Annotated in this window: 58 protein-coding genes (1 of these 58 only partly in view); 31 read left to right on the top strand and 27 right to left on the bottom strand. The window is 65.0% G+C overall.

The annotated features are described in order from the left end of the window. Nucleotides 1–338: 338 nt before the first annotated feature. The 3 genes from CH296_RS04830 to CH296_RS04840 all read right to left on the bottom strand — a co-directional run bounded on the left by CH296_RS04830 (nt 339) and on the right by CH296_RS04840 (nt 3,633). Nucleotides 339–1,922, bottom strand: coding sequence for a carboxylesterase/lipase family protein (locus CH296_RS04830; protein ID WP_094684156.1), 1,584 nt, complete (start codon nt 1,920–1,922; stop codon nt 339–341). Then, nucleotides 1,919–2,521 (bottom strand): TetR/AcrR family transcriptional regulator, encoded by a 603-nt coding sequence (locus tag CH296_RS04835; RefSeq protein WP_094684157.1) that lies wholly within the window; start codon nt 2,519–2,521, stop codon nt 1,919–1,921. Before CH296_RS04835 ends, CH296_RS04830 begins: the two co-directional genes overlap by 4 nt. A gap of 128 nt (nt 2,522–2,649) precedes the next feature. After that, complete coding sequence (locus tag CH296_RS04840) at nt 2,650–3,633, bottom strand: YihY/virulence factor BrkB family protein (protein WP_094684219.1); 984 nt, start codon at nt 3,631–3,633, stop codon at nt 2,650–2,652. 150 nt (nt 3,634–3,783) lie between these two features. On the opposite strand from CH296_RS04840, the gene CH296_RS04845 reads away from it, so the two are divergent. Further along, a complete protein-coding gene (locus tag CH296_RS04845) occupies nt 3,784–3,954 on the top strand; it encodes a CsbD family protein (RefSeq protein WP_094684158.1) in 171 nt (56 codons plus the stop codon). A 222-nt stretch (nt 3,955–4,176) separates the two neighbouring features. After that, a complete protein-coding gene (locus CH296_RS04850) occupies nt 4,177–4,896 on the top strand; it encodes a GAF and ANTAR domain-containing protein (protein WP_032396011.1) in 720 nt (239 codons plus the stop codon). Between the two features lie 120 nt (nt 4,897–5,016). Here CH296_RS04850 and CH296_RS04855 read toward each other — a convergent pair whose 3' ends face one another. The 6 genes from CH296_RS04855 to CH296_RS04880 all read right to left on the bottom strand — a co-directional run bounded on the left by CH296_RS04855 (nt 5,017) and on the right by CH296_RS04880 (nt 11,069). Then, nucleotides 5,017–5,814: a DNA-formamidopyrimidine glycosylase family protein gene (locus tag CH296_RS04855; protein WP_094684220.1), complete on the bottom strand. Its 798-nt coding sequence runs from the start codon at nt 5,812–5,814 to the stop codon at nt 5,017–5,019. 153 nt (nt 5,815–5,967) lie between these two features. After that, entirely contained in the window at nt 5,968–6,984 is a 1,017-nt protein-coding gene (locus tag CH296_RS04860; RefSeq protein WP_094684159.1) for a zinc-binding dehydrogenase, read from the bottom strand. Beyond that, on the bottom strand, nt 6,960–8,552 hold the full coding sequence (gene phnE / locus CH296_RS04865; protein ID WP_094684160.1) for a phosphonate ABC transporter, permease protein PhnE: 1,593 nt from the start codon (nt 8,550–8,552) through the stop codon (nt 6,960–6,962). The genes CH296_RS04860 and phnE overlap by 25 nt, the downstream gene beginning before the upstream one ends. Further along, nucleotides 8,549–9,355 (bottom strand): phosphonate ABC transporter ATP-binding protein, encoded by an 807-nt coding sequence (phnC, locus tag CH296_RS04870; protein ID WP_179275399.1) that lies wholly within the window; start codon nt 9,353–9,355, stop codon nt 8,549–8,551. The genes phnE and phnC overlap by 4 nt, the downstream gene beginning before the upstream one ends. After that, nucleotides 9,355–10,323, bottom strand: a complete 969-nt coding sequence (locus CH296_RS04875) for a phosphate/phosphite/phosphonate ABC transporter substrate-binding protein (RefSeq protein WP_094656926.1) — start codon at nt 10,321–10,323, stop codon at nt 9,355–9,357. The genes phnC and CH296_RS04875 overlap by 1 nt, the downstream gene beginning before the upstream one ends. Nucleotides 10,324–10,370: 47 nt before the next feature. Then, nucleotides 10,371–11,069 carry a phosphonatase-like hydrolase gene (locus tag CH296_RS04880; RefSeq protein WP_094684161.1) on the bottom strand — a complete coding sequence of 233 codons (699 nt, stop codon included), beginning with the start codon at nt 11,067–11,069 and terminating at the stop codon, nt 10,371–10,373. Nucleotides 11,070–11,177: 108 nt separating this feature from the next. Here CH296_RS04880 and CH296_RS04885 point away from each other — a divergent pair, with 108 nt between their 5' ends. The 3 genes from CH296_RS04885 (at nt 11,178) to CH296_RS04895 (ending at nt 13,722) form a co-directional block, all read left to right on the top strand. Beyond that, nucleotides 11,178–11,891: a GntR family transcriptional regulator gene (locus tag CH296_RS04885; RefSeq protein WP_032396017.1), complete on the top strand. Its 714-nt coding sequence runs from the start codon at nt 11,178–11,180 to the stop codon at nt 11,889–11,891. Between the two features lie 27 nt (nt 11,892–11,918). After that, nucleotides 11,919–13,040, top strand: a complete 1,122-nt coding sequence (locus tag CH296_RS04890) for a TIGR03364 family FAD-dependent oxidoreductase (protein WP_094684162.1) — start codon at nt 11,919–11,921, stop codon at nt 13,038–13,040. A gap of 79 nt (nt 13,041–13,119) precedes the next feature. Beyond that, entirely contained in the window at nt 13,120–13,722 is a 603-nt protein-coding gene (locus tag CH296_RS04895; RefSeq protein WP_094684163.1) for a TetR/AcrR family transcriptional regulator, read from the top strand. Between the two features lie 21 nt (nt 13,723–13,743). On the opposite strand, the gene CH296_RS04900 is transcribed toward CH296_RS04895, so the two are convergent. Genes CH296_RS04900 through CH296_RS04910 form a run of 3 tightly spaced genes read right to left on the bottom strand, consistent with a single transcriptional unit; the run spans nt 13,744 to nt 16,983 of the window. Then, nucleotides 13,744–14,967 carry a Dyp-type peroxidase gene (locus tag CH296_RS04900; protein WP_094684164.1) on the bottom strand — a complete coding sequence of 408 codons (1,224 nt, stop codon included), beginning with the start codon at nt 14,965–14,967 and terminating at the stop codon, nt 13,744–13,746. Then, complete coding sequence (locus CH296_RS04905; RefSeq protein ID WP_094684165.1) at nt 14,960–15,514, bottom strand: copper chaperone PCu(A)C; 555 nt, start codon at nt 15,512–15,514, stop codon at nt 14,960–14,962. The genes CH296_RS04900 and CH296_RS04905 overlap by 8 nt, the downstream gene beginning before the upstream one ends. Beyond that, nucleotides 15,511–16,983, bottom strand: a complete 1,473-nt coding sequence (locus tag CH296_RS04910) for a PepSY domain-containing protein (protein WP_256980337.1) — start codon at nt 16,981–16,983, stop codon at nt 15,511–15,513. Before CH296_RS04910 ends, CH296_RS04905 begins: the two co-directional genes overlap by 4 nt. Before the next feature lie 21 nt (nt 16,984–17,004). Between CH296_RS04910 and CH296_RS29440 the strand changes: the two genes are divergently transcribed. Next, nucleotides 17,005–17,133 (top strand): hypothetical protein, encoded by a 129-nt coding sequence (locus CH296_RS29440; protein WP_254924171.1) that lies wholly within the window; start codon nt 17,005–17,007, stop codon nt 17,131–17,133. Nucleotides 17,134–17,164: 31 nt separating this feature from the next. Here the strand turns inward: CH296_RS29440 and CH296_RS04915 are convergent, their stop codons facing one another. Beyond that, entirely contained in the window at nt 17,165–17,695 is a 531-nt protein-coding gene (locus CH296_RS04915) for a hypothetical protein (RefSeq protein ID WP_094630377.1), read from the bottom strand. 162 nt (nt 17,696–17,857) lie between these two features. Between CH296_RS04915 and CH296_RS04920 the strand changes: the two genes are divergently transcribed. After that, nucleotides 17,858–18,103 carry a hypothetical protein gene (locus CH296_RS04920; RefSeq protein ID WP_045196818.1) on the top strand — a complete coding sequence of 82 codons (246 nt, stop codon included), beginning with the start codon at nt 17,858–17,860 and terminating at the stop codon, nt 18,101–18,103. A 71-nt stretch (nt 18,104–18,174) separates the two neighbouring features. Continuing rightward, nucleotides 18,175–18,891 (top strand): SagB family peptide dehydrogenase, encoded by a 717-nt coding sequence (locus CH296_RS04925; RefSeq protein WP_094630376.1) that lies wholly within the window; start codon nt 18,175–18,177, stop codon nt 18,889–18,891. On the opposite strand, the gene CH296_RS04930 is transcribed toward CH296_RS04925, so the two are convergent. The 6 genes from CH296_RS04930 to CH296_RS04950 all read right to left on the bottom strand — a co-directional run bounded on the left by CH296_RS04930 (nt 18,868) and on the right by CH296_RS04950 (nt 24,655). Continuing rightward, the gene (locus tag CH296_RS04930) at nt 18,868–20,094 is read right to left on the bottom strand and encodes an MFS transporter (RefSeq protein WP_179277629.1); all 1,227 of its coding nucleotides are present in this window, start codon (nt 20,092–20,094) and stop codon (nt 18,868–18,870) included. The two genes, CH296_RS04925 and CH296_RS04930, sit on opposite strands and share 24 nt — an antisense overlap. Then, nucleotides 20,091–21,449 carry a YcaO-like family protein gene (locus tag CH296_RS04935; protein WP_094684168.1) on the bottom strand — a complete coding sequence of 453 codons (1,359 nt, stop codon included), beginning with the start codon at nt 21,447–21,449 and terminating at the stop codon, nt 20,091–20,093. The genes CH296_RS04930 and CH296_RS04935 overlap by 4 nt, the downstream gene beginning before the upstream one ends. Continuing rightward, nucleotides 21,446–22,777: a CocE/NonD family hydrolase gene (locus CH296_RS04940; protein ID WP_094684169.1), complete on the bottom strand. Its 1,332-nt coding sequence runs from the start codon at nt 22,775–22,777 to the stop codon at nt 21,446–21,448. The genes CH296_RS04935 and CH296_RS04940 overlap by 4 nt, the downstream gene beginning before the upstream one ends. Next, a complete protein-coding gene (locus tag CH296_RS04945; RefSeq protein WP_094648475.1) occupies nt 22,774–23,451 on the bottom strand; it encodes a hypothetical protein in 678 nt (225 codons plus the stop codon). Before CH296_RS04945 ends, CH296_RS04940 begins: the two co-directional genes overlap by 4 nt. A 52-nt stretch (nt 23,452–23,503) precedes the next feature. Continuing rightward, nucleotides 23,504–23,617 carry a streptamidine family RiPP gene (gene amiA / locus CH296_RS29445; RefSeq protein ID WP_254924168.1) on the bottom strand — a complete coding sequence of 38 codons (114 nt, stop codon included), beginning with the start codon at nt 23,615–23,617 and terminating at the stop codon, nt 23,504–23,506. Between the two features lie 108 nt (nt 23,618–23,725). Next, a complete protein-coding gene (locus tag CH296_RS04950) occupies nt 23,726–24,655 on the bottom strand; it encodes an ABC transporter substrate-binding protein (protein WP_176459124.1) in 930 nt (309 codons plus the stop codon). Nucleotides 24,656–24,686: 31 nt separating this feature from the next. On the opposite strand from CH296_RS04950, the gene CH296_RS04955 reads away from it, so the two are divergent. From CH296_RS04955 to CH296_RS04965, 3 genes are read left to right on the top strand one after another with little or no spacing between them, the layout of a single operon-like run. Then, the gene (locus tag CH296_RS04955) at nt 24,687–25,676 is read left to right on the top strand and encodes an iron ABC transporter permease (protein ID WP_179277630.1); all 990 of its coding nucleotides are present in this window, start codon (nt 24,687–24,689) and stop codon (nt 25,674–25,676) included. Then, a complete protein-coding gene (locus CH296_RS04960) occupies nt 25,673–26,650 on the top strand; it encodes an iron ABC transporter permease (RefSeq protein ID WP_094630369.1) in 978 nt (325 codons plus the stop codon). Before CH296_RS04955 ends, CH296_RS04960 begins: the two co-directional genes overlap by 4 nt. Further along, nucleotides 26,647–27,438 carry an ABC transporter ATP-binding protein gene (locus CH296_RS04965; protein WP_032396339.1) on the top strand — a complete coding sequence of 264 codons (792 nt, stop codon included), beginning with the start codon at nt 26,647–26,649 and terminating at the stop codon, nt 27,436–27,438. The genes CH296_RS04960 and CH296_RS04965 overlap by 4 nt, the downstream gene beginning before the upstream one ends. An 8-nt stretch (nt 27,439–27,446) precedes the next feature. On the opposite strand, the gene CH296_RS04970 is transcribed toward CH296_RS04965, so the two are convergent. Next, the gene (locus CH296_RS04970) at nt 27,447–28,022 is read right to left on the bottom strand and encodes a TetR/AcrR family transcriptional regulator (protein ID WP_094630367.1); all 576 of its coding nucleotides are present in this window, start codon (nt 28,020–28,022) and stop codon (nt 27,447–27,449) included. Nucleotides 28,023–28,101: 79 nt separating this feature from the next. Between CH296_RS04970 and CH296_RS04975 the strand changes: the two genes are divergently transcribed. Then, on the top strand, nt 28,102–28,716 hold the full coding sequence (locus tag CH296_RS04975) for an NAD(P)H-dependent oxidoreductase (protein WP_094684171.1): 615 nt from the start codon (nt 28,102–28,104) through the stop codon (nt 28,714–28,716). Nucleotides 28,717–28,764: 48 nt separating this feature from the next. Here the strand turns inward: CH296_RS04975 and CH296_RS04980 are convergent, their stop codons facing one another. After that, entirely contained in the window at nt 28,765–29,220 is a 456-nt protein-coding gene (locus CH296_RS04980) for a nuclear transport factor 2 family protein (RefSeq protein ID WP_143546318.1), read from the bottom strand. 561 nt (nt 29,221–29,781) lie between these two features. Beyond that, complete coding sequence (locus CH296_RS04985; RefSeq protein WP_045196834.1) at nt 29,782–30,201, bottom strand: nitroreductase/quinone reductase family protein; 420 nt, start codon at nt 30,199–30,201, stop codon at nt 29,782–29,784. Between the two features lie 164 nt (nt 30,202–30,365). Here CH296_RS04985 and CH296_RS04990 point away from each other — a divergent pair, with 164 nt between their 5' ends. The 6 genes from CH296_RS04990 (at nt 30,366) to CH296_RS05015 (ending at nt 37,579) form a co-directional block, all read left to right on the top strand. After that, nucleotides 30,366–31,412, top strand: coding sequence for an ABC transporter substrate-binding protein (locus tag CH296_RS04990; RefSeq protein WP_094630361.1), 1,047 nt, complete (start codon nt 30,366–30,368; stop codon nt 31,410–31,412). 92 nt (nt 31,413–31,504) lie between these two features. After that, nucleotides 31,505–32,470, top strand: a complete 966-nt coding sequence (locus tag CH296_RS04995) for an iron ABC transporter permease (RefSeq protein ID WP_032396341.1) — start codon at nt 31,505–31,507, stop codon at nt 32,468–32,470. After that, the gene (locus CH296_RS05000) at nt 32,467–33,288 is read left to right on the top strand and encodes an ABC transporter ATP-binding protein (protein WP_094630360.1); all 822 of its coding nucleotides are present in this window, start codon (nt 32,467–32,469) and stop codon (nt 33,286–33,288) included. The genes CH296_RS04995 and CH296_RS05000 overlap by 4 nt, the downstream gene beginning before the upstream one ends. A 59-nt stretch (nt 33,289–33,347) precedes the next feature. Beyond that, nucleotides 33,348–34,853, top strand: a complete 1,506-nt coding sequence (locus CH296_RS05005) for a YdiU family protein (RefSeq protein WP_094684173.1) — start codon at nt 33,348–33,350, stop codon at nt 34,851–34,853. Nucleotides 34,854–35,175: 322 nt separating this feature from the next. After that, nucleotides 35,176–36,378: a serine hydrolase gene (locus CH296_RS05010; protein ID WP_094684174.1), complete on the top strand. Its 1,203-nt coding sequence runs from the start codon at nt 35,176–35,178 to the stop codon at nt 36,376–36,378. 319 nt (nt 36,379–36,697) lie between these two features. Beyond that, nucleotides 36,698–37,579, top strand: a complete 882-nt coding sequence (locus CH296_RS05015; RefSeq protein WP_094684175.1) for an MBL fold metallo-hydrolase — start codon at nt 36,698–36,700, stop codon at nt 37,577–37,579. 209 nt (nt 37,580–37,788) lie between these two features. Here CH296_RS05015 and CH296_RS05020 read toward each other — a convergent pair whose 3' ends face one another. From CH296_RS05020 to CH296_RS05030, 3 genes are all read right to left on the bottom strand, one after another. Continuing rightward, nucleotides 37,789–39,003, bottom strand: a complete 1,215-nt coding sequence (locus CH296_RS05020; RefSeq protein ID WP_094684176.1) for an acyl-CoA dehydrogenase family protein — start codon at nt 39,001–39,003, stop codon at nt 37,789–37,791. 135 nt (nt 39,004–39,138) lie between these two features. Beyond that, nucleotides 39,139–40,059, bottom strand: a complete 921-nt coding sequence (locus CH296_RS05025; protein WP_094684177.1) for an oxygenase MpaB family protein — start codon at nt 40,057–40,059, stop codon at nt 39,139–39,141. Nucleotides 40,060–40,289: 230 nt separating this feature from the next. Next, nucleotides 40,290–41,150, bottom strand: coding sequence for a bifunctional 2-polyprenyl-6-hydroxyphenol methylase/3-demethylubiquinol 3-O-methyltransferase UbiG (locus CH296_RS05030; RefSeq protein ID WP_143546319.1), 861 nt, complete (start codon nt 41,148–41,150; stop codon nt 40,290–40,292). A gap of 63 nt (nt 41,151–41,213) precedes the next feature. Here CH296_RS05030 and CH296_RS05035 point away from each other — a divergent pair, with 63 nt between their 5' ends. Together CH296_RS05035 and CH296_RS05040 are read left to right on the top strand one after the other, a co-directional pair. After that, nucleotides 41,214–42,026 carry a bifunctional 2-polyprenyl-6-hydroxyphenol methylase/3-demethylubiquinol 3-O-methyltransferase UbiG gene (locus CH296_RS05035; protein WP_179272988.1) on the top strand — a complete coding sequence of 271 codons (813 nt, stop codon included), beginning with the start codon at nt 41,214–41,216 and terminating at the stop codon, nt 42,024–42,026. Further along, nucleotides 42,017–43,009 (top strand): phytanoyl-CoA dioxygenase family protein, encoded by a 993-nt coding sequence (locus CH296_RS05040; RefSeq protein ID WP_094684179.1) that lies wholly within the window; start codon nt 42,017–42,019, stop codon nt 43,007–43,009. The genes CH296_RS05035 and CH296_RS05040 overlap by 10 nt, the downstream gene beginning before the upstream one ends. 139 nt (nt 43,010–43,148) lie before the next feature. On the opposite strand, the gene CH296_RS05045 is transcribed toward CH296_RS05040, so the two are convergent. Continuing rightward, nucleotides 43,149–43,445 carry a putative quinol monooxygenase gene (locus CH296_RS05045; RefSeq protein ID WP_032376247.1) on the bottom strand — a complete coding sequence of 99 codons (297 nt, stop codon included), beginning with the start codon at nt 43,443–43,445 and terminating at the stop codon, nt 43,149–43,151. Between the two features lie 598 nt (nt 43,446–44,043). On the opposite strand from CH296_RS05045, the gene dnaK reads away from it, so the two are divergent. From dnaK to CH296_RS05090, 9 genes are all read left to right on the top strand, one after another. Next, the gene (gene dnaK, locus CH296_RS05050) at nt 44,044–45,924 is read left to right on the top strand and encodes a molecular chaperone DnaK (protein WP_032396347.1); all 1,881 of its coding nucleotides are present in this window, start codon (nt 44,044–44,046) and stop codon (nt 45,922–45,924) included. Nucleotides 45,925–45,932: 8 nt separating this feature from the next. Beyond that, complete coding sequence (locus tag CH296_RS05055; RefSeq protein WP_032396037.1) at nt 45,933–46,457, top strand: nucleotide exchange factor GrpE; 525 nt, start codon at nt 45,933–45,935, stop codon at nt 46,455–46,457. A gap of 6 nt (nt 46,458–46,463) precedes the next feature. Further along, a complete protein-coding gene (locus CH296_RS05060) occupies nt 46,464–47,393 on the top strand; it encodes a DnaJ C-terminal domain-containing protein (RefSeq protein WP_094630354.1) in 930 nt (309 codons plus the stop codon). Then, nucleotides 47,390–47,719, top strand: a complete 330-nt coding sequence (locus CH296_RS05065; RefSeq protein WP_032376243.1) for a chaperone modulator CbpM — start codon at nt 47,390–47,392, stop codon at nt 47,717–47,719. The genes CH296_RS05060 and CH296_RS05065 overlap by 4 nt, the downstream gene beginning before the upstream one ends. After that, nucleotides 47,701–50,334, top strand: a complete 2,634-nt coding sequence (gene clpB / locus CH296_RS05070; RefSeq protein ID WP_094630353.1) for an ATP-dependent chaperone ClpB — start codon at nt 47,701–47,703, stop codon at nt 50,332–50,334. The genes CH296_RS05065 and clpB overlap by 19 nt, the downstream gene beginning before the upstream one ends. A 14-nt stretch (nt 50,335–50,348) precedes the next feature. Further along, nucleotides 50,349–50,801 carry a thioredoxin gene (trxA, locus tag CH296_RS05075; RefSeq protein ID WP_045196849.1) on the top strand — a complete coding sequence of 151 codons (453 nt, stop codon included), beginning with the start codon at nt 50,349–50,351 and terminating at the stop codon, nt 50,799–50,801. Beyond that, nucleotides 50,798–51,064 carry a ubiquitin carboxyl-terminal hydrolase 14 gene (locus tag CH296_RS05080; RefSeq protein ID WP_082898839.1) on the top strand — a complete coding sequence of 89 codons (267 nt, stop codon included), beginning with the start codon at nt 50,798–50,800 and terminating at the stop codon, nt 51,062–51,064. Before trxA ends, CH296_RS05080 begins: the two co-directional genes overlap by 4 nt. After that, nucleotides 51,042–52,742 carry an FAD-dependent oxidoreductase gene (locus CH296_RS05085; protein WP_032396041.1) on the top strand — a complete coding sequence of 567 codons (1,701 nt, stop codon included), beginning with the start codon at nt 51,042–51,044 and terminating at the stop codon, nt 52,740–52,742. The genes CH296_RS05080 and CH296_RS05085 overlap by 23 nt, the downstream gene beginning before the upstream one ends. Nucleotides 52,743–52,805: 63 nt before the next feature. Continuing rightward, nucleotides 52,806–54,083 carry a triacylglycerol lipase gene (locus CH296_RS05090; RefSeq protein ID WP_143546320.1) on the top strand — a complete coding sequence of 426 codons (1,278 nt, stop codon included), beginning with the start codon at nt 52,806–52,808 and terminating at the stop codon, nt 54,081–54,083. Between the two features lie 14 nt (nt 54,084–54,097). Here the strand turns inward: CH296_RS05090 and cynS are convergent, their stop codons facing one another. Then, complete coding sequence (cynS, locus tag CH296_RS05095) at nt 54,098–54,550, bottom strand: cyanase (protein ID WP_371828373.1); 453 nt, start codon at nt 54,548–54,550, stop codon at nt 54,098–54,100. Nucleotides 54,551–54,716: 166 nt separating this feature from the next. Between cynS and CH296_RS05100 the strand changes: the two genes are divergently transcribed. Both CH296_RS05100 and CH296_RS05105 read left to right on the top strand, forming a co-directional pair. Further along, a complete protein-coding gene (locus CH296_RS05100) occupies nt 54,717–55,631 on the top strand; it encodes an aldo/keto reductase (RefSeq protein WP_094684181.1) in 915 nt (304 codons plus the stop codon). Nucleotides 55,632–55,904: 273 nt separating this feature from the next. Continuing rightward, nucleotides 55,905–55,938: the 5' portion of a DUF368 domain-containing protein gene (locus CH296_RS05105; RefSeq protein WP_094684182.1), read on the top strand. Its footprint extends 947 nt past the window's final position; 34 of the gene's 981 nt are visible here — the first part of the coding sequence; the start codon lies at nt 55,905–55,907; the stop codon falls past the right edge of the window.

The following is a 55,938-nucleotide window of genomic DNA, read 5'->3' on the forward strand; positions in this document are numbered from 1 at the left end:
GCGTCACCCCCGCTGCCGGTCCCCCGTTCACTCGCAAACGCGCGCGCACTTGCCATCCGCGCGCGAATCAGCGCCCGATCACCCGGCAATTCCGCTCGCATCCGACGAATGCGCGCGCGTTTGCCTCAGCCCGATCGGCCAGCGAACCGGCCGACCCCCGACTCGTCCCCCGCAGTCAATCCCTACGCGGCGACAGCAGCGCTCCCCAGCCCCTGCCCCGTTCACTCGCAAACGCGCGCGCACTTGCCATCCGCGCGCGAATCAGCGCCCGATCACCCGGCAATTCCGCGCGCACCTGACGAATGCGCGCGCGTTTGCCCGTCGACCGAACCCATCTGTCAGCGCGCGAGCGAATTCCAGAAGTCACAGTGATGCTCGGCATCGGCGTCGATCACCGAGATGTCGTCGGAGACGAACTGCAGAACGGGGCTGACGTCTGCGGTGGTACGAGGCCACGGCGGTGCATTGTCTGCACTGGGTGTTCCGGTGTGGGCGAACGAGGTGAGGTACGCGATCATCGTTCGGGCGAGATCGTGCTGCGCCGGAGTCTTCAGCAGATCGTGTCCCGCAATGTCGAAGAAGTACGGCATATCCGTCGCATGTGCGGCATCCTGTGGCACGCCGGACGCACCGACGCCACTGACGTCAGCGGTCCCGGTATCGGCGAACTCGTACGAATACACCGGCGCATTCACTGCCAGAGCCCGGTTGTTTCGGTACGTCGGGCACGACCAACCGGCATCGGTGGTCGCCGACGCCCATGCCAGCGCCGCAGACGAAAAGTTCTGCAGCGGATACAGATCGGCGACGCCGGCGGCCTCGGGTCCGAATGCATCGGCGAGGAGTGCGGGATACGAATCGGCTGTCACCGAAGTCGGATCCGCCAACAGCGCCCCACCGACGAACGAATTCTGTTCGGCCCGGTTGCCACCGGAGAACACCGGACCGTTCAGGGCTGCACCGGCTTCGACAGCACGCGCCGGATCGGCGGGTAGCAGCTCGGTACCGTAGGCGAGTTGATTGGAGAAATTCTGTCCCTGCGCTACGAGAGCATCGACGGGCAGCGCACGCAAACATTCGATCGCGCCCGAGCCCGAGCATCCCAGTTGCTGCGCCACTTCGGCTCCGGTGGCCTCGTTGTCGGCCAGCGCAACGTAAGGTCGTTGTTCGGGCACGCCCGGGTAGATCGAGTCGGTCGGAAAGTTCAACGCACACGACCCCGACATGATGGCCACCTTGTCCACCAACCCCTGCGCGGCAGGCGATGTCAGCGCAGCACACGCCGCCATGCCGCCTGCGGACTCCCCGAACACGGTGACGTTGTCGGGGTCTCCCCCGAATGCTGCGGCATTGTCGTTCACCCACCGCAGGGACTGAATCTGATCGGCGAATCCGAAGTTGCCGCCCCCGTCCAGGCCGGGGAGCCCCAGGTAACCCAGCATGCCCAGTCGGTAGTTCACCGTCACCACGATGACATTGCCCTCCGAAGCGATCCGCTGAGCTTCGTATGCGGAGCCCGCTCCAGACGTGAAACCGCCGCCGTGCCACCACACCATCACCGGCAGTGGCTCATTCGACGTCACCAGCGGCGTCGTCACATTGAGGAAGAGGCAATCTTCGTCCGTCGTCGGTGTTCCACCGGACTCGGCCGAGCTCTGCGGACACTGCGAACCCGGCGCAGTGGCGTCGGCATCGTCGTCGGATGCCGGAAGCGGTTGTGGAGGTGACCATCTCAGATCACCGACCGGAGGCTCCGCATACCTGATGCCGAGAAATTGCCGCGTGTTCTGCGCAGCAACCCCGTGCACGGTAGCTGTGGTCGTGGCGACGTCGAGGGGCGCGCTGTCGGATGGATCCGAGGTAGATGCGCACCCGGCGAGTACCAGGAGCACGGTAGCGAGGGCGACCGGCAACTTCCTCATCGGCCGTCCGATCGTGTTGCGGCATCGAATGTTCGACGCAGCTCGTCGGCCAGCTTCACCGCATCGTCGCCAGCTCCTACTTGCCACACGGCCGCGTCGAGAGCAGCGCGAATCGTCATGGCCATGATCCGGGTGTCGAAGGACCGGAACTCACCAGTCCGCTGCCCCGACTCGAGAAGGCCGTGGACTTCGAGCATCTCGGCTCCGTGCTCGGATCGTTCACCGCGAGCGGGAGCTGTGGCGAAGATTGCCGACAGTGCCTTCATGTGCTGAGGGTAGGCAGCGTAGAACACGACGCTGCCGCCGATGAACTCCAGCAACGCTTCTCGACTCGAACCTGCCGCACGAACGAGAGGTCCGACCTCCTGTTCACCGAGTGCGTAGACGAGCTGGACGACGCCATCGAGGAGTTCCTCGCGGGTGCCGAAATGGTAGGAGATGACGCCGCGACTGATTCCGGCGCGCTCGGCGATGCGGACGAACGACGCCTTCTCCGCCCCCGCTTCCGCGATGACATCGACAGCGCATTGGATCAGCTGTTCGCGACGGGCGTTCTGAATGAATGTGGGTTCGGGACGGTCCGCCTTGGGCGATGGCATGATCCCAACTTTAGCACTGACGCATTATTTTTCCCATGCATGTCAGAAATTTCGAGCCGCCAGGAGTGACCACGATTCGCATCCGAACACGGGATCCCGCTCGCGAGCAGAAATAGTGGACACACGGGTCACTTGGTCGGCGCGTCCTCCCCCGTCACCGAATCCGGCTCGTCGTAGGTGACCGTGATGTCCTGGAATCCTTTGTTGCGCTGCGCTTCTGCCTGTCCGGTGTAGGAGTTCTTGTCACCCTCGGTGAGTTCGACGTTGTCGGTGAACGGCGTCAACAGCGCCCGTGGGTGCAGGTGGTCGACACGCACGGCATTGATTTCGATACACAGCACGATGAGCACCGACGAGACGTAGAGAAAGCCGAGCAGGCCGAGGACGATTGCAAAGATTCCGTTGCTGGCGCTGGCGTTGCCGACGACATAGCGAATGTAGATCCCGCCGAACGATTGCAGTGCCTGCCAGATCACCGAGGCGATCGCAGCGCCGGGCAGCACCTCACGCACGGTCAGGGCTCGGGCGGTGCCGATACGAAATGCGGCGGTGAAGACCACGACGTTGACGACCACGGCCCCGACGAGCGCCAACGCACCGCCGGCAAAACCGAACACACCCGAGGAGGCGACTCCGTTGAGAACGGTCAGTCCGATGATCGCCGTGCCGACGGTGCTCAGCAGCAACAGCCCTCGCAGGCGTCCCTTGATCGGATCCGGTTGTTCGTTTCGCGGGACGGACCACGCGGTGTTCATCGCGTACTGCGCGGCAAGTGACACTCCGAGCCCGCCGTACAACGACCCCACCACGCCGATGACGATGGCGGTCGTTCCGCCGCTGAGGCGGTCCGGCTGACCGAGTTGGTCACCGATGACCGGGATCTGGCTCATCGCGGAATCGATGATTCGACTCTGCAATTCGGGGTCGCCGGCCAGCACGATTCCCAACACGGTGGTGAAGAGCAGCAGCAACGGGAACAACGAGAGAAACGAGTAGTACGCGATGAGAGCCGCGAGATATCCACCTCGATCGTCGAGGAACTTGTACAAAACTGCGAGCGGGAAACCCGCTGACGGGTGCCTGCGCTGAAAGCTGTCCACCTTGCCGACCATCATCGCTCGAATGTATCCGCCATGCCGCACCTCGAAACGTCGACCGAGCGCGGCGTCCGATGTGACCCAGATCTCATAGGTTCGGCGTGCGCTTTCCGGTTCGAGCATCGACCAACTACTGACACCGCACGAAACGAGAAAGGGACTCACATGAGCTTCATCGACAAGGCCAAGAACGCAGCAGAAGACGCCATCGGCAAGGCCAAGGAAGTTGTGGGCGACGCCACCAACAACAAGGACCTCGAGGCCGAGGGCAAGAAGGACCAGGGTTCGGCAAGCGTGAAGAAGGTCGGCGAGAACATCAAGGACACCTTCAAGTAAGACGCACCCGCGAGGGCCGTCGATCTGCGGATCGGCGGCCCTCGCTGCGCTTTCGGGTGCCTCCGCCGATGCTCGACGGTTCTACGTACAACCGTCCCGAAGGCAGCGTATAAAATGCACGGAGCCGACACCGTCGGCCGAATCGAGCGTCCAGCAGAAGGCGCATGATCTCGGATCTCTGCGACGAAGTCGGCAGGGGTCCCATGCGAGAGGACTGTGTGCATGCCGCACTCTTCTATCGAAGGCAACACAGCCGCATCGGCGGACGCCTCGAGCTTGGCCGAATTCGCCCGATCCTTGCGTGAGACTCGGCGCTCGATGCCGCAGACACTCGATGCGATTCTGCGTACTGCCATCACGATGATCCCGGGTGCAGTCACCGGATGCATCACCACGGTGAAAAAGGGCGAGCGGACGGTGGTCGCGTCCACCGATCCGGTCGCGGAGAAGCTGTGTCGCCTGCAGTACGAGCTCGGCGAAGGACCCATTTCCACCGAGGTTCATCACTTCGACGTCGTCGTCGCCGCCGATCTGACCGACGAGGATCGGTGGCCTCGATTCGCTGCCACCGCCGTCGAAGAGGGTTTCAAATCACTTGCTGCGTTCCAGCTCTACAGCAACGCCGACGACCTCGGTGCGCTCGTGCTCTACAGCGACCGACCCGGCGCATTCCACGCCGACGCGGTGACCATCGGTGAAGCGCTTTCTGCCCACGCTGCCATCGCGATGCTCAGCGCCCGTGACCACGAGCAGTTCCGAACCGGTCTGGCCAGTCGAGACATCATCGGTCAGGCCAAGGGCATGATCATGGAACGCTACGACCTCGACGCGGTGCAGGCCTTCGAGCTGTTGGCCAAGCTGTCACAGCAACAGAACCTCCCTCTGCACCTCGTGGCCCGTGATCTGGTGGAGACCGATCATCCGACGGACTCGACCTTCTGACGAGACGACGGGGTTTCGATTCGCCGCTCGCGAGGAATGGCTGTCAGTGGTATCGGCAGGCAACACGCGATACCCGCGGGCGGTTATCTCGTTGAGACAACAGCGATCGACCGCCCGTCGCTATTGCTCCGGTTGACAGCTCGGACACCACCACGTTCGACGCCTGTCCGGGTCACCGTTCACTTCTGCGACCACCCGAATCGATGTTCCGCACCGCAGGCACGGCTTCCCTGCTCGACCGGCGACCCAATGCGTGCGGCCCCGGCGAGTGTCCCCGGTGGTCACCTGCATCGCACCCGGGACCGTCGCCGAGTGACGCATCGCTCGTTCGAGCAACGCGACCAACCGCTGTCCGTCGACGGCGGTCGACGGAGTCCACGGCCACAGCCCGCGCAAAAAGCAGAGCTCGTTCGCCCACAGATTTCCCGGCCCGGCGATCACCCTCTGGTCCAGCAGCGTCGCGATGATCGGCCGCGTTCCCTGAGCGGCAATGTTGGCAACCGCCCGGTCTGCGTCGAACGTCGAGTGCAGTGGGTCCGGTCCCAGATGTGCGATCAGCGCGTTCATGTCCGGTGTGTATCCGTAATCGACGACCGGAAGCAGAATTCCGTAGGCAGTCGGCCCGTCGACCGCGGCGAGCCGCACCCGCACGTCGGGTCGGACACGCTGCGGAATCGAGCGACCGGCCCGCACCACCGTCCACGATCCGCTCATCCGCAGATGCGTGTGCAGCGTCGTGCCGTCGTCGAAATCGGTCAGCAGATGCTTGCCGTGGGTCCGGTGTGCGACGACGGTTCGCCCGGCCAGATTCTCGACTGCATGCGCGGGCACCTGCAGCCTTCCGGCCCGCAACGATGCGCCGTCCAATGCTCGACGCAACCTCGCGGCCAATACGAACACTGTGTCACCTTCGGGCATGACCTCCGGGTATCCCGCTCGAACGAAACGCAATCCGAACACCGGGCCCGCATCGGCCGGATCTGATCGTCGCTCGCTACGTCGAGGGCGACGCTGTCGGCGACACGCCCCGGCCGACGTGGGCACGACAGAGCTGGTGGACAGACCCAGAACCTACGGCGCGACCGAAGATCGGAGAATTCCCGACGGCGTCGGCCGCAACACCGACGCGAGTTCGGCCAACGGCACCGGTGCCTCGACGAGGGATTCCCACGGATACTTCGCGCCGGTGTCGCGTAGGAAGGCAACGGCCTGATGGAGGTGCCGAGGCTCGTAGTTGTGGATGCCGTTGATGGTCAGCCAGTTCCGGACCACTGCTTCCGGGTCGACGGTGATCGGCGGACCCGGCGCGACGGATCCGGCAAGCACGAGCCGCCCACCGACGTCGAGTCGCACCAACGCCGACTGCACGGCCTCCGACGATCCGGAGAAGTCGATCGCCACATCTGTTCGTGCACCGTCGTCCTCACCGGCCCCGAATGCACGAGATTGTCTCTGTCGCTCCGGGTCTCGATCGACGACCGTCACCGATGCCTCTCGCTCGCATGCCGCTGCGGCGGCGGTGACCCCCAGCATTCCGGCCCCGACGATCAGTACCCGTCGGCCGTCCAAAGCACCCGCTGCGTCGAGAGCCGCCATCACCGTGGCCGTCGCACACGCTGCCGGTGCGGCGACGGCATCGGGCATGGTGTCGGGAACCCGGGCCACTGCGGTCCCGCGAGGAAGCACGATGTGTCGGGCGTAGGAGCCGCTGAGAACCCATGGGCTCTCGGCAGATTCGTGACCCACCTTGCGCACGGACGTGCACTTGGCCGTGAACCCGCGGACGCATCGACTGCATCGGCCGCAGGGCACGGTCACCGACCACACGATCCGATCCCCGACCGCCGCTGGGGATGTGGCATCACCGACGGCGACGACGCGACCGACGGCCTCGTGCCCGAGTACCGACGGGCACGCTCCGTGCCGTCGACCGGACACCGTGTGCAGATCGCTCCCGCACACCGTGGCGAGATCGACGCGCACCAGCAGATCACCCGACTCGAGGGCGGGAATCTCGATGTCCCACATCTCGATCCCGCTCCCCGTCCAGACGGCGGCCGGTGTCAGACCAGCAGTGATCTGATCCATCCGGAGATCCTTTCCACGATGTACACGACGACGAAGATGACGAGAACGATCGCACCGGCGACGTCGAAGTTCAGGGTACGAATCGACTCGAAGAGCAGGAAGCCGATGCCGCCCGCACCGACGATCCCAAGAATGGTCGAGGTACGAATGTTCACGTCGAGCAGATACAAGCTCGAACCGACCATCGACGGAATGGCCTGAGGAACAACGGCACTCAATGTCCTGTTCCACCAACCGCCACCCACCGACGCCACCGCTTCGAGGGGACCGGGATCGATCTCCTCGATCGCGTCCGCAACGAGTTTGCCGAGAAATCCGACGGATCCGATGGCCAGTGCGCAGGTTCCCGCCACCGGACCCAATCCGAGCGCTGCGACGAACACGACGGCGAGGATGAGTTCGGGCACAGCCCGAACCAACAGAATCCAGGATCGCGCAACCCAGTACACCGCGGGATGCGGAGTTGCGTTGCGCGCAGCCAGAACTCCGACGGGAATCGACAGCACGATGCCGATTGCGGTGGCCACGACTCCGATGGCGACGGTCTGTACAGCGGCGTCGAACAGGTCCGATCCCAAAGCGGAGAAATCCGGTGGGACCATTCGACCGAACACCTCGATCGACGGCCCGATCCAGGTCAGCAGCGAGCGCGGATCCAATTCGAGAACCACGAACGACGCCACGATCGCGAACAAGAGCACAGCCGACGCCCCGAGGCGCATCAGTCGATCGCGCTGCGGGCCGGCCGCGGACGGGACCAGCAGCATGCGGCGCAGAGCCATCGCTACAAATTCCATTGCGGCGATGATCACCAGGATCACCAACACGATTCCGAGAGCACGCGGGTAGATCAGTCCGCGGAGAGCGTCCTGCAGGGCAAAACCGATGCCGCCTGCCCCGACGAAGCCGAGCACGACCGACATGCGCAGATTGATGTCGATTCGATAGACGAAAGCGCCGATCCACGCCGGAACGGCCTGTGGAACAACGGCATTGATCATCTCCCGGTAGTAGCCGGCTCCAGCGGCACGGAGCGCCTCTCGCGGTCCGACATCGGTCTCTTCGATGGCGTCGGCGAACAGTTTGCCGAGCATGCCGATGGAATGTAGTGCCAGAGCCAGGATGCCGGGCAGCACACCGATTCCCAACGCCCGGACGAACAGCACCGCGAACAGCAGATCCGGCATCGCCCGGCAGAAGGTGATGACGGCGCGCGCGATGCCGTAGAGGGCCGGGTGGGGCGAGGTGTTCCGTGCCGCGAGGAACGCCAGCGGTACCGAGACGACCGCTGCGAGCACGGTGCCCAGCACTGCCATGAGCAAGGTGTCGAGCGCGAGGGAGACGATCCTTCCGGTGTCGTCGACACGCGGCGGCAGCATCCGCTCGAGCAGGTTGCCCACATCCTCGAGACCGTCGATCAAGGTCGTCGGCGCGAAGTCGATGTAGCCCGCCGAGAGCACGGTGAGAACGAGCGCGACGACACCCAGTGCCGGGAACAGCCATCGACGCCGCTGCGGATCCTTCTGCCCTGCAGTGTTCGTGGGCTTCGGTTCGACGGCGACGGTCATGTCGGTGCCACCGTGGTCATGCTCCCGGGGTCGGGCGCGATCCGTTGATAGATCGGCATGATGTCATCACGCTGGAGACCGGCGGCGGGGCGATCGAGCACCACCCGACCGTCTCGGAGACCCACGAGGCGATGGGCCCAGCCGAGGGCGAGATCGACCTGATGCAACGTGCACACCACGGTCAGTTTCTCCTCGCTGCACACTCGCTGCAACAGATCCATCACCACGCCCGCGTTCTCGGGGTCGAGCGAGGCGACGGGTTCGTCCGCGAGGACGATCCGCGGACGCTGCATCAGGGTGCGTGCGATCGCCACCCGTTGCTGCTGTCCACCCGACAGCGTGTCGGCGCGCCGTTCGGCGAAGTCCGCCAACCCGACTCGGTCGAGGCACGCGCGGGCTTCCTCTCGCATCGCTTTCGGGTAGGTGAGTGCGCCGTAGCGCGGAATCGACAGTCGGCCGATGCCTCCCACGAGTACGTTCTCGAGGCAACTCAGCCGGCCCACGAGATTGAAGTGCTGAAAGACGAAGCCGACATCTCGGCGTAGCTCGCGCACACGGCGGCGGTTCGCCAGATCGACCCGGATGTCGAGTGCAGTCACGCTCCCCGACGTCACGGGCTGCAAGCCGTTGATGCACCGCAACAGCGTCGACTTCCCGGAGCCGGAAAGCCCGAGCAGAACCAACATCTCACTGTGATGCACATCGAGATTCACGTTCTCGAGCGCTGTGGTGGATCCGAATGTCTTGGTGACGTTGCGAACACTGACCACCACGTCGCCCCGGTCCATCGGTGCGGACATCATCAGCCCTGGCACTTCTCGGAGCCGGTGACCTCGCATACGTGGCGCACGCCGTCGTAATCGCTGTCCTGGGCGGGAACGACGCCCCAGGCGTCCTCGTCGGTGATGCGGCATTCCTCGGCACAGATGCCGTCGGCCACAAAGGCATCCGAGTTCATGCCCTCGCTGAAGACGTCCTGGAGCTTGGCAATGGCGTCGGCACCGAGATCGTTGTTGGCTGCGAAGAGCGATCCGGCGATCATCTCGGACTTCCACACCGTCTTGAGCTCACCGGGTGCAAGTTCACCGTTGTCGATCATCGTGCGGTCGACCATGGTGTCGAACGCGAATCCGGCGTCGCAGTCTCCGGCCTTGACGGCCAGCGCCGATGCATCGTGTCCGCCGGCGTAGATCGGGGTCATCGCGGCGGAGATGTCGGCCTCGGAACCGGAGGAAATGACGTTGTCCTCGATGAGTCCCGCTGTCGGGTAGAGGAATCCGGAGGTGGAGCTCGGGTCGACGAAGCAGACCTTCTTGCCTGCGTAGTCGGCGAGACCGTTCACCGAGGCATTGTCCGAACGAGCGATTCCGTACGACTGGTAGCCGGGAGGAGTTCCCTCGTCCTGGACGACGGCACCCAGCGGTGTCATCTCCGCACCGTTGATGCCTGCGACGACGTACGCGAAGGGGCCGAAGAACGCGATGTCGACGTTGCCTGCGATCAGGCCCTCGACCACACCGGCGTAGTCCGAGGCCTGGATGAACTCGACGCTCGCTCCGGTCTCGTTCTCCAGCCGCTCGATGACGGGGTCGTAGCTGGCTTTCAGGTCTGTGGAGTTCTCGGCGGGAATGGCTGCGAGTGTGATGGTTTCGGGGAATCCCTGCTCGGTGGTGGCTCCCTCGGATGAGCTCGAACAACCGGCTGCGACGAGAGCCGCGGCAGAGAGCACGGCCGCGGCGGTTCCGGCACGACGGCGAGAGATGGTGGTCATGGCGTGATGTCCGTTCGGGGTGTGGTGGATGTTCAGGGCAGAGCTGTTCAGGGCAGAACGATGGGGGGAAGGTCGGCGACGCTGTCGAGCACGTGGGTGGCACCCGCTTCGAGCAGCTGGGTCTCGGAATGAGCTCCGGTGAGGACGCCGACCAGCAGCGATGCGCCGGCTCGGCGACCGGACAGGATGTCGCTCGACGTGTCACCGACGACGGCGACCGCGGAAATGTCGGTCACCTCGGCGAGCAGGGCGGCCGAGAGCACGAGATCGGGGTGCGGACGGCCACGACCGGCACTCCCGGGTGCGAGGAATGCGTCGGGCAGATCCCGCCAGCCGAGCGCGTCGATGATGCGATTCTGGGTGGGTGCCGAGAATCCGGTCGTCAGGACGACGGTGATTCCGGATTCGCGAAGCTTCGTGATCGCCTGGGCCGCACCGGGTACGGGTGAGACCCCGGCGTCGATGCGGGCGTCGTAGGCCGATTCGAAAGCGCGGTTGGCGGCCTGAGCGCGGTCCTCTGTTCCGAACAATGCGCGGAACACCTCGATCTTGGACTGACCCATCGTGTCGAGCACGTAGCGGCGGGCGGCGTCGCGTTCCGGACCGGCGTCGGCAAGTCCGACGGCGGTGGCTGCGGCATCGAACGATTCGAGTACCAGACCGTCGTCGGTGACAGTCGTTCCGGCCATGTCGAGGACGACGAGCTCGACGGGGGTGCTGGTGTTCGGGCTGGTGGAGTTCGGCATGGGGAAGAGACTGCCGTTTGGTATAGACCATTACGTGGAACGTGAGTGAACGGACCGTGAACGTCGCACGACAATTAGGTCTAGACCAATTGATGCTATGGTTGGTCCATGGCCGTGGACACCGAACCTCGCGTACTCAAGCATCAGATCGTCCGCAGAAGCCTCGACGCGATGCTCGACGGCATGTCTGCGGGCGACGCGTTTCCGTCCGAGCGCGATCTCGCCGATCGATACGACGTGTCCCGCGAGACACTGCGTCAAGCCATCCGAGAACTGTTGGTAGCCGGTCGAATCGAACGTCGCGGCCGGGCGACGGTGGTGGCCGAACCCAAGGTGGTACTGCCGTTGGCGATCGGCTCCTACACCGAGGCCGCGCGCGAGAAGGGCATGAGCGCCACTCGAATTCTGGTCGGCTGGGAGGTGTTCCGAGCAGACGACGTGCTGGCGGAACTCCTCGCGATCGAGATCGGTTCGGAGGTGGTGCAACTCGAACGCGTCTTCACCACCGGCGACGTGCGAGTCGGACTGGAAACGACTCGTATTCCCGCCTATCGAATCCCGGGGCTACAGGACAGTTTCGATCACCGAACGTCTCTCTATGCCGAATTGGCAGCCCGGGGAGTCACGTTCGGGCGCGTTGTCGACACCATCGAAACCGTCCTCCCCGATGCCAGGGAAGCCGCACTGCTCACCGTCGACACTCGGACACCGATGTTTCTGCTCGGCCGTGTCTCCTACGACACGGACGGTGTTCCCATCGAACACCGTCGGTCGCTCTATCGCGGAGACCGGATGACCTTCACCGCCGTCATGGACGCCTGACATGACCTCAGCAGAAAGACTTTCCGTATGACATCGACGTACGACGTCGTGGTCGTCGGGGCCGGGATCGTCGGTCTCGCACACGCGTATCACGTCCATCGGCGCGGATTCACCGTGGCAGTGGTCGATCATGCCGATCGTGTCGCAGGTGCCTCCGTCCAGAACTTCGGGCACGCCTGCATCACAGCGCAATCCGGGACCGCACTCGAGTACGCGCGAGCAGGCCGCAGTCACTGGCTCGACCTCGCCCGCAAAGCCGACTTCTGGGCAGCGGAATCGGGAACGCACTGCGTCGCTCGGCACGAGGACGAGCTCGCGGTGCTCGAGCAGTTCGCCGAACTACGGGGCGAGGATCAGGTACAGCTGCTGGACCGCAGCGAGGTACTGAACCGACTCCCCCTTGCCGACACCGATGTGGTCGGCGGCATGTACCTGCCTCTGGACGTCCAGGTGGACCCGCGCTCCGCCGCTCCGGCCGTCGCACGCTGGCTCGCCGATTCCGGGGTGGACTTCCACTGGCGCACCGCTGCAACGTCGTTCGCGCCGGGAATCGTTCGCACCTCCCGCGGCGACCTGCATGCCGGTGCCACGTTCGTCACCGTCAACCACGACATCGATCGCCTGTTTCCCGAGAGCGCCGAACGCGGCGGACTGGTGCGGTGCCGACTGCACATGATGCGAGCCACCATGCCGCTGCGTGCACCGCTTCCCTCGCCGCTGTTCACCGGCTGGTCGCTGCTGAGGTACTCGGGCTTCGAGAACCTGCCCGCCGTTGCAGACGTCGCTGCCCGCCTGCAGGCCGAGTATCCCGACTACGTCGAACTCGACCTGCACCAGATGTACACCCCACAACCGGACGGGTCGATCCTGTTGGGCGACACCCACGTTCGCGAGATCACCACCTCGCCGTTCCAGAGCGAAGACGGTTTCGAGGTGTTGCTCGGCGAAGCGAGAACGCTGTTCGGAGTCGACCGCATCGACGTCGTCGAGCGATGGCAGGGAACGTACTGCTCCGCACCGGGTTCGGAATTCATGCTGGAAGAGCCCATCGACCGTGTGCACATCGTCACCGTCACGACCGGGATCGGCATGACCACCAGCATGGGTCTGGCGTTGTCCAACGTGGACAACGCGCCGACGCTCGTCTAGGGCCGACACCCCGTCCTCGCCTCACCGCACTGTTCGGCTCGCGACACTACTGGGCACACCCCCGTGTCAAGATGTAGTCATGCCGCCGGTCGTTCGCCCCTACCGAGGTGTCGCCGCAGACAAACGTCGCCGCGAGCGCCGCGAGAAACTGCTCGACGCCTGCCTCGACGTGGTTGCGGGGTCCGGTGTCGCCGCCGTCACGGTCGACGGCATCTGTGCGCGCGCCGGCCTGTCCAAGAGGTACTTCTACGAAAGTTTCGGAGACCGCGACGCCATTCTGGTGAGCGCTCTCGACGACGTGATCGACACCGTGGGAACTGCTCTCGAAGAGATTGTGCAGGAACAGGGGTCGACCTCGGACCGCGTCGCCCAGACTGCAGCCGTTCTGGTGCGCGCGCTCACCGCCGATCCACGGTCGTCCCTGCTGTACACCTCGGCGTCGGCCAATCCCGCGCTCGAGGCCCGACGCCGACAGATGGTCGACACGTTCACACCACTGCTGATGCGAGCAGTGCTCGACGCCGACCCCGCGAACCCACGGGCCGAGGCAGCGACCGTCCTGATGGTGGCAGGGACGACCGAGCTACTCGACCGGTGGCTTCGCGGCGATCTGGACTTCACCGAAGTGGAGTTCGTCGACACATTGACCGCGCTCGGCGTCGCCCTGGCGACCTCTTTCTGAGCGCACCCGTGTGTCGGGCCGTCACTCGAGCAGGCTCCGGCCCAGATAGCCGTCGTCGACCACTCCCGGCAGCACGGCGAACACCGCGGACCCGATGGGTGTCGTCCATTCGTTGAGTGCATCGAATTCGTCGAGGCGCCGCTGAATCGGGAGGAACTGGGTGAGCACATCGCGCTGATAGCTCGCGAACAGCAGCCCGGAGTTCGACACCGAACCGGGAGCAGGTGGGTCGTCGTAGTTGTACGCCCGCCGGAAGATTCGCTCGCCGTCGTGAGTGTGCCGCGCCCGAGCGATGTGCGAGGACGGTGGGATGACCGGAATGCCGAATCGATCTGTCACGTCGAAATCGGCTCTGTCGAACTCGTCGGTTCCGGTCAACGGCGCACCGGTGTCGAGAGTTCGCCCCACCGACAACTCGCGGCCGGGTCGGTCCAATTCGTCCCAGGTATCCATCTCGATTCGAATGCGCCGCAACACCATCGACGTTCCGTGCTGCATCCAGGGCTGCTCGCTGCCGTCGTCCCAGACCAGACCGTCGAAGTCCGTACTTCCGGCCGCCGGATTGACCGTGCCGTCGACCTGGCCCATCAGATTGCGCATTGTGGTGCCCGATTCCTCGGTACCCAGCGAACGGCGGAACCCGCGCTGCATCCAGGCGATCGTCACCAACGATCGAACGTTCTTGGTGAGTACCCGCACTGCGTGCGCAACGGTCACAGGATCGTCCGAGCACACCTGCAGCAACAGATCTCCACCGGTGAATCCCGGTTCCAGACGGTCGATTCCGAACGCAGGAAGCGGCGCCAGCCACGTTGGGCGCCGATCCGGCAGACCGATCGCATCGAACACACCGGGGCCGAGTCCGACCGTCACCGTCAGACGCGCCGGCCGAAGCGCCAATTCCGCCTCGGTATCGGCCAGCGCGGGTGCACCGGCAGTGAGCCGTCCGATGTCCTCGGTCCAGACCTTCAGAATCCCGATCAGCTCGTCGCGTCCGACACGATCCTGCAGATTCAGACCGACGAACGTCGAGTGTGCCTGCGGCGGAACGGTATCGATCCCGGCTTGATGAATGCCGCGCCACGGCACCGTGTCGGCTCCGGTGGTCGTCTCGGCCGCATGGTTGCCGAAGACTCCGTAACCGGTCGCTGCTCCCACGCCCGCGACGCCGAGCGCGGCGACGCCTCCACCGAGGAGGCGTCGCCGGCTCAGCGAGCGTGGGGACCGGTTCTCGTTCTCAGCCACCGTGCGTCGGCGCAGGGGTCGCCGACCCGTCCGTGTTCATGCCCATGGTGCCGGGCTCGTAGTTCTCCTGGGCCCCGGAGAAGTCCCTGACCTGGGCGGTGAACGTCGCAGTCGACGCATCCTCGAACTCGAGGGTGAACTCTGCGTCGGCTCCTGGCGTCAGCGGAGATGTGACGTCCATGAGCATCAGGTGATCGCCGCCCGCGGCGAGCACGTGCGTGCCGCCCGCCGGAACGACGAAGCCGCCCTCCTTGGGCCGCATCACCATCGCTCCGTCGTCCCCGGTTGCCATCTCGTGCAATTCCGTTCGGCTCGATGCCGGTGACGATGCACCGACCACGTGCACGTCGGCGTCGCCGGTGTTCTGCAATTCGGCGAACGCCGCGGTCATACCGGAGTCGGCGGCTTTGACCCATTGCTCGCGAACGACGACGGAATCGGACTCCTTCGCCGCGGCGGCCGGCTGGGTGCTCGAGCATCCGGTGAGCATCAGGCCGGTGACCGACAGCGCGGTCACCAGCGTCGAGGTGCGACGGGTGATATTCATGCGAGTTCGCTTTCATGTTGGGAAGCAGCGGAATTGGCGGCTCTGGTCCGAGCTCGACGAATCGAGCCGAGCACGACGTCGACAGCGAGGAAGGCCACCAGGCTCAGCCCGAGGAGTGGGACGAACCAGCCGACGGCAACGGCGACGACCGCCAAGACGGCGACGGAGATCGGCGAGATACGGCGAAGACCGCCGCGCAGAGGTGGCCGGCCCGCAGTGAGACCGGTTGCCTTGGTGGGCCGGCGCTTCCACCACATCATGTAGCCGCGCACGATGACCGATGCCAGCGCAACTGCAAGCGCGAGCAGGGCCAGCTGATTGGCCACACCGAACAGCGTTCCCATGTGCAGTTGAATACCCCAGGCAGCCAGCTTGGCCGCGAGCGGCCAGTCGGAGAAGTACAGGGTGTCGACAACCGTGCCGGTGCTGCCGTCGATCGAGATGGAGTTGTTCGACATCAGCCAGGGCTGACGGGTTTCGGCGACGACGAACGCTGCGTCGTCCGACGCTGGGATCGACGCCTCCACGGCCCCGTCGATACCGTTGGCCTTCGCGATGTCGAGGACCGAATCGATGCGTCCGACATTGCTGTTCGTCGTCGACGCGTCGGCCGCCATGTCCATCGAATGCCCGCCGTGACCGGAATGATCGGGCGTCGCGGCGTCGGAAGAGCCGATGGTCTCGGTGATGGCGGGTGTGGTCCAGCTCAATGCCGAACGCAGCTCGGTGACGTTCTCCCCCGCGTAGGTGGACCACGTGAGTCCGGTGGCGGAGAGAAATACCAGACCGACGGCGATCCAGATGCCCGCCACACCATGCCAGTTCAAAGACCTGTTGCGGCCTTTGGACTTTCGATCGAAGGTCAGCAGCCTGGTTTTGTCGCGGTTGCGCCGGTAGCGCTCGACCCACAGGTAGAGCCCGCCGAGCGCGATCACCCACAGCCACGATGCGGCGAGTTCGCTGTAGAGCCGACCGGGCTCACCCAGGTGCAGGTGGCGGTGGAGTTCGGAAATCCAGGTGCGTAGAGGTAACGCGCCGGAGGAGCCGTACACCGTCGACTCGCCCACGGACGTCGCGGTCGAGGGATCGACGAAGACGGCCAGCCGCTTCGATTCACCGAGGGAGGGGTCGGTGAACATCACCCGGGTGGTGTCGCCGGGGTCGGTGGCCGGTCGCACTGCGGCGACGGTGAGGTCGGGTTGTTCTGCCTGCGCAGCTCGGATCTGATCCGCCACCGGTACGGCCGGGCCGGTGGGGTCGACGTGCAGGTAGTCCCGATACAGGAGTTGTTCGATGGTCGGTGCGACGGCGTACAGCCCGCCGCTGATGGTGGCGATCAGGATGAACGGTGCGACGAGGATGCCCGCATAGAAGTGCAGCCGCAGGATCAGCGGACGCCAACTGCGGGGGCTGGTCGGACGGGTGGGCGGGGAAGGATCGGCGACGCGTTCCATTTCCGGTGTGGACACGAGGACTTCTTTCGTGAAGGCATGACTGGGCGCGCGGATGTGCGCGAGGTGGCATCGCACGACGGATCGAGCCGTGCGCGGACGGCGCGAATCGACGACAGTGCGAAGTACAGGATCGAATGCGGCAACAACGCACTACCCGACGCCTGACGAGCAGGGAGGGTGTGACGGTGGGTTGTGCTCAGGCAGTTCGAGCCGGTGGCCCGCGGTTTCCGCAGCCAGAAAGATCGAGAAGTCGCGGTGATCCCGGAATCCGGTACACCGGCAGTGGCGGGGCGATGCGCTTGTCGTCGACGACGAGGGCGGCCAGTAGTGGGAGAGCCCTGCCCAGCGAGGTCACCGCGCGTCGGATGCCGAGTTCTGCACCCCTGATGGCCAGGGCACCGACCAGGATGGCGACCACGTGGGCCGCGAACATCTGCTCGGTGATCATGGGACCGTGATGGTGACTGTCGACGACGGTGAGCAGTAGATGGCCGATCGACTGGGCCGCAGCGAGAACGACCAGCAGTCGAGTGCGCGGTGCAGCCCCCGTCGGTGCCACCGCGGTTGCGTATCCGACGGCCGAGCACACCAGCGCCAGCAGCACGATCGACGCATCGGACGGGGCCATCCCGCCGCCGACGGTGTGCGCCCAGGCGGTGACCAGCGCCGAGAGTCCGCCCACGGAGGCACCGCGCAGAGGCGCGAATCCTTCCGTCGGCTCGGACATGGACGGGAGCTTACTACCGACTACACCGAGTAGTAGTTCGGGCACGGCAGCGACGCTCCCGTTACACCAAAGCCGGTCCAGCGGTCTTTTTACAGTTGGTTATCCTGATCATCGGTACTCGAACGATCAACGGTCGAGCCGCGAGATCGAGAGTGGTCGCACATGGCAGAGAATTCGGACGCGGCTCAGGCGAGGGTGTTCGCCGACATGCTGACCGCCGAGATCGCGGCCGCGTCGAGTCGCATCGAGGACTCCGAGCAACTCGCCCGCAAAGCCCTGCGCGTCGGCGATTCCCGCAGCCACGTGTGGCACAGCGACGAAGCGCAGACTCAGAAGCAGTCGCTCTACGAGCTGCACCGCCAGCTCGATGCGTTGCGCAACCGATTCCCCGCCGTGCACCGCCCGTAGGAACGGCCGCCGATCGAAACATTCGACGCCTTATCGACACTGATTACCGTATTGGATTAGGGTCCAGCTCCATGGCCGAAGATTCGTTCGATTCCACGGTTGCGCGCGTCCATGATGTGCACCGACGCCTCGTCGATCGCGGCACCGGATCGGGCCTTCCGACCGTCCCCGCAGCCAACGGGACATGTGTTCTGCCGTCGCCGCCGCCACTCCCACCGATGCCGCTCCGCACAGCACTGCGCGACCGCCGGTCGCACTACCGATTCGCGGACATGGACGCGCTGCGGCTCTCGACTCTTCTCCGGTCGGCAGCGGGGCCCGGTCGAACTACCGAGCGGCCGGACGGCAGGCCACACACCTTCCGGATGAATCCGACGGCAGGCGGTCTCGATTCGATCGACCTTCATCTCGTGGTCCTCCGCGGTACAGGTGAGATCGGTCCGGGGACCTACCTTTTCGATCCACATCGACACGTTCTGAGCAGAACCGGCACCGGACCGTGCGTCGACGCACTCGAATCATGCCTCGTGCAGCCACAATTCGCGCAGCGGGCACCCTTCGTCGTGATTCTCGTCGGACGCCTCGACCGAACCCTGATCAAATACAGCGAACGCCACTATCGCACCCTTCACATCGACGCCGGCATCGCCGCACAGAACCTGTATTTGGTCGCGACTGCACTCGAATCGGCGTGCTGTGCAATCTCGGGCTTCTACGACGAAGAGCTCTCGCACTTGCTCCGCCTGGACCGACTGTCCGTTCCGTTACTGGCTTTCGCGCTCGGCTGACTCGGCGAGGACGGCGAGCAACGGTAGCCGCGGCACCCCGAGCCGCAGGGCTACCGCCCCCGCAAGAGCGAGCGCGCCCGCTCCGAGCACGACGGCCGCGGTCACGCCGAACATATCGGCAACGGCGCCGCCTGCCGCAGCTCCGAAGGGAGTTCCACCCATCGCGATCATCCGCGCCGTGGTGTTCACCCGGGACTGCAGGTGGTCGGGCGTGACGGACTGACGAACCACGATGCCGTTGACGACGATCATGGTGTTGGCGGCCTGATAGACGATCAGGAGCAGTAGAGACACAGCGAGTGCGCCCGTGACGGACCACGCCAGCATCGACAGGAAGGCCACCACCAAGCCGAGGCACGTGATCACGCCGGTCCCGAGCACCCGTTGAATTCGTGCACTGACCAGACTGATGAGGAATGCTCCGAGAGCCGTTGCTGCATAAAGTGATCCGATTCTCGCATCCTCGGCGGCGAGACCGAGCTGCCGAACGCCGACGACCACCATCAGTCCCACCACCACACCGTTGGCGGTGCTCACCCCGACGCCGACCGCGGTCAGTGCCCGCACCACGCGGTGCCGCCGAATGAATGCCACACCCTCGACGATCGACCTGCCGAGATCGGAACCGCCCCGAGCCGACGCGGCGCTCACGGGTATCGCGATCGTCGAGGTGACCACCGTCGCGACGAGAAAGCACAGTGCGTCGATCGCGATGGCACCCGGCGGCCCCAGCGTCGTCGCGGCGATACCACCGAGCAACGGGCCCGCGATCCCGATCACCGTCCCGACGCTGACCAGTGTGCCTGTCGCGTCCGCGATTCGATGGCGTCCCACCAAGGCCGGTACGACGCCGAAGGACGCTGCATCGAAGAAGACGAACAGCGTCGACACGGCGAACGCAACGATCATCAGGTGTGCAACGGTCACCGACGCGATCATGTGGGCCGCCGGAATACTGGCCAGAGCCATAGCACTGCCGAGTTGAGCGGCGAGCAGGACTGCGCGCCGGTCGTACCTGTCGGCGAGCGCACCTGCGATCAGTCCGAACATCAGGTAGGGCAACGACTCCACTGCGAAGGCGACACCGGAGAGGAGCGGCGAGCCGCTCAGCTGATAGACCAGCATCGGCACGGCCACCATGGACATCGCGTTGCCGATCCAGGCGACTGCACGCGCAAGGACGAAGCGTCGAAAGGCGGTCACAGGCTCGGAGGCGGAGCCAGCAGCAGTGTGTTCGGATCGGTCGGGTCGCAATCGGGCGCGTGCTGCCGAGCGATGTCGCGCCATCGGGGTAGCCCGAAGTAGGGAAATGCGGCCGGGGCGTTGGGAATCAAGCCAGAGGCACAGACCCGGGCCACCCTCAGTGGCGTCGACGCCACGTCCGAGGTGGTGATGTCGCAGACGACCACCTCGTGGCCCGCTACCGCGAGCGCGCTCCGCATACCGTCGGCGGTGCCGCGGGGAAGCTCGTCTATCGATACCGTCTCCGCCGGATTCGTGAAGCGGGGAAGATACGCGGCCTGAGTACGGGGATCGAGCCATACCTGGGCTTGTGCGCCCAGGTCGCGGACGTGTTCACTGCGCGCTCCAGCGGCATCGAGGTAGCTGCGATCGACGCGGTGGTCCAGGTAGAGACCCGGCGACAGCACCCCGGCGCGCATCGACCCGAACACCCAGCCGTCTGCCTCGACCAGCCCTCGGGTGAAGACCCAACTGTGGATCGCTTCGAGAACGGCCTTGCGTGCCGTCTCGACCGGGTCCAGCTTCGCCGAGAAGCCGCCTGCGACGATTCCGAGTTCGAGATCGTGAACAACGGCCGCTACCACCGGAACTCCGAAGTACGATGGCAGCTCGAGGAGATGACACCGCAGTCGTGAATCGCCGAGGTCTGCCGTGAGTCCAGGCACCGATGCCGGATCTATACCCCGCGCAGGCAGGTTCAAGTGCCACCAGAGCGACAGCGAATCTCGCTCCACGAGCTCGAGCAGTCCACGTGTGGCCGCGTCGTCGAGCCCCTGTCCGGTGGCGATGCCGGCGTAGTTCAGATGATGAATCCACGGGTCCTTCCTGCGAGATCCGCCGCGCCAGTTGAGGTACACGTACGAGGCCGGAACTGCGACACACGCCCCGTCGTCCGATGTCCCGTCGACCCAGGCGACTCGTGAGTTCTCGGTGAAACGCTCGAACGGAAAGCCTTCAGAGTTCAGCTGCCAGGGCGCGAAGAACTCGAATGTCTCGATCCCCCAATGGCGAACACCCTCGGCGCGCAGTTCTGCGGGAGTTGCGTAGCGCAGCGTGTTCGGTACGTAGTTTCCGCAGTACCGTTCCACTGCCTCGCCGATCGCCGCAATACGGGCCCCTGCGGGATCCGCGAAGGTGGTACCGAGCGACACCAAGTCGCACGGCCACTGTCCGAGCGCACGGGTATCGGCGATCTCCGCCGTCAGTCCGACGTACCGTTCCGGCATCCCGTCGAGCCTCTCGACCGGATGCAGCGCACGGATCAATCCGGTGAAGGGGTCGACCAGATCGTCTACGCGGAAGGAGACATCGCTCATACAGGCATCTCCAACTCGATGCCGCGCACGGTACGTTGCATCGGCACCGCTCGGGTTCCGTACAGATGATCGTCGTCGGTGTGCAGATCGCGGGCATATCGCGGGAAGGCGTGGGCCGAGATCATCAGTGTCAGTTCCTCTCCCTCGTGAATGTGTGTGGACAGCGGCGCGAGATGCACGACGGAGTCGAGGGACATGCCGTGAGTCAGTTGCTCCACCTCGCCGCCGCGCCGGTGGGCGACGAGTATCGCGCCCCAGTGCCGGTCGCAGTCGCCGCTGTCGACGCGCACCACGGGAGTTCCGACAACGGCTCCGGCTCGCCACGGCACCGGACGGGCAAGGCAATCCGAGCGTGTCGCCAGTCCACGAACATCGGTGCTGGGTGTACAGGAAGGGAAGGGCTGCAGAGGATCTGCGACGAAGCTGCCACCGGGCAGCTCGATCGTCGCTCGGGCAGTGGGCCACGTCTCCAGCCGCAACGGACCACCGGGGTGTCCGTACAGCTGCGCTCCGGTCCACGGCCGACCGTCGAGCGCCGCACCCAGCCATGCGCTCATGCGCTCGGCGCGACCCGACCCCCGCATCGAGTGATCCCACGGTCCGAGGGCGAGTGCCGACGGGCCACCCCACGACGACCAGAGGTCGACGGTGTCCTGGCCGAACCAGTCCGCAGTCCCACCCTGCGCCAGCAGCGGACAGTGTAGTGCTGCGGCGTGGTTCCTGCGTTCCGCATCCGACCTGCCGGCCTCCAGGACCGAGAGCCACGAAGGTATCGGGGGGCTCGACGAGCCTCCGATGTCGGACACCGGCAGCGTCTCCAGCAGATCCGCCGATGCCGAACTCTCGCGAGAGTGGGCAGCATCGCCGTGCTCGCACCACCAGCCGAGGCGCGACTGCAGGTAGAAGGCCCGGTCTCGATTTCGCGCCGTCTCCCCCATCCCCAGAGCGGGCACGACGACCGATACGCCGGCAATTCCCTCGACTTCAGCTGCAGCGAGAGCCGTTTCGGTGGCACAGTGCGCTCCGTAGGACGTGCCGTAGAGGAACAGGAAGGGGGCCTGCGACCACCACGCTTGTGCGGTGATCCACTCGATGCAGGCCAAGCCGTCGGCCCCTTCACCGTGATACGGGTGAAACGACCCGGTGGAGCCGTATCGGCCGCGCACGTCCTGGACGACGGTGGTGAATCCGCGCGCGGCCCAGCCCGCAGCCTCGGCGAGGTGAGCTTCGCTGTTGTACGGAGTGCGAATCGACAGCACAGCACGCGGACTCCGCGCCTTCACGACGAAGGTACGAAGTCCCCCGATCATGTACTCGCGCCCCGTCATCGAGGCGGTTCCGGTACAGGCAGAATCGGGTGCCGAGTCACCCGGAGCGTACGGAGGTCGATCGCCGTCACGCAATGGTCGGCCGTGGGATCGATGACCTCCGCCAGAACCTGAGCCGCCACGAATTCGGCCGCCGCGTCGGACACCGGATGGATCGACGAGATCAGACGCAGCCCGCCGGCGCGAGGGGCGTAGCCGTCCTCGATTCGTTGCCTGTTCCGACGGGAGGCGGCGCGCCGCATCGTCACATCGGTCAGCCGGACCCCTTCGGGCACAACGACGTAACGATTACCGTCACGGAAACAAGAGATCGACCCACCGGACCCCAGAAACTCGACGCCGTCGTCACTCACGGAGATCGATCGAGTCGCCGCATGCCCTGTGGACTTACCGACGCGTCCCAGCATTCCCACCAGCGCAGCCGCGACAGAGCCGCAGCCGAGCACCGCAACCTCCTCGGTCGACGAATCGGGAACGACATGGCCTGCGGTGAGTAGCGCGGACAGCGCCGTCTTCGGTTTCGCGGACACCGGTGCCACGGAGCCGGCCAAAGCTTGTGCCAGTTGGTCGAATTCGTCGCGGTCGAGCGCAAGAGCGAAGTGTTCGTCGTCGGCGGTGCGGAGCACGAATCCCGAATCGGATTCGTACAGTTCGGTTCTGGGTGCAAGTTTCATGGCGACGGCCCGGCCGGGGCCTGCACATCGTGGTGTGCAGACCCCACCGAGATCAGTCCTCGGCTTCCTCGAAGGGATTCTCGACCAGGGCGTTGCTGTGGCCCGCGGAGTGCGTCGCCAGGGATACCGGTGACTGGATCGAACGGAACAGCTCGTTGTCGTTCATGGTTCTCCTTCTTCGATGGGCAAATCGGTTGCGGTGCAACCGATCCATGGACTCGACATCGTCGAGGTGTCCAACCCTACGTCAAGTGATAATGATTTTCAATAAGGACTACAAGCTTTCGAGCTCATCGGTCACAGTGGCGAGCACCATGCGCAACGAGATCGTTCCGCGCCCTGTCGCCCATACTCCGGCGTCCACCTCGATCACCCGATCGTTGCGGGCCGCCGCCACACCCGACCACAACGGATTGCTCGCCAGCCGGTCCGAGAGAGGCTCATTGTCGGAGCCCGATGAAAACGCCTGCGCGAACACCACATCTGGATCCACCGACGCGATCTGCTCCACCGATACCGTCGCGAAGGCATCGGTTCCCGCCTGCCACGGATAGTCACTGACCTCCGCGAGAAGCGAGCCGACGGGGGTGTCGACGGAATCGACTCCGAGACTGCCCGGTTCGCCGTACATCGACAGCGTCGTGAGGCCACTCCACTTCCCCGCGGCCGCGTCGACCTCGGCGGTGAACGCCTCTGCAGCGGCGTCCGCCTCCTGCTGCCGGTCCGTCACACGGCCTATGGTGCGAAGGAATTCGACCGAATCCCGCCAGGATGTCGGGTTCACCAGGTACATCGGTGCCACTTCCTCGACGGCACCGCGCAACCCGTCCTGCACTCCCCCGAGTCCGATGACGAGGTCCGGTTCCGAGAGCGCGATGTCCTCGACGTTCTCTTCACCGAATCCGCCCGTGATCTTGCGCATGTCGGCATCCGGGCCGGCATAGCGGGGATCGGCCGCAAGTTCCTCACGGTAGGCGACGGGGGTCATGCCCACCTCCTTCAACGCGTCGACACACATGAGCGTCAGACACGCGATTCGCTCGACGGGTGCATCGAGCTCGATCACCGTCCCGCTGTCGTCGGTGACCGTGACCGCAGATGCCGCGTCGACGTCGCCCGCATCGGCAGTACCGCAGGCTGCGAGCGCGAACACCGAGAGTGCGAGTGCGCCGAACGATCGAGAAGAGCCGGACAACTTGCGCATGGGAACTCCTTTGCAGAATGATGTGTCCGAAATGATAACCATTACCGATAAAGGGGTCCACGCTGCGGGTACCTGCGCCTGCGTCGCCGTGATGGTGCTGGCCCTGTGCCTGGGTGAGCCGACTCTCGATCCGGCGCGCGCGCTGCACGCCGTGCTCGACCCGTCGAATGCCCTCCATCGGCACGTTGCGCTCGTTCGACTGCCGCGTGTGCTGTTGGGCCTGGTGAGCGGTGCGGCCCTCGGCCTGGCTGGCGCATTGATGCAGGATGTACTGCGCAACAGGATTGCCGGTCCGGAGATTCTCGGCGTGTCCTCCGGTGCAGCTGTCGCGATGACGGCCGTTGCCGTGTTTGCCATTCCGTTGCCGCTCACAGCTCTTCCCTATCTGGCATTGTGCGGCGCAGCTGTCGCCAGCATCGCGGTGATCACCACCGTCGGACCGACCAGCGACCCGCACCGAGTGGTACTGCTCGGCGCTGCGGTCAGCGCTCTCGCGTCGGGACTGGTCATCGCGCTGGTCAGCCTGGGCACCGAAGGGAACCTGCCACTGCTCTTTCGGTATCTGCTCGGCAGTCTCGGTGAGCGGGGGTGGACCCATCTCGGTGTCGCGGCACCCTGGCTCGCCGTCTTCATCCCGCTCGCTCTGCTCATGCGGCATCGGGTCGCTGCCCTTGCACTCGGCGACGATGTGGCTGCGGGACTTGGCATCTCCGTGGTACCGACCCGGCTGATCGCACTGGTGTGTGCCGCTGCGCTCACCGCCGCAGTGGCATCGGTGTGCGGTCCGGTTGCCTACGTCGCGTTGCTGTCCCCACATCTGGCTCGGTGGGCTCTGCACACGAGCAGTTCGCGGCGGGTATTTCTGCTCACGCCCGTCATCGGCGCATTCCTGCTCGCTGCCGCCGATCTGGCGTCGCGAATCATGCTGTATCCGATCGAGATTCCCGTAGGCATCACGACGACTCTTCTCGGGGTTCCGGTACTGCTGATCGCTCTGCACAGACAGGCCGCCACGCGATGAAGGCTCGTCACCTCGTGGTGATCGCGATGACGTGCGTCGCCGGCCTGGTGATACTTCACCTCGTCTCGGGGCGCAGCGAACTCGGAGCGGCCGAGGTGATCAGAGTACTGACCGGCACGTCGGAGGTACGGGCACACGAGATCATCGTCCGGAACTACCGCCTTCCACGGGTGCTCGTCGGATTGGTCGCCGGCGCACTCCTGGCACTGGCCGGCGTGTTGCTGCAAGCGGTCATGCGCAATCCCCTGGCCGAACCGTCGACCACGGGCGTGGGATCCGGTGCGGCACTGGGCGTTGTGTTGTCGATTCTGGTGCTACCTGCCTCCGGTGCCGCGCCCCTGGCGTCACTACTCGGTGCCGCAGGCGCCGGACTGGCTCTGTACCTCCTGGGCCGACGCTCCCTGGCGGTCGCAGGAATCCTGATCGGCGCTGTCCTGTCCGCGGTGACGTCACTGCTGCTCGTCGTCGATGCCCAACCGATGGGGGTGGTCCTTCGCTGGCTGATCGGCTCTCTCAATGCCAGGACTATCGACGATTGGAATCGACTGTGGCCCTGGGCAATCATTTTGATACCGGCCGGGCTTCTATGTGCGTCACTCGCCAATGCGCTCGTGCTGGGCGACGCGACGTCCACCGGCCTCGGGATTCGCCCCCACAGGACTCGAATGTTGCTGCTCGCCATCGCGGTACTGGCAACGGCAACGGCCGTCACGGCCGCGGGTGCCGTCGCGTTCGTCGGTTTGATCGCGCCTCACGCCGCGCGGGCCGCGCTCGGCGGCGACCACAGAGTATTGATTCCGGTCAGCGTGATCGGCGGTGCCGTGTTGCTGTCCTCCGCAGACCTACTCGCCTTCAGTGCGTCGATCGACATCCCAGGCAGCGGACCGGATGTATCAGGGCTTCCGGTCGGGGCCGTGACGGCACTCGTCGGCGCTCCCTATCTCATCTGGCTGATCAGAAAGGACGCCCGATGACGGGCTACGTCACCACACCGATTCTCGAGGCCGTCGACCTCGGGCTCGGGTATCGCAATCGGACGGTCTCGGAGCACCTCGACATCGCTATCGAGAAGGGAACGGTCACCGCGTTGGTCGGCCCCAACGGATCGGGCAAGTCGACGTTGCTGATGGCCTTGGCCAGGGTCTTGGCTCCTCGGCACGGACAGATACGGCTGGACGGCACCCCTCTTCGTGATCGGTCGTCGATCGAGACAGCCCGACGACTCGCGATCCTGCCCCAGACCGCAATCGCACCGCAGGGGCTGCGTGTCCGAGAGCTCGTCGAACAGGGTCGATACCCGAGGCTCGGTGCCCTGTCGATGCTCAGACGGCACGACGACGAGGCCATGCACACAGCGATGTCCTCGACCGGAATCCTCCACCTCGCCGACCGAACTGTCGATTCGCTCTCCGGCGGGGAGCGTCAACGTACGTGGATAGCAATGGCTTTGGCGCAGGAAACCGAAGTACTGCTACTGGACGAACCCACCACGTACCTCGACGTGCGTCATCAGATCGATGTGATGGAGCTGGTCGTCGATCTGGTCGCGAATCGGGGGAAGACCGTCGTGATGGTGCTGCACGATCTCAATCAAGCAGCGCGGTATTGCGATCGAATCGTGGCCATGCGCGATGGTGTCATCGTCGCCGACGGTCATCCGCGCGACATCGTGACACCGACGCTGCTCGAAGACGTATTCGAGATCCGCGCCCGAGTGGTGGCCGACCCGGTTGTCGGTAGGCCGATGTTCATCGCCGAGTGAGCTGCGGGTCAGAGCTTTCCCACGACGGCGATGATCAACTCGGTCAATTCATCGGTCGCGTCCTCCGGTGCGAGAGTGCCGGATACCGCCGCCTGAGAGAGCGCCTCCGCTGCACCGAAGATAGCGGTGATCGACGGTGCCGAGATACCCCCGGATCCGCTGTACGGGTCGAGAATCGACCGGCATCGTTCGGAGTACGCCCGTTCGGCCGTTCTCTTGACCTGTTCGAGTTCGGGCGAGCCCTCCAGTGCCGCCAGCACACCCGTCAGCTCACGCCCCTGCGCCAACGCGCAGCCGACGTACGAGTCGGCGATGGCCTGTGCGCGTCCGTTCAACGAGTCGGGCGCGGATCGGAGCGATTCCTCGAGCATGACCGTTTGTCGGTCGTCGAATTCTGTGAACAGTGCGGCCAACAGTTCTGCACGCGAGGCGAAGTGGCTGTACACCACGGGTTTTGCGACGCCGGCATGTTCGGCGAGTCGGCCGAGCGTCAGAGCGTCGGCCCCCTCCGCTCGCACGAGAGCCCAGGAGACCGCCACCAACTGGTCGTATCGGTCGGAGCGAGACAGTCGCGTCCGGGCCATCGGGCACCTCCTTGCGCTATATACGAATAGTAACCTACTGTTGGTACATAGCCGTTTCGCCTCGCAGAAGGAACCAGCCATGACCGCACTCGTCGTAGTCTCCCATTCCGACCCCGACTCACTGACCCACCACGTCGCTCGATCCGTGACCGACGCAATCCGCACTGCAGGTGACACCGTCGAGACGGCCGATCTCGCCGCGGAGAATTTCGACCCACGGTTCGCCGGTGAGGACCTGAATCTGTTTCGGGGCAACGGCATCGCGCCTGCGGACGTGATTGCCGAACAGGAACGGATAGACCGCGCCGATCACCTGGTTCTGGTCTTCCCGATGTACTGGTGGTCCATGCCTGCACTGCTGAAAGGGTGGATCGATCGCGTCTTCGTCAGCGGGTGGGCCTACGATCTCACTGCCGACTACGGCATCGTCAAGAAGCTGGATCGACTCACCGTCCACCTGGTCTCCCTTGCCGGCGACGACGCCGACAGCTTCGAGCGCCACGGCGTGTACGACGCGTTCCGGACGCAGATCGAACGCGGTATCGTCGAATACTGCGGTGCCACAGTGGGATCGACGACTTTCCTGCACGAAACCGATACCAAGACCCCCGACGCTCTCTCTGCGGAGGTCGCCGATCTCGCGACCTCCCTGGCGGCCCGGATTGCCGACCGCGAGAAGGCCCTCACCCACTGAGCAGGGCCGCGCCCGAAGAGCACCGCCGACGTGCGGCGCAGTGCACCGTCAGCTCCGACCGATTCGATCCCGTCGAGTGACCCGAGGTCGTTCGGCGGGATCGATGCGCCCGATGCAGTGCCAGTCCCAATAGATTCGATGTCTCGAGATGAGGGGTCCGTCGAGCTCCACGATCTCGACGAGATCGAGTTTGTCGCCGTTCGCCGTCTGGCGCGGGTGTTCCCAGACCAGACGGTGCCCGTCGAACGTGTAGATGCCCACGCGGTCCGGCGACGGCGATTCGTTCTCGTCGGATCGCCGGCGCGTGGTCTCCTGCAGAAAGCTGTCGAGTGCGATTCGTCCTTCGATTATTCCGGATCGCAGATCGAACAGCACCGGAACCAAGGGGCTTTCGAGAACCGCACCTGCGGCGTACAACTCGGACAGAGCGGGCGCGTCTCGATCCCCGATGCGCTTGTGCCACTCACGAAAGACATAGGAGGCTTGCTCCACGGTTGCGGCCACGTCGAATCCTTCTGTGTTGCAGTATTGTCCGCGACGATTGTTCGCGGGTCGACCGAGGGGAAGCACGCTGTCTGGTGCCGGTGCCGGTCACGTTCGGCAGATGATCATGTTTCGCGAGCTGTCGACGAACGGCGCAGACGCCTGCGACACGAACCGACGAAGAGCCGCCGCTGTGGCGACACACGTGGTTCCCACGACAATGTGCATATCTCGTCCCTGTCGTCGAGCAGTGCAGTTCGACAAGCATTGTGCACCAACAGAAGCCATTCGGCACCTTCCGGTCCGATGGTCCCGAACCGATATCCGAAACCCGCGAAACCACGGTTATCGCGACAATTCCGGTGCCCCCGGGCATGTGCGGCAGCAGATCTGCTGCGCGGCGGCACAGCGTCCACCGAGACCGGCACCCCGAAATCGAGCGCAACCACACCGACTGTTCACCTGTAGGTCGACAAAGATTCCGCAGCCGTGACCCTGTGCCGCGAGCGAAGTGGGTTTAACCGAGCACTTCGCGAGCGCGGCGATCGACATCAGCACCGCGCCCGCACCGGCGCGATCGAGTCAGGCCGGCGTCAACCGAAAGATCGGGAACCGACGACCCTCCGCCGTCTCGACGTATTTCGCGAAGCCCTCGGACGCGTCCAAGAACTTCTGCCAGTTCGCGTCCCACTCGTCGTCGGGGAGTTCCGACACGGTCACCGCGATGGTTCGGACGGCACCGTCGCCGGGAACCTCGACGTCGATGGCGGGGTGTGCACGCAGGTTGTGCACCCACGCAGGATGTTTCGGTGAGCCGGCTGCCGAGCCCACGATCAGCCAGCTGTCGTCCTCCGGAATCGCCATGAGTGGGTTCAACCGGATCTCACCGCTCTTGGCTCCGATGGAGTGCAGCACGACGAGCGCATCACCGAACCCTGCCGTCGACACGTGTCCGCCGTTGCTCCGGAACTCGTCGATGATCATCTGGTTGAAGTCGGCCATAGGACGAGTATGCCGCCCACCACGTCGTTTCGGACCCGATCGAATGCCACGATTTCCATCGGCGCAAGACAAAGGTTAGCCTGCGCTCATACGCACATCGGTGTGTGCCGCCGTCGGGCAATCCCCGGCGGCTCGTTGCTGTCTGAACCCGAAGGACATTCCACGTGCTCAACGTTCCTCGCCGCGCAGGCACCCTCGCTGCCGCCGCCGCCCTGATCGGATCGCTCGTCGCCTGCGGAGCATCCGAGGAGGTCTCCGACGCCACCGCGGAGACCACCGACGGAGGGACGTCGTATCCGCTGACGATCGAGAACTGCGGCGAGTCGGTCACCTTCGACTCCGCCCCGCAGCGAGTGGTGTCACTCGACCAGAACTCCACCGAAATCCTTCTCTCGCTCGGTGTGCAGGATCGGATGGTGGGCACCGCATCCTGGACCGATCCGGTCCGCGACAACCTCGCAGACGCCAACGCCGCGGTTCCTCGACTGGCCGACAATGCCCCCACCTACGAGGTCGTCGTCGATACCGAACCCGACCTCGTCACCGCATCGTTCGGACGCCACTTCGAGCAGGGCGGCGTCGCGCAGCGTTCGCGCTTCACCGAAACCGGTGCCGCCACGTATCTTTCACCCACCGACTGCGACGCCGGTCGTAGCGTCAACGGGGGCAACACCCGGACGACGCCGCTCACCATGGAGTCGCTGTACCAGGAGATCACCGAACTCGCGGCGATCTTCGACGTCAACGAGCGCGGTGCCGAATTCGTCGAAGAACTGAAGACCCGCATGGCCGACGCCACCGCGCGAACCGCAAATGCCGATGTGTCCGTGGCCTTCTGGTTCGCAGACACCAAGAGCCCCTACGTCGCAGGCACACGCGGTTCGGCCAACCTACTGGCCGATTCCGTCGGCACGACAAACGTGTTCACGGAGATCGACGACGACTGGTCCGCAGTCGGGTGGGAAACCGTGGTCGACAAAGACCCGACGGTGCTCGTCCTCGGGGATCTGGCGCGCAACCGTTTTCCCGGTGACCTGCTCGCCGACAAGATCGCATTCCTCGAGTCCGACCCCGTCACCAGCACGATGGCCGCCGTCCGCGACAAGCGCTACATCTCGCTGCACGGCGCGGAGATGAACCCGTCGATCCGGGCCGTCGACGGCGTCGAGAAGGTGTCGGCCGGACTGCGCGACCTGGGACTGTCGTCCTGACCGCGACCATCATCCCGCGGCGGACCGCCCAGCGATCGCACACCGACCTGTGGCGTTGGGGGTTGGCTCTGCTGGGCGGTGTCGTGCTGTGTGTGGTGTCTGTTCTCGTCGCCATCACGCTCGGGCCCGCGAACATCTCGCTGGTCAACGTTCGCGATGTGGTGCTCAACCATCTCGGCGTCACCGATGTGCCGGTGAAAGTGTCGAAGAACGCGATCGTCTGGGAGGAGCGGCTCCCCCGAGCACTCGTCGCTGCGGCCAGTGGCGTCGGGCTCGGGATCTGCGGCGTCATCATGCAGTCGCTTCTGCGCAATCCGTTGGCGGATCCGTTCGTGCTCGGGGTGTCCTCGGGTGCGTCGACGGGAGCCGTGGTGGTCGGCGTTCTCGGTGTCGGCGGTGCCGCACTCGGTCTGTCGGGCGGCGCGTTCATCGGTGCGCTCGTTGCGTTCGGGTTGGTGCTCTTCCTTGCCCGCATGTCCGGTAGCGGAAACGACCGCGTCATCCTCGCCGGTGTCGCGACCACTCAATTGTTCTCGGCGCTCACATCTTTCGTGATCTTCGCGTTCGCGGACTCCGACGAGACCCGCGGCGTGATGTTCTGGCTCCTCGGATCGTTCGAGGGAGTGCGATGGAACGACGTCGTGCTCTGTGTGACCGTTGCCGGTATCGGCGCAGTGGTCTGTTGCTACTACGCGTACGTGCTCGACGCATTCGCGTTCGGAAACTCGGTGGCGTCCTCGCTCGGCTTCGACGTCAAGAAGGTGCGCCTGGCACTGCTCGTGGGAACCGCCCTGATCACTGCGACACTCGTCAGCGTGGCCGGTGCCATCGGTTTCGTCGGCCTCATTCTTCCGCACGCGGCGCGACTGTTGGTGGGGCCCAACCACAGCCGCCTCGTGCCCACCACTGCCGTCATCGGCGCGATCTTCATGGTGTGGGTCGACGCCGTCTCCCGAGTCGCCTTCGCCCCGACCCCACTGCCGGTCGGCGTCGGAACAGCACTGGTCGGCGTCCCTGCCTTCATCGCAATCATGGCTCGCAAGAGAGGAATTCGATGACACTGCACGCGTCGAACGTCTCCTGGAAGCGCGGCGGCGCACTCGTGGTCGACGGAGTGACGCTGCACCCGGCACCCGGCCGAACGGTTGGCCTGTTGGGGCCCAACGGTTCCGGTAAGTCCTCGCTGCTCCACCTGCTGGCCGGGGCCGCGTCGCCCACCTCAGGCGTCGTCGAGTTGGACGGTGCCGAGCTCGGTTCGCTCAAACGCAAGCACATCGCTCGCGCCGTCGCGGTCGTCGGACAGCACGCGCACACGGACGTCGACGTGACGGTCGGCGATGTCGTGCGTCTGGGACGGATCCCCCATCGCGGGGCGTTCGGCGGTAGCGACCTCGACGACGACGCAGTGGACGACGCGCTCGCGCAGACCGGACTCACCGACAAAGCGGATCGGTTGTGGCGCACGCTCTCCGGTGGTGAGCAGCAGCGGGCGCACATTGCACGCGCACTCGCCCAGCAGCCTCGCGAGATGTTGCTGGACGAGCCGACCAACCACCTCGACATCCATCACCAGCTCGAATTGCTGGCCCTCGTCGCCCGTCTGCCGATCACCAGCATCGTCGCGCTGCACGACCTGAATCTGGCCGCGATGTTCTGCGACGAGGTGCTCGTGCTCCAGGACGGCAAGGTCGTCGCAGGTGGCGCACCTGCGGACGTGCTGACCGAAGAACTCATCGCCGAGGTGTATCGAGTGCGGGCGCGGGTGTCGGTGGACGACGAGAACGGACGGGTGCACATCCGTTTCGATGCGGCGGCCGGGTACGAGACCGTCGAGGGTGAGCAGAACACCCGCGTGACGGCAGGCTCTCGCGGCTGATCGGAGTCGGACTGCAGTCCCGGAAGGTTGGGTGCCACGATTCGTGGTACCCCTGAACCATGAGCGAATCTTTCGGACCGGGCGTTTCGACCACGAGCCTGCCCCCATTCGGGTTCGAGTCGACCTTGGCCGACCAGGTCCCCGGCGTCACGTTGCCGTGGCAGGGCACCCACGCACCGGATCCTCGCGTTCTGATCCTCAACGACGGCCTGGCCCGGTCACTCGCGCTCGACCCTGCGTCGCTGCGCACTCCGGACGGGGCCGGCGTGCTGTCCGGATCCGTTTCTCCGACCGAGACCGCCACCGTGGCGATGGCGTACGCGGGTCATCAGTTCGGCAACTACCAGCCCTTGCTGGGGGACGGCCGAGCGCTGCTGCTCGGTGAGCTTCGCGACGATCAGGGCCGTCGGGTCGATCTGCATCTCAAGGGTTCCGGTGCCACGCCGTTCTCGCGCGGTGGTGACGGGCGTGCGGTGGTGGCAGCCATGCTGCGCGAGTACCTGATCAGCGAGGCGATGCATGCGCTGCACATCCCCACCACCCGCTCACTCGCCGTCGTCACGACCGGAGAACAGGTGGTGCGAGAGGGAGGTCCGCAGCCCGGCGCGGTACTGGCCAGGGTCGCGTCGAGCCATCTGCGGGTGGGCACCTTCGAGTTCGCTGCCCGAAGAGAGGGACTCGCGCAGACCCTCGCGGACTACGCGATCGCCCGCCACTACCCCGAATTCGTCGAGCGAGCACCCGAGGATCGGTACCTCGCATTCTTCCAGGCCGTCGTCGATGCTCAGGCGTCCCTTGTCGCACAATGGATGTCGGTCGGATTCGTGCACGGCGTCATGAACACCGACAACACGACGATTTCCGGCGAGACCATCGACTACGGGCCGTGTGCCTTTCTGGACGCCTACGATCCCGCCACGGTGTACAGCTCCATCGACCACGGTGGACGCTACGCCTACGGCAACCAACCCGCCGTTCTCGGGTGGAATCTGGCGAGATTCGGCGAAACACTACTGCCACTGGTGAATTCGACTCCCGATCTCGCGATCACCGCCCTGACCGCGGTCCTGGACACCTACGGGGATCGCTACCGACAGCACTACGGCGCCGCGATGGCCGCCAAACTCGGCCTGGACGAGGGTGCAGTCGATGGCGCTCTCGTCGACGATCTGCATCGGTTGCTCACGGATCACCGCGCCGACTGGACCCTGACTTTCCGCGCCCTCGCCGAGAACCTACGCGGAAACTCGGTGCCGTTCGACTCCCTCGTCCCACCCGACGCCTCCAGGAGTTGGCTCGAGAGTTGGAGGACTGCGGTTTCGGCTCGGGGACAGGACTTTTCATCCGTCGCCGACGGTATGGACCGCGTCAACCCAGCATACATTCCCCGGAACCACCTGGTCGACGCTGCGCTCCAGGCTGCGACTACCGGCGATCTCGGGCCCTTCGAGCGTCTTCTCGAGGTCGTCACATCGCCGTTCGACCGACACGATGACTGGGCGGATTACGCCCTGCCTGCTCCTGAGAACTTCAGTGCCGGCTTTCGGACGTTCTGCGGCACCTGAGCCGCTGCACCTGCAGGCCCCGGCAAGGGTCGTCGTGATGGACATCGCCTGCCGACCTCGTCAACTCACGAAAACCGCACCGGGTGCGGCCCACGGTGAGAGACTGTGTTGCGTGCAGACGCTGTGGCCCTGGGGTGCTCGTGCGCGATCGATGACAAACCTGCCTCCGATCGTGCTCTCGGTGTGCTAGGTCGTTCTGATCGGCGTCGGCATTCCCGTTTCGGCACATGCGGTTCCTGGTGTCGAGGGAACCGCGCGCACGTGTTCGGCACCGTCTGTCGCGGAAGCCGGTTTCGAGCGCGCAACCCCGTCCGAAGTTGGGATGGACGATAGGGCTCTCGCCGACGCGGTGGCATTGGCATCGTCACGCCTGCGTACCAACGTGCAGGTGTTTCGGTACAACTGCCTCGTCGGGGAAGGCCCATACAACGAGGCCACAGGCAACACACCGTGGCACTTGTGGAGCTCGACGAAAAGTGTGGTGTCGATGCTGGCGGGTGTGGCCACCACCTTGGGCGAACTGGACGTCGACGCGACGATCGACCGGTACCTTCCCCCAGGCCAGGGCGATGCGGCACACCGCAGCATCACGGTACGGCAGTTGTTGAACCAAAGTTCCGGGCTCGCGCAGGGGATCGTGTCGGACGGCATCCCGAGCGGCCTCGACGTGACCGTCGACGTCGCGGCCGAAGCCCTGTCTCGGCCGTTCGTCACGGCCCCAGGACAGGACTTCGCATACTCTCAACGCGGGCCGGACCTGTTGGCCTACGTTGTCGAGAACGCCGTCGGCGAAGATCTTCAAGCCTTCGCCCAGCGAGAGTTGTTCTCTCCCATCGGCATCACACCGGCCGACTATCATTGGGCGAGAGACCGCACAGGGCACACATACGGCTTTGCACTCCTGTTCATGCCGCCCAACGACTTTGCGCGACTGGGAATGCTGTTGGCTAACGACGGGTCGTGGAACGGTCGCCGGATCATCTCCCGCGATTACGTTTCCGCACTTCGCGAGCCGTCCCGGACGAACGCCTGCTACGGATTCTTGGTGTGGCTGAACCGAACACCATGCCACGGACCCAGTTTTCCGTCCGAGCAGACCGTGGAGGCTCCGCTGATGGGACCGATGCCCGATGATGCCTACGCCATGGTCGGGTTTCTGCAGCAGAACAATTTCATCATCCCCAGTCTTGGCGTTCAGGTCACGTGGAACGGTGCTTTCGGAGACGTATCGCCGGATCCGGCGACAGTGCTCAGTGCAAGTGTCAACAGCGAGCTGTATTCCAGTTTCTTCAACGCACTCGCCGCGGCATTACCGGACGCGGATATCGTGCCGCGCCCGTATCGACCGACATTCAACGTCGACATCGACCCCGCCAGCTTCCTCGACACCAGTGACCTGTTCGACAGTGTGCAGGACCCGGGATCTCATTCGACCAGAATCCCCTTCGCCGCCACCCCGCCAGGATGCCTCCTGTTCGCCTGCCTGCCGATCTCGCCTCAGACACCGCACAGAGTGGGCAAGTGAGTCCTTTTTTCGGCAGCGTGTGCGGCCGGACCTCGTTTCGAACAACGGTCTCTGCGCCGCCCTGTATGCCGATCTCGACAGACATACGGGACGTCGGTCGACCTGGCCAGGTGTACCTTTCGCGATCCCCGTACCCGCAGGTTCTATCCGGGTCGAGTGACCTCGCGGAATGACCGTGTACACCGCCGAACCGGACACTCCGTCAGGCGACGCGCTCGGCCGGCTCAGACGTCAGGTAAAGCGGTGCCGTCCGAGTCAGTGGTTCGGTCGTTGGTGGATCGGCACTGTCCGGCAGCATCATTGGGGTTAGGATCCGGTCGTGCCTTCTTCCCGTACACAATGGTCGGTCGGCGACGTCGTCATCACTCGCGTCGACGAGATTGCGTTGGAGGGGCAGGGACGGTGGCTGCTTCCCGACGCCACCCCCGAGCTCGTCGGCGCTCAACCTTGGCTCGATCCGTCGTCCACCGACGAGGACGGCGAGATTCGGGTGTCCGTGCACAGCTTCGTGGTCGATATTGCCGATACACGCGTCATCGTCGACACCGGTGTGGGAAACGGCAAGGTCCGGGAAAATCCTGCGTGGAACGACCTCGACACCGATTACCTCCAGCGGCTGGCCGGCGCAGGAGTGTCTCCGGATTCGGTCGACCTCGTGGTCACTACCCACATCCACCGTGATCACGTCGGATGGAACACCACCGTGCGAGAGGGTCTGTGGGAGCCGACCTTTCCTCGCGCCCGATATCTCACGTCCCGCACGGAATGGGACTTCTGGGCTTCCCAGGAGTTGAGCGCGGACCAGGAGCGGATGTTCGCGGACTCCATCACCCCGATCAGGCAGGCAGGACAACTCGATGTGGTCACTGCCGAATCGGCGGTCGAGATCGCCGACGGAATCGAACTGATTCCCACACCGGGCCACACCCCCGGTCATGTGTCGGTGCGGATCTCGTCGGCGGGCGAGACAGCCTTCATCACAGGGGATTCGATGCACCACCCCGTGCAGCTCGCCCACCCGAGTCTATGCTGCGGTGCCGACGTCGATCCACTTCTGGCTCGACGCACCCGAGAACTGATCCTCTCCAGCATCGCCGACACGAACACCCTCCTACTGGGCAGCCACTTCACACCGCCCACAGGCGGCCATGTAGAGAGCACCACAACGGGATTCGTTCTCGTTCCCGCTCCGGCACGGTAGCGCTGCACGGAGAAGTCGCTCTCGTTCGCGCTCGAGCGAAGGCCTGTGCGTCGATCATCACAGGCCACATACCGTCGCTCTGTCGCCGTGAGGATTGCCGCTCGAAGGGCCGCTCTCGGTTGTTCGCCGATGGGCCGAGATGCACATGCGTGAAATCGACGACCATCACCAGTCCTCCAACACCGATCGGCACCCTTACCTGATGACACTCAGCGGTTGCGTTTCTGCTCCGCCCGGATCAATCCGCCGCCGACGATCAACCGCTGGATCTCGCTGGTGCCCTCGTACAGACGCAGCAGTCGCACGTCCCGGTAGATGCGTTCGACCGGGACCTCTCGCATGTATCCGGCACCACCGTGAATCTGGACGGCGAGATCGGCGACCTTGCCCACCATCTCGGTGCAGAAGAGTTTCACCGCGGACGGCGCGATACGCCGATCGGTCTCCTGCACCCACGCCCGCGCAGCCTCACGGACCATGGCCCGGCCCGCCATCACCCCGACCTGCTGATCGGCGATCATGGCCTGCACCAGTTGGAAGTTCCCGATCGGCTCACCGCCCTGAGTGGACGCCGCCGCATGCGAGACCGATTCGTCCAGCGCACGCTGCGCCTGACCGACGGCCAGCGCCGCAATGTGTACCCGCCCCCGCGCCAGCGAGGTCATCGCCGCCTTGTAGCCGATATCGATCATGGGTCGTTCCGCAGGCTCCACTCCTGCATCGCTGTTGCCGCCAACCAAGGCGTCGGCCTCGACGCGTACGTCGGTGAAGTTCACGTCGGCCGTGCCGGATCCCTGCTGCCCCATCTTCGCGTCCTTGACACCGACCTCGATTCCCGCAGCGTCGGCGGGAACCAGGAATACCGCAATACCGTTGCCGCTCAGCGGTTTCGGATCCAATTTCGCGAAGACGACGAACATGTTCGCGATCGGCGCATTGGTGATGTACCGCTTGCTGCCGTTGATGACCCACCCGGAGCCGTCGACCGTCGCAGTGGTCTTCAGGCCCGCCGGATTGGATCCGGCCCCGTCCTCGGTCAGCGCGAAGGACGCAACGACGTCACCGGACGCCATACCCGGCAACCATGTCGCCTTCTGTTCCTCGGTGCCGAACCCCACCAGCACCTGCCCGGCAATTCCGTTGTTGGTGCCGAACATCGATCGCAACGCCAACGAGGTGTACCCGAGCTCCATGGCGAACTCGACATCCTGAATCAGATTCAGGCCCAGCCCACCCCACTCCTGCGGAAGCGCATAGCCGAACAATCCCATCTCGGCAGCCTGCGTGCGCAGATCCTCCGGGATGGCATCGGTGTTCATGATCTCGAGTTCGCGCGGGACGACACGCGACCGCACGAACTGCGAGACCTGCTTCAACACGTCGGCGAAGACGTCGTCGGGTACATCGGGATTCAGCGTGTCCATCGGACCACTATCTGTCAGAGCAACGTGATTCGTCCACTGCCGTGCGAGTGCTCGAACGACTGGAGGACCCGACGGTCGGGACTACTCCGGCCTCGTCGCGTGCGTACATCGGAGTCCTCGTGACTCTGTTGTCCATCAAGGGCTTCCCAGTGCCGGCCCCTCGGTGCGTCCGACGGCCTTGCGGTGGCCGAGTGTGGGAATGTCCAGCGGCTTGGGATGCCGCGTTCCGAAGTGGTCGGACCAGGATCGGTGGGGCCGATGCGGGCGAACGCCCTGAAATGCCAGGTACGCACCGATCGCCGGCGGCACGACATGCCGATGGCCTCGGGACGGCTCGGGCAATCGATGTATCGCACGCAGGTCTTCGGTGAACACCGACAGCAGAATGCCGTCGGCGAAGCGCTTCGTCCGACCGGGGAACCATCGCTCTTGCCAATCGAGGAACAATTGATCGACGATCTTGCGGGCACCGTCGGTGTGCTCGTACCGAGACTCGTAGTCGAAGGTCCAGCGCAAGAAGCGCTCTCGCGTCTGCGGAACATCGAGGCCCATGTACTCCCCGACCTGACGCCAGAAGTGAAAACGCGCTTCACGCTCGTTGTCGGTGAAGACGCTCAACCCGAGATGTTCGACGATGCGGTCCGGCTCGAAGGCCAGCGAACCCAATGTGTACAGCTTGTCGTCGTCGGTGATACCGAACCGCGAGTGGATCTGCTCCATGCGGTCGATGATCGATCGGCCGTATTCGCTGGAATGCCCGTGATGGAGCATCTCGCCGAAGAAGAGCAGCGTGTCGTCGTTGCGTCTGCGCACGTCGTGCATCATGTCGCCGGTACCGGTCCGGTACAGAATTCGCGCGATCGACGGAACCGCCACCTGTCGAGCGAATGCCACGGTGTACGCGGCATGGGCGAAAATGGCGTCGCCATAACGGACTTCGAGGCTCAGATGCGTGGCTTCCTCGTTGCCCACAACCGGGTCGAGTTCCTCGATCCGGCGACCGACCGCCCGCCCCGTCACCCACTTCCGAGACATCAGTGCCGCGTTCGTTGCCATGACTTACCTCCACGTTCCGTCATCGGCACCAAACAGGAACGGCACCGTTCTCAGTTCACCATGCAACTAGGAACGTCTTCGTGTCAATATGTCACCGGAGATCTGCGCCTCCGGTGGCAATTCCCCCCGTTCGCGCGCTGTGGGTCAGGACGAGGGGCGACTTTCCTGGCCCGCGGAGCTCATTCGCGGCGAAGGGCCGCACATCGTCGGCGCAGATCCTGAGTGACCGGTCAACGACGGGTTGCGGCGAACACGTCGACCGGGTGCGGCACCCGAAGTCTGCCGTCGGTGCCCGGCACCGAGACCGCGTCGAGATAGGCCCGCACGGTGCCGTACAACTCGGGAGTCAGCCGGGCCTGCACTGCGAAGTCGAGTACCTCGTCGCCGGCAGAGGCGAGGTCTACCAACGCGGCCAGAGTGGCCACGTCGTCCACTGCGATCCCGCCGTCGACGAAGGCTTTCTCGACGTCTGCACTGAACCACTGCCGGTGGCCCTCCAGCGGCGGGGCGAGAACGCCCACCAGAGCGTTGAGCGCAGCCGACGGTGCAACGGCCACCCACAGCTCACCGCCGGGCCGCAGCAGGTCGAGAGCGCTGCGCAGCGTCGCCCCCACGTCGGCGACGTAGTACATCGAGTGCACGAACAACACGACGTCGAAAGTCTCGTCGACCGGGGCGTCGCCGAAGGACGCGACGTGCGCATCGACGCTGAGCTCGGCGGTCGTCAGCGCGGCCATCCTGGCGTTGAACAACTCCACACTCCCGGGCCAGGGGTCGATACCCACGTACCGCACCGGTTCGCCGGACAGCCGCTCCACCAGACCGGCGGCGAGCCGGACGTCAAGCGACCCGTCACCGCAGCCCACCGACAGCACCGAGATCGGTCCATCCCCCATCGCTGCCAGCCGGGCGGCGAGGTGCTCGGCGATCAGACCGCGCTGGTCGGACAGTCGCTCGAAAGCGGCGTGGTCTCGGGCGTAGGAGTCGGGCGCGAGACCGGGCAGAGGCCCGGAGTCACGCCGCAGGGCGCGTAACGCGTCGAGGAACCCGGCTGCAGCGTCGCTCGACGGATACGGAGCTATGTTGGACACCACATCGAGTGAACCACGACGCACCCGGGAATGCGTTGCGGTTGGCTTCCCGAGAGGAGTGCCATGAGCAACGGAGACACGGCCGAGCGCAGTCTCGAGCACTGGAGCGAGGCCGGCCGCACGGGCATGGAGGCCTTCTACGCCCTGGCCACGGAGGACTACCACCAACTGGCACTGGCCGCCGACTGGCCCGCCCTGCTCGCCGAGCACAGCCGCGACGGCTGGTCGCTGCTCGACGTGGCCTGCGGCAGCGGCAAGTTCCCCACCGCCCTACGCCGCTACACCGATCTGTCGACGGTGCCCGAGCTGGCCTACGACCTGCTCGACCCGTCTGCGTTCTCGGTGGCCGAGGCTCGCGGAGCCCTCGGCACACCGTTCGTGCCTCGAGACGACCTGGTGATGACCCTGCAGGACCTGCCCGCGGATCGGACCGGGTACGACATCGTGTGGGCCACCCACGCGCTGTACGCCCTTCCGCCCACAGAATTGGACGCCGCAGCCGAACGATTCGTGGCTGCACTGGCCCCCGGCGGCCTCGGTTTGGTCGCCCAGGCCACGGCGAGCTCCCACTACCTGGCGTTCTACGACGCCTTCCGGGCAGGCGTGCGTGATGCGACCCCATACACGACGGCCGAGCAGGTGCGCGACGCGCTGATCCGAGCCGGCGCGGATGTGCGCGACCAGCGCGTCACGTACACCACCGGGACATCCGATCGTGTTGTCGCCGAGGGCTTTCTGCAGCGCTGCGCCTTCGACGACTCCGTGTCGCTGGAGGAGATGGAGGCTGCACCGGTGCTGGGCGACTACCTCGCCTCCTGTCGCGACGAGTCGGGTTCTTACACCTTCTCGCACGAGGCGGCCCTGCTGTGGCTCTGAACGAACCTGCGGCTCCGACGAACGAACGGCTCCCCCAGCAGAATCGCGATGGCGGTATCGACCAGGACTGGGCAGGCGACGATCAGGACTGGTGGGATTGGTACGTCACTCTGGCTGCCAACGACCAGGTGCCCGCCGAGTTGGTCGACGGGCCGGGCCTGCCGGACGTCGACGCAGCGTCCGACGAGCAGGTCGAGCATGAGCTTGCCGAGCCGTACGACCTCGACCCGGCCGCGGTCGAGTCCTTCGCCCGGGAGGCCTTCGTTCGGCTGCCCGCCGTGTTCTCCCCTGCCGTGGTACGACGCCTCGCCGAGCGCCTCGAGGAGCTACTGCGCGCCGAGCACGGCGAGAACGTCGCCGGTCGGTTCACCGCACTGGAGCAGATGTGGCTCCACGACGACCTGATGCGTGCCGTGGCACTCTCGCCCCGGATCGGCGGCCTGGCCGCGGCCTTGCTGGACGAACCGGCCGTGCGGCTCTACCACGACAACGCGCTGTCCAAGGAGCCCGGCTGTGGACGCACGCCCTGGCATCACGACGCGGAGCATTTCCCACTGCAGACCGTCCAGGCGGTCACCGCGTGGATGCCAATGTCGGCCATCCCCGGCCGAATGGGTCCGCTGTCGTTCGCGCGCGGAGCAGACGTGCTCGACGAGGTCGAAGACCTGGAGTTCGACAAGGTCGGCACGTCGTACGACGAGACCGTCGCCCAGCGCTTCGTCGAGCGCAGCGTCGCGGTGGCATCGGAGCCATTCGAAGTGGGCGACGTGTCGTTCCACTCCGCGCTGTGCTTCCACACCGCCGGGCCGAATCGGACGACACAGCCGCGCCGAGCACTGGCCACCACCTATTTCGCCGACGGGGCTCGGGTCGTGGAATCGCCGACACTGATCAGTGGCACGTGGCGCGAGTTCCTCCCCGGTGTCGAGCCCGGCGGCCTCGCGGCCTCCGAACTGAACCCGGTGGTCGGCCGCCGAGACTGAACCGGACTGCTCGCCCGAGACCCCATGCGATGGGATCGGTCGACGCTGCCGTAGTGGCGCAACAGACCCTGGCACTACCGGCACCGATGCGACCGCTCCCTTCCGAATGAGGTGGGCTGCATCGCAGACGGAGGAACCGTCAAAGTTTCTCGGCGAGTACATCGAGGTAGCTTATTTCAGGCGGCGAGGCGAAGAGTTCGTCCGCCCGTTCGCCGAGAGCCTGGCCGACCGGTCCGTTGAGATGCGTTTCACGGGCGGCGTCGTCCGGGAAAGCATCGACGATGCCGAACGTCGATGGGCCGAACCGTACCGCCAACCAGGGTCGGGTGCCGGGCTCCTGTTCGACGAGCGGTTGGGCCGACCGGAGAAACTCCTCGACTGCATCTTCCTTGCCGGGCTTGGCTTCGAGTCGGACCAGCAGTGCCTTGGTGACCATGACGATTCTCCTGTTCGAAGTGGTGGACACGGCCAAGCATCACACCTCGGACCGGCAAAGGGAAGGGCCTGCAGTCCGCGCGCGATCGAATTTGGTTTTACCCCTAGTAATCTCGCAGCCGAGAGAGGAGACTCGACCGGTAGAGGGAATAAGCACGCCAGGTGCAGCGCCGGCCGAATTTCGGTCACGTCGCGAAACATGTTGATGTGCCAACGTTTTGGGTTACCGGTCAGTTCAGTGTGCTGCTTCGAACTGCCCACACCGCGTATCGGCTCGAACATCACGATCTGTTGCACGGATACAGAAATATCGAACGACCGACACTGGCCGACGTCGACAGTCGCGACCAGGGATTCAGGCGGTCGACCTCCGTTGTACGGTGAATAATGCTGTCTACCAGCCGCATTCGTTCTCATCCCATCATTTTTCACTGCGGGTGCGTCGGCCACCTTCTCGACCTGCATTTCCCAACAGGCGTGCCGATCTCGACTCGTACCAACCAGTACAACCACCTCACTACGAAGTCTTCGCCGATGTCGGGGTAACGGACGCCGCTGTCCACATGCTCACCGGCCGGACCGATCGAAAGGAACGAGTCATGGCGACTGCTGTGGGTATAGACCTGGGCACCACCAACTCCGTCATCGCCAGCTGGCAAGGCGGCGAGCCGGTGGTGATCTCCAATATCGAGGGAGCGCGGACGACGCCGTCGGTGGTGGCCTTCACCGAGAGCGGAGAACGGCTGGTGGGTCAGCTTGCCCGACGGCAGGCGATCTTGAATCCGAAGGGCACCATCTACTCGGCGAAACGCTTCATCGGACGCCACTACGACGAGATCTCCGATGAGGCAAGAGCGGTCAGCTTCGACATCGTGGCCGGTGACAACGGCGAGGCCCGAATCGATGTGCGGGGCAAGAAGTATGCGCCGGAGGAGATCAGTGCCCTCGTACTGCGCAAGCTCGTCGACGACGCGAGCAAGTTTCTCGGCGAGAAGGTCAAGGAAGCGGTCATCACAGTTCCTGCGTACTTCAACGACGCGCAGCGCAACGCCACCAAGGACGCCGGCCGTATCGCGGGCCTCGAAGTCCTGCGGATCATCAACGAGCCGACCGCTGCGGCGCTGGCGTACGGCATGGACAAGCAGGTCCACGAAACCGTACTGGTCTTCGACCTCGGCGGCGGCACCTTCGATGTGAGCTTGCTCGACGTCGGCGAGGGCGTCGTCGAGGTTCGGTCGACGGCCGGCGACTCTCACCTGGGCGGGGACGACTTCGATCGACGCCTGGTGGACTACCTCGCCGACGACTTCCAGCAGGTGGAGAACATCGATCTGCGCAAGGACGCACAGGCGTTGCAGCGCCTTTTCGAGGCCGCAGAGAAGGCCAAGGTCGAGTTGTCCTCGGTGACCCAGGCCCAGGTCAACCTGCCGTTCGTCACCGCCGATTCGGACGGTCCCAAGCACCTCACGACCACCGTCATGCGATCGAAGTTCGAGGATCTGACGGCGGATCTCGTGGAGCGCTGCCTCGACCCGGTGAAACAGGCAATGAGTGATGCCAAGGTCACCGCCAACGACATAGACGAAGTGATTCTGGTCGGTGGTTCGACGCGCATCCCGGCGGTGCAAGCCCTGGTTCGCCGGCTCACCGGCGGCAAGGACCCCCACATGGGCGTCAATCCGGACGAAGTCGTGGCTCTCGGCGCGGCGGTTCAAGCCGGCGTGCTCAAGGGCGAGGTCTCCGACGTGCTGCTGCTCGACGTCACCCCGCTGTCTCTCGGCGTCGAGACACAGGGCGGGGTGATGACCAAGATCATCGAGCGCAACACGACCATCCCGGCCCGCCGCAGCGAAGTGTTCTCCACCGCGGAGGACGAGCAGTCCGCCGTGGATGTCGTTGTGCTGCAGGGCGAACGCGAGCGGGCCGCCGACAACCGTTCGCTCGGACGTTTCCGTCTGGAAGACATCCGGCCCGCACCGCGCGGCGACGCCCAGGTCGAGGTCACGTTCGATATCGACGCCAACGGCATCCTCAATGTCACGGCCAGGGACAAGGACACCGGCAAGGAACAGAGCATCACGATCAGTGAGCAGAGCAATCTGGACCCGAGCGAGGTCGAACGCATGCTGGCCGAGGCCGAACGGAATCGGGGCGATGACGAGGCGCTGCGCAAAGCTGTCGACGCGCGCAACGAACTCGATTCCGTTGCGTATCAGGTGGAACGGCGACTCGCCGAACTCGGTGACAGCGCGCCACCGCACGACAGGGCACGGGCCGAGATGCTGATCGCCGATGCCAGAAAGGCCGTGAAGGACGGCGCTTCGCCTGCAGATGTACAACCACTCGCCTCCGAGCTCCAACAGCTCCTCTACGGGCTCGTGCCGGTACAGGACGGCGGTGACGGACGTCAGGTCGGTGGCGCGGACGCGGCCTCGACCGATGACGACGACGTGATCGACGCCGAATTCGATCGAAGCTGAGGCACGAGATGGAAAGGGCTGCAGATCATTCGACACCCGAACCAGCGGCCGACGTCACGGAAGGAGATCGAACCGAGACGGTACCGGATCACGCCGCCACGAGTGCCGAGGAGGCTCGACTCGACGACCGCTGGCGCAGAGCCCTTGCCGATCTGGACAACCTGCGCAAGCGGTATGCCAAGGACCTGGAGCGAGAACGGGCCGCGGAGGTGACGAAGGTGTCCGCGGCGTGGCTGCCGGTACTGGACAATCTGGAACTTGCGTTGGCACATGCGGACAGCGATTCGCAGACCGTTGTCGACGGCGTCAAGGCGATCCGCGATCAGGCGGTGCAGGTGCTGTCACGGTTCGGTTTCGAGCGTCACGACGAGGTCGGAGTTCCGTTCTCCCCGCAATTGCACGAAGTGGTCAGCGTGGTGGTCCGGCCCGACCTTCCGTCCGGGACCGTGATCGACGTCGTCCGTCCGGGTTACGGAGAGGACGGACGGCAACTGCGGCCGGCGTCGGTGGTCGTCAGCCGCCCCGAGGGGTGAGCACCGATGGCGCGTGACCACTACGAATCGCTCGGAGTCCCGCGGGGTGCGAGCACCGACGAGATCCAGCAGGCCTACCGCAAGCTGGCTCGCAAGTATCACCCCGACGTGAACAAGGACCCCACTGCGGAAGACACGTTCAAGGAGGTGAACGAGGCCTACCAGGTGTTGTCCGACCCGGACACGCGGAAACGCTACGACCGGTTCGGTGCCGACTTTCGGCGTGTCCCCGAGGATTACGACGAACGGACCCGCACCAACTCGAGTGGGTACGGCGGTGGCGGGAACAGCGGCGGAGGATACGACCGCGGGAGCAGACGCGTGCACTTCGGTTCCGGTGGCGACGGTGGCGTCGATCTCGACGACCTCTTCGGGCAGATGTTCGGCGGCGGTGGCGGGTACGGGCCGATTCCCGGTGCCGATCAGGAAGCGGAACTGGCCTTGACGGTCGAGGAGGCGTACCGGGGCGGCACACGCACGCTCGGACTGGACGGACGGCAGTACGACGTCGACATTCCGGCCGGGGTCGTGGACGGCCAGCGAATTCGGTTGGCCGGGCAAGGCGGACGGAGCAATGGCGGCGCGCCGCCGGGGGATCTGTACCTCGTGGTGCGGATCGAGCCACATTCCCGGTTCCGAGTACAGGGCCGAGACATTCACGTCGACCTCCCGGTATCGCCATGGGAGGCGGTCCTCGGGGCGACCGTCGCCGTTCCCACCCCGGGTGGCGAGGCGAAAGTCAAAGTGGCCCCGGGCTCGTCGACTGGAAGGAAGCTGCGACTGCGCGGCGAAGGAATGCCGAATCCACGTGGCACCAACGGCAATCTGTACGCCGAGATCAAGGTGATGGTGCCGTCGAAACCGTCAGCACGCGAACACGCACTGTTCGAGCAGTTGGCCGCAGAATCGAACTTCGATCCGAGGACAAAGACATGAGCGACCCGAACCCGGTGGTCCGGTACGTACTGGTTCGACGCACCGAACTGTCGACCGACGCCTTCGCCGAACGTACGGGGCTGCATCCGGAACTTGCACGGAAGCTCGTGGTCCTCGGTCTGCTCGACGCCGACCGCGTCGTAGGTGGCGAAATGTTCTTCGCGCCAACCGAAGTGGCCCATGCAGCCCGCATTCGACGACTGCGGACCGGTCTCGGCCTGAACTACTCGGCAATCGGGCTCGTGCTCGACCTGCTGGAACGAATCGAGACACTCGAAGCATCTTCCCGCAGAAGGAGGACAACCACATGGACATCAGCAACCTGACCGAGAAGTCGCGCGAAGCGCTGCAGGAGGCCCAGAGCCTTGCGACCAGAATGGGTCACACCGAGGTCGACGGAGAGCACCTACTGCTCGCCTTGGTCGGTCAGCAGGATGGCTTGGTGCCCCGATTGCTCGAGCAGGCCGGTGCCGAGGTCGATGCCCTGCAATCCGATCTGGAACGTGAACTCTCGCGAAGGCCCAAGGTCAGCGGCCCCGGTGCCGGGACCGGTCAGGTGGCGATCACCCGACGCTTGTCCGTGCTCCTCGACGCCGCCGATCGAGAGGCGAAGCGGCTCAAGGATTCCTACGTGTCGGTGGAGCATCTCCTGATGGGCCTCGCCGAAGAGGGTTCGGCCACTGCGGCAGGGCGAGTACTCGCCCGTCACGGAATCACCAGGGACTCCTTCCTCACAGCGCTGACGAAGGTGCGCGGCAATCAACGCGTCACCTCGGCCAGCCCGGAAGGTGCGTACGACGCGCTGGAGAAGTACGGACGCGATCTGGTCGCCGAGGGGCGGGCGGGCAAACTCGATCCGGTGATCGGACGAGACGCCGAAATCCGCAGGGTCACGCAGATCCTGAGCCGCAAGACCAAGAACAATCCGGTTCTGATCGGCGACCCCGGCGTCGGGAAGACCGCGATCGTCGAGGGCCTTGCCCAGCGGATCGTCCGCGGCGACGTTCCGGAAGGCCTGCGCGACAGAACGATCTTCTCACTCGACATGGGTTCCCTGGTGGCCGGCGCGAAGTACCGCGGGGAATTCGAGGAGCGTCTGCAGGCGGTGCTGGCCGAGGTGAAGGCAGCCGACGGGCGGATTCTGTTGTTCGTCGACGAGTTGCATACCGTGGTCGGTGCGGGATCAGTGGGCGGTGAGGGGTCTCTCGACGCCGGCAACATGCTCAAGCCGATGCTCGCCCGAGGCGAGCTGCACATGATCGGTGCCACCACGCTCGACGAGTATCGCAAGCACATCGAATCCGATGCGGCACTGGAGCGAAGGTTCCAGACCGTCCTCGTCGACGAGCCGAGCGCCGAGGATGCCATCTCGATCCTGCGCGGACTCCGCGAACGCCTCGAGGTGTTTCACGGCGTGAAGATTCAGGACGGCGCTCTCGTCGCTGCCGTCACCCTCTCGCACCGCTACATCACCGACCGCTTTCTCCCGGACAAGGCCATCGATCTGGTCGACGAGGCGTGCGCTCGGTTGCGCACCGAAATCGATTCGATGCCGGCCGAACTCGACGAACTCACCCGGAAGGTGACCCGGCTCGAGATCGAAGATGCCGCGCTGTCCAAGGAGACCGACGGCGCGAGCAAGGCACGTCTCGACGAGCTGCGCAAGGAGCTGGCCGACCTGCGGGCCGAGGCCGATGCCCGGCACGCTCAGTGGGAGGCGGAGCGACAGGCGATCCGCCGGGTGCAAGAGCTACGGAGCGAGCTCGAGCGCTTGCGCCACGAGGCCGAGGAGGCGGAGCGCGCCTACGACCTCAATCGGGCCGCCGAGTTGCGTTACGGCGAGATCGTCGAGCTCGAACGCAGGCTCGAGTCAGCAGAGGAGCAGCTGGTCACCAGACAAGGCCGGAGCCCGTTGTTGCGCGAAGTGGTCACCGAGGACGAGATCGCCGAAATCGTGGCTGCGTGGACTTCGATCCCGGTCGCTCGGCTGCAGGAAGGCGAGCGACAGAAGTTGTTGCAGCTCGACGAGATTCTGCACGAGAGGGTCGTGGGTCAGGACGAGGCGGTGCAGCTGGTCGCGGACGCGGTGATCCGGGCGAGGTCCGGCATCCGTGATCCACGCCGGCCGATCGGGTCGTTCATCTTTCTGGGCCCGACGGGCGTGGGAAAGACCGAGCTCGCAAAAACATTGGCCGGCGCTCTCTTCGACAGCGAAGACAACATGGTGCGCCTGGACATGAGCGAGTACCAGGAGCGGCACACGGTGAGCCGGCTCATCGGGGCACCTCCCGGATACGTGGGGTACGACGAGGGCGGACAGCTCACCGAGGCGGTGCGCCGAAAGCCGTACTCGGTAGTGCTTTTCGACGAGATCGAGAAGGCGCACGCAGATGTGTTCAATACCCTGCTACAGGTGCTCGACGACGGCCGGATCACCGATTCACAAGGCAGGCAGGTCGATTTCAGGAACACGGTGATCATCATGACCTCCAACATCGGTTCCCAGCATCTCCTCGAAGGAGTCACACCCGACGGCGAGATCGAGCCGAACGCCCGCGAGCGGGTTCTCGCGGAACTGCGTGGGCATTTCCGTCCCGAGTTCCTCAACCGAGTCGACGACATCGTGCTGTTCACCCCACTCACCCTGCCCCAGATCGAGCACATCGTCGGGTTGCAGCTCACCGATCTTCGAAACCGGTTGTCGGAGCGCAGGATCGATCTGGACATCACCCCGGACGCGCGCAGGCTCGTCGCCGAACGCGGATTCGACCCGGTCTACGGTGCACGGCCATTGCGTCGGTACATCGCCCACGAGGTCGAGACCAAGATCGGTCGCGCGCTACTGCGAGGGGACATCGAACCAGGCGGCACCATCACCGTCACGGTGGTCGACGGAGAACTCGTCGTCGCGTATGCGGAACCCGCCGTCGCGGCGGCCTGAGAGGAGATGTCGCCATGGAATCGGACAAGGTGAAGTGCGCGCACTGCGGCAAGGTCAACAGGGTGCCTGCCGCAGCGGACGGGACACCCCGGTGCGGGAACTGCCACGAGCCGCTGCCGTGGATCGCCGCAGCACGGGACGAGGACTTCGCGGAGATCGCCGAACACCCCTCGGTGCCCGTACTCGTCGATCTCTGGGCGACCTGGTGCGGACCGTGCCGCATGGTCAGCCCGGCGCTCGAACAGCTCGCCGGAGAACGCGCGGGCCGGATCAAGCTGGTCAAGGTCGACGTGGATGCCGCACCCCTGACGTCCGAACGATTCACCGTCAGGGCCGTGCCGACCCTGCTGGTGATGGATCGGGGTGAGGTCCTCGCTCGGCAGGCCGGTGCAGCCCCGGTACCCCAGCTACGCGCATGGCTCGATCGAGCGCTTTCGGAGAATGCAGGCAAGGAGGCGACATCATGACGTTCGTGCCAGTGGACCCGCACGTCGATGCAATCCGGTCCGTGGTGCCCAGAACTCCGCAGGGCTGCGAAGAATGCCTCCGTCTCGGCACCCCGTGGGTGCACCTGAGGCTGTGCCTGACATGCGGGCACGTCGGGTGTTGCGACTCCTCGCCGGGCAGACACGCGAGCGCGCACGCACATGTCGTCGGTCATCCGATCGTTCGGTCGATGGAACCCGGAGAAGATTGGAGGTGGTGTTATGTCGACCGAAATTTCGTCTGAGGACGCCGGACCAGCGGTCGTCGACGAGACCACGGACGAGCACGGCGCGTTCCCGCGGCTGACGGACGATCAGGTCGCAGTGCTCGAGGTCGGTGGCACACGTCGATCGGTTCGTACCGGAGAAGTGCTGATACGCGAGGGTGCGCCCAGCAATGACTTCTTCGTCGTTCTGTCCGGCAAGGTCGCCGTTCTCGACGAGGGTGACCGGGACGGTGAACGTCGAATACTTCGCGTGCACGGACCCGGCCGCTTCTTGGGTGAGCTCGGACTGCTCGAAGGTCAGGTGGCGTTCTACACCGCCGAAGCGATCGAAGACGGCGAGCTGCTCGTCACTCCCGCCGAACGGGTGCGCGAACTGGTTGCCCACGATCCAGTGCTGAGCGATCTGATCCTGCGGGCTTACCTGCTGCGTCGACACCTGCTGATCGGGCTCGGCTCGGGGTTCCGGATCATCGGGTCCTGCTATTCACCGGACACGTTGCGGCTTCGAGAATTCGCAATGCGAAATCGATTGCCTCACAAATGGATCGATCTGGAGCGGGACGAGCGGGCGGAGCAGCTGTTGCGCAGCCTGGACATCGCCCCCGAGGACGTTCCCGTCGTCATCTGGCACGGCGAGAAGGTACTGCGCAATCCGACGAACACAGAGCTCGCCCGCATCGTCGGACTTTCCGTGCCGAACGCTGCCCAGGACGTGTTCGATCTCGTCGTCGTGGGTGCAGGACCGGCCGGACTGGCCGCATCCGTATACGGAGCGTCGGACGGGTTGAACACGGTGACACTGGAGACGATCGCCGCAGGGGGACAGGCCAGCACCTCCTCCCGAATCGAGAACTATCTGGGATTCCCGGCCGGAATCTCCGGATCCGAATTGGCCGAGCGGGCTGTGATCCAGGCCGACAAGTTCGGTGCCCGCATCCTGGTCTCGGCAGAGGTGACCGGATTGACGTCCGAAGCCGGGTACCACGTGCTCCGGCTCTCTGACGGCGGCACGGTTCGCGGCCGGTCCATCGTGCTCGCCACCGGTGCGCGCTACCGCAAGTTGACCGTTCCCGGTATCGCGGAACTGGAAGGCACGAGTGTGTACTACGCCGCCACTCATCAGGAAGCCCGCATGTGCGGGACCGACCCGGTGGCCATCGTCGGCGGCGGTAACTCCGCAGGCCAGGCGACAGTGTTTCTCGCCGAACATGTTTCGGATGTCCACTTGCTCATCCGCAATGACGATCTCGGAAAGAGCATGTCCCGTTACCTGGTCGACCAGATCGAGCACCACCCGCACGTGACCGTGCACCGCCACACCGAGGTTCGCGAGGTCCGCGGCAAGAAGTACCTCGACGAAGTCGTGGTCGAGAACAACCGCACGGGCGAACAGGCCACGATCAGAGCGCACGCCCTGTTCGTGTTCATCGGAGCGACGCCTTACACGGGGTGGCTTGCCGACGCCATCGCACTCGACGAACACGGGTTCGTCGTCACCGGTACGGACGCAGCTCTCGCTCGTGGAGACGGTGCCCTGCAGATCGGAGCAGCGCTGTGCGGGACGCTCGAAACGAGCCGACCCGGCCTGTTCGCCGCGGGCGACGTCCGCAGCGGCTCGGTGAAGCGAGTCGCATCCGCAGTCGGTGAAGGAGCGATGTCGGTACGCCAGGTCCACGAGTATTTCGAGCGACGGTGACGTGGGAAAACCGCAACCATCGCAGCCCTGACGGATCTAGTGGACACACGTACACTGAATCGAGTGGGGAAGAGAACTCAGCGCACACAGGAGTTGGGTGAACTCGCAGAAATCGCGCTTCGCGAGCTGGCATCGGCCGCGGGTGGTGTTCACGCAGTTCACTCGGCAATTGCACAACGCACATTTGCCGCCGTGAAACTCGGCGTCGGGCCGGCTGCCGTGCCGACACAGCTGATGCACGACGCGATCGCCGCCGGAACCTACGCGACCATCACAGCCGCCTGCACCGGCGCAGCCACAGCAGTCGGTGCACTGACCGGCAGTTCCGACGTGACCGGCGACGAGGTCACCGAGGACGATGCGCGGCCGTCACCGTCGCACACCACCCGCGGCGCTCAGACCATCGCCGTCCTGCACGGTCTCATCGGCGACGACATGGAGCGCAGTTCCCGGGTCCTCGCCTACCCGATGTCGATACGTGTCGACGGACGCCCGGTAGCTACCAAGTACCGCGCCCTGGCCACGGCGTTTCCCGACGCGGGAGCGCACCTCGTGGTGTTCCTGCACGGGCTCGTGGAGACCGAATCGGCATGGCGGCTCGGTGGGCGACCCACGTACGGGGAGCGCCTGGACTCAGAATCCGGAACGACCTCGATCTTTCTGCGCTACAACACCGGTCGTCGAATTGCCACCAACGGTGCCGACCTGTCGGACCTGTTGGAACAGCTCGTGCCGGCCTGGCCCGTCAGGGTTCACCGCATCACCCTGGTCGGTCATTCCATGGGCGGGCTGGTCTCGCGCAGCGCCGCACACCACTCTGCGGAGAACGGCCGCCGATGGGTGGAGCTGTTGACGGACGTATTCACCCTGGGCACACCACATCTGGGTGCGCCGCTTGCGCGCGGCGTTCACGTCGCCACGGCAGCGCTGGCAATAGCGCCCGAGACCCGTCCGTTCGCGAACCTGTTGGCGCGTCGAAGCGCCGGAGTCCGCGACCTGATTCACGGATCGATCACCGAGGACGAGGGACATGCCAGCTACGCCGACGGATTCGACGTCGGAGCGGCCGCGGACATCTCGGTTCCGGAGGGGGTGCGGCATCATCACGCGTCCGCCGTCATCACAGGAAACCCGCGACACCCGATCGGAATCTTCGTGGGCGACGGCCTGGTCCGTACCGACAGCGCCGGAGGGCGGAACAAGCTGCGTGACATAGGACTTCGTCCGGACGACGGTCTGGCGATCAACAGCGCACACCACTTCACCCTCCTCAACGACGAGAGAGTGTACGAATGGATGCGACGCGCACTGGTCGGCCCGCCTTCCGAATCGTCCCCCTGACTGTCGATTTCGGCCTACTCGGTCCATCGATAGTCGAGGAACTTCCCGTCGAACGTCACCACGACCCGATCTCCGTCATCGTGCGGTCGTCGTTCGATGTTCATCGTGAAGTTGATGGCGCTCATGATGCCGTCGCCGAATTCCTCGGCGATCAGTTCTTTGAGCGCAGGGCCGTACACCTGCAGCGCCTCGTGGAATCGGTAGACCGTGGGGTCCGAGGAGATGTCCAGCGACCCACGATAGGGAGCCAGGGTCAGCTCGAACAACGAACCGTCGGGCATGCCCAGTTTTTCGGCAAGGAGGTCGGCCTGGGCGAGGCTGAGGGGATGCTGTCCGTAGAGTGCCGACACCGTCCATGCCACCGGCATGTCGATGGCCTCGGCCACAGCGGCCCAACTCAATCCGGCTCGAGCTCGTGCAAGCCGAATCTCGCCGATCAATGGCTTACCTGAAAAATCGGTCAACAGCTCTCTCCTTCGTGGCCGTACTGCAGGCGCACACCGAGTGCGCCCCGAGTTCACAGTCTCAGCTCGATGATCCTGCCTCGCAACATCTGGTATCGATCACGCGAGCGCGGTCCGATCGCAGATATGGTGGTTGTTTCCGCCACGGCACAACGAAAGTACTGACGACATGACCCAACTCGGTCTCGGCCTTGCCGCCCTCGGACGCCCCGAGTACCTGACGGTCGGGCACTCCGATGCCGTCGACGGGCGATTCGATCCGGCAGCCCTCGAGCAGCTGTGCCACGCAGTACTCGACGCCGCATGGGACAGCGGAATCAGACACTTCGACGTCGCGCGCTCCTACGGCTTTGCCGAGCGCTTCCTCGGCAGCTGGTTGTCGCGACACCCTTCTCGGCGAGACGAGCTGGTGATCGGCTCCAAATGGGGATACGCGTACGTCGCCGATTTCCAGCGGGGTGCGGAGGTGCACGAAGTGAAAGAGCACTCGGTTGCCCGCTTGGCCGAGCAGTGGCCGCAGACTCTGCGCGACCTGGGCGGTGCACCGGACCACTACCTGATCCACAGCGTCACCCCGGACAGTCCAGCCCTGAGCGACACTGCCCTGCTCGACGACCTACGTGCCATAGCCGAGAGTGGTACCCGAATCGGCATCAGCACCAGCGGGCCACATCAAGCCGACGTGGTGCATGCAGCGCTGGAGATCGGGGTGTTCAGCTCGGTGCAGTCGACGTGGAACCCCCTAGAGCCGTCCGTCGGCCCGGCGTTGGCACGAGCACACGAAGCCGGCTGGTTCGTCGTCGTCAAAGAGGCCATGGCCAACGGCCGACTGGTGGCCGAAGATTCTGCACTCGCCCGCGTCGCGGACTCCGCCGGAATCGGCCGCGACGCACTGGCGCTGGCACGTGCACTCGCCCAACCCTGGGCCGATGTCGTGCTCTCCGGCGCGGCCACAGCGGCACAACTCGAGCAGAATGTCGCTGCTCTGTCGATCGACCGCGAACTGATCGCAGCGAGCGATCCGGATCTTGCAGAATCGCCAGAGATGTACTGGGACAACCGCTCTCGACTGGACTGGACGTGATCGGTTCTGGCACGAGCTGATCGTCCGCTGAATACTCGGATCCACGCCGATGTTCGCGGAGGCCGTCTCTGCGACCGACCACCTCGGATCGGCTCCTCCGTTTCGGATACCCGACTCCGATCGGCGTCGGGTTCACAAGAACGGGGAGCTGATTCGTGGCAGCTGAATGGGTAGGGCGGATCGAACCGTCGAACGCTCGCTCACGGGTGCGATCACACCCGAGCTTGTCGAGCCGGTGTCGAGCAGCATTGCGGCGTTTGGGACGATTCGGGCATGACGACGAACCGGCAGACACCCTCCGAACATG

Origin of the sequence: Rhodococcus sp. 14-2496-1d, assembly GCF_002259365.1 — a bacterium.
Lineage (GTDB): Bacteria > Actinomycetota > Actinomycetes > Mycobacteriales > Mycobacteriaceae > Rhodococcoides.

Excerpts from the sequence above, each read along its gene's own strand:
- CH296_RS05005 (WP_094684173.1), top strand. The coding sequence starts at position 33,348 with ATGAGCGAATCTTTCGGACCGGGCGTTTCGACCACGAGCCTGCCCCCA.
- CH296_RS04935 (WP_094684168.1), bottom strand. The coding sequence starts at position 21,449 with ATGAGCGATGTCTCCTTCCGCGTAGACGATCTGGTCGACCCCTTCACC.
- CH296_RS04965 (WP_032396339.1), top strand. The coding sequence starts at position 26,647 with ATGACGGGCTACGTCACCACACCGATTCTCGAGGCCGTCGACCTCGGG.
- clpB (WP_094630353.1), top strand. The coding sequence starts at position 47,701 with ATGGACATCAGCAACCTGACCGAGAAGTCGCGCGAAGCGCTGCAGGAG.
- CH296_RS05065 (WP_032376243.1), top strand. The coding sequence starts at position 47,390 with ATGAGCGACCCGAACCCGGTGGTCCGGTACGTACTGGTTCGACGCACC.
- CH296_RS05045 (WP_032376247.1), bottom strand. The coding sequence starts at position 43,445 with ATGGTCACCAAGGCACTGCTGGTCCGACTCGAAGCCAAGCCCGGCAAG.
- CH296_RS05020 (WP_094684176.1), bottom strand. The coding sequence starts at position 39,003 with ATGGACACGCTGAATCCCGATGTACCCGACGACGTCTTCGCCGACGTG.
- CH296_RS29440 (WP_254924171.1), top strand. The coding sequence starts at position 17,005 with ATGACTGGGCGCGCGGATGTGCGCGAGGTGGCATCGCACGACGGATCG.
- phnE (WP_094684160.1), bottom strand. The coding sequence starts at position 8,552 with ATGACCGTCGCCGTCGAACCGAAGCCCACGAACACTGCAGGGCAGAAG.
- CH296_RS04940 (WP_094684169.1), bottom strand. The coding sequence starts at position 22,777 with ATGACGGGGCGCGAGTACATGATCGGGGGACTTCGTACCTTCGTCGTG.
- phnC (WP_179275399.1), bottom strand. The coding sequence starts at position 9,355 with ATGATGTCCGCACCGATGGACCGGGGCGACGTGGTGGTCAGTGTTCGC.
- amiA (WP_254924168.1), bottom strand. The coding sequence starts at position 23,617 with ATGAACGACAACGAGCTGTTCCGTTCGATCCAGTCACCGGTATCCCTG.
- CH296_RS04895 (WP_094684163.1), top strand. The coding sequence starts at position 13,120 with ATGCCGCCGGTCGTTCGCCCCTACCGAGGTGTCGCCGCAGACAAACGT.
- CH296_RS04845 (WP_094684158.1), top strand. The coding sequence starts at position 3,784 with ATGAGCTTCATCGACAAGGCCAAGAACGCAGCAGAAGACGCCATCGGC.
- CH296_RS04920 (WP_045196818.1), top strand. The coding sequence starts at position 17,858 with ATGGCAGAGAATTCGGACGCGGCTCAGGCGAGGGTGTTCGCCGACATG.
- CH296_RS04835 (WP_094684157.1), bottom strand. The coding sequence starts at position 2,521 with ATGCCATCGCCCAAGGCGGACCGTCCCGAACCCACATTCATTCAGAAC.
- CH296_RS04960 (WP_094630369.1), top strand. The coding sequence starts at position 25,673 with ATGAAGGCTCGTCACCTCGTGGTGATCGCGATGACGTGCGTCGCCGGC.
- CH296_RS04830 (WP_094684156.1), bottom strand. The coding sequence starts at position 1,922 with ATGAGGAAGTTGCCGGTCGCCCTCGCTACCGTGCTCCTGGTACTCGCC.
- CH296_RS05010 (WP_094684174.1), top strand. The coding sequence starts at position 35,176 with ATGGACGATAGGGCTCTCGCCGACGCGGTGGCATTGGCATCGTCACGC.
- CH296_RS05035 (WP_179272988.1), top strand. The coding sequence starts at position 41,214 with ATGAGCAACGGAGACACGGCCGAGCGCAGTCTCGAGCACTGGAGCGAG.
- CH296_RS05055 (WP_032396037.1), top strand. The coding sequence starts at position 45,933 with ATGGAAAGGGCTGCAGATCATTCGACACCCGAACCAGCGGCCGACGTC.
- CH296_RS05085 (WP_032396041.1), top strand. The coding sequence starts at position 51,042 with ATGTCGACCGAAATTTCGTCTGAGGACGCCGGACCAGCGGTCGTCGAC.
- CH296_RS04875 (WP_094656926.1), bottom strand. The coding sequence starts at position 10,323 with ATGACCACCATCTCTCGCCGTCGTGCCGGAACCGCCGCGGCCGTGCTC.
- CH296_RS04850 (WP_032396011.1), top strand. The coding sequence starts at position 4,177 with ATGCCGCACTCTTCTATCGAAGGCAACACAGCCGCATCGGCGGACGCC.
- CH296_RS04860 (WP_094684159.1), bottom strand. The coding sequence starts at position 6,984 with ATGGATCAGATCACTGCTGGTCTGACACCGGCCGCCGTCTGGACGGGG.
- CH296_RS04890 (WP_094684162.1), top strand. The coding sequence starts at position 11,919 with ATGACATCGACGTACGACGTCGTGGTCGTCGGGGCCGGGATCGTCGGT.
- CH296_RS05080 (WP_082898839.1), top strand. The coding sequence starts at position 50,798 with ATGACGTTCGTGCCAGTGGACCCGCACGTCGATGCAATCCGGTCCGTG.
- CH296_RS04975 (WP_094684171.1), top strand. The coding sequence starts at position 28,102 with ATGACCGCACTCGTCGTAGTCTCCCATTCCGACCCCGACTCACTGACC.
- CH296_RS04915 (WP_094630377.1), bottom strand. The coding sequence starts at position 17,695 with ATGTCCGAGCCGACGGAAGGATTCGCGCCTCTGCGCGGTGCCTCCGTG.
- CH296_RS04885 (WP_032396017.1), top strand. The coding sequence starts at position 11,178 with ATGGCCGTGGACACCGAACCTCGCGTACTCAAGCATCAGATCGTCCGC.
- CH296_RS05000 (WP_094630360.1), top strand. The coding sequence starts at position 32,467 with ATGACACTGCACGCGTCGAACGTCTCCTGGAAGCGCGGCGGCGCACTC.
- CH296_RS04880 (WP_094684161.1), bottom strand. The coding sequence starts at position 11,069 with ATGCCGAACTCCACCAGCCCGAACACCAGCACCCCCGTCGAGCTCGTC.
- CH296_RS05100 (WP_094684181.1), top strand. The coding sequence starts at position 54,717 with ATGACCCAACTCGGTCTCGGCCTTGCCGCCCTCGGACGCCCCGAGTAC.
- CH296_RS04950 (WP_176459124.1), bottom strand. The coding sequence starts at position 24,655 with ATGCGCAAGTTGTCCGGCTCTTCTCGATCGTTCGGCGCACTCGCACTC.
- CH296_RS05025 (WP_094684177.1), bottom strand. The coding sequence starts at position 40,059 with ATGGCAACGAACGCGGCACTGATGTCTCGGAAGTGGGTGACGGGGCGG.
- CH296_RS04985 (WP_045196834.1), bottom strand. The coding sequence starts at position 30,201 with ATGGCCGACTTCAACCAGATGATCATCGACGAGTTCCGGAGCAACGGC.
- CH296_RS04945 (WP_094648475.1), bottom strand. The coding sequence starts at position 23,451 with ATGAAACTTGCACCCAGAACCGAACTGTACGAATCCGATTCGGGATTC.
- CH296_RS04955 (WP_179277630.1), top strand. The coding sequence starts at position 24,687 with ATGATAACCATTACCGATAAAGGGGTCCACGCTGCGGGTACCTGCGCC.
- CH296_RS04905 (WP_094684165.1), bottom strand. The coding sequence starts at position 15,514 with ATGAATATCACCCGTCGCACCTCGACGCTGGTGACCGCGCTGTCGGTC.
- CH296_RS04855 (WP_094684220.1), bottom strand. The coding sequence starts at position 5,814 with ATGCCCGAAGGTGACACAGTGTTCGTATTGGCCGCGAGGTTGCGTCGA.
- CH296_RS04970 (WP_094630367.1), bottom strand. The coding sequence starts at position 28,022 with ATGGCCCGGACGCGACTGTCTCGCTCCGACCGATACGACCAGTTGGTG.
- trxA (WP_045196849.1), top strand. The coding sequence starts at position 50,349 with ATGGAATCGGACAAGGTGAAGTGCGCGCACTGCGGCAAGGTCAACAGG.
- dnaK (WP_032396347.1), top strand. The coding sequence starts at position 44,044 with ATGGCGACTGCTGTGGGTATAGACCTGGGCACCACCAACTCCGTCATC.
- CH296_RS04925 (WP_094630376.1), top strand. The coding sequence starts at position 18,175 with ATGGCCGAAGATTCGTTCGATTCCACGGTTGCGCGCGTCCATGATGTG.
- CH296_RS05060 (WP_094630354.1), top strand. The coding sequence starts at position 46,464 with ATGGCGCGTGACCACTACGAATCGCTCGGAGTCCCGCGGGGTGCGAGC.
- CH296_RS04840 (WP_094684219.1), bottom strand. The coding sequence starts at position 3,633 with ATGGTCGGCAAGGTGGACAGCTTTCAGCGCAGGCACCCGTCAGCGGGT.